Annotated in this window: 40 protein-coding genes (1 of these 40 running past the window's edge); 13 read left to right on the top strand and 27 right to left on the bottom strand. The window is 70.6% G+C overall.

Features of this window, described 5'->3' with window-relative positions:
• The 11 genes from ACFU9P_RS22500 to ACFU9P_RS22450 all read right to left on the bottom strand — a co-directional run.
• Positions 1 to 6,163, bottom strand: partial view of a DUF4157 domain-containing protein gene (locus ACFU9P_RS22500; protein WP_384083595.1) — the 5' portion only. 578 nt of this gene lie to the left of the window's left edge; the window shows 6,163 of its 6,741 coding nt (coding positions 1-6,163); the start codon lies at positions 6,161 to 6,163; the stop codon falls past the left edge of the window.
• A complete protein-coding gene (locus tag ACFU9P_RS22495; RefSeq protein ID WP_376372455.1) occupies positions 6,160 to 6,453 on the bottom strand; it encodes a hypothetical protein in 294 nt (97 codons plus the stop codon). The genes ACFU9P_RS22500 and ACFU9P_RS22495 overlap by 4 nt, the downstream gene beginning before the upstream one ends.
• Positions 6,444 to 8,396 carry an ATP-binding protein gene (locus ACFU9P_RS22490; protein WP_384083592.1) on the bottom strand — a complete coding sequence of 651 codons (1,953 nt, stop codon included), beginning with the start codon at positions 8,394 to 8,396 and terminating at the stop codon, positions 6,444 to 6,446. The genes ACFU9P_RS22495 and ACFU9P_RS22490 overlap by 10 nt, the downstream gene beginning before the upstream one ends.
• A gap of 33 nt (positions 8,397 to 8,429) precedes the next feature.
• Entirely contained in the window at positions 8,430 to 9,311 is an 882-nt protein-coding gene (locus tag ACFU9P_RS22485; protein ID WP_384083589.1) for a DUF4255 domain-containing protein, read from the bottom strand.
• Entirely contained in the window at positions 9,308 to 10,033 is a 726-nt protein-coding gene (locus ACFU9P_RS22480) for a hypothetical protein (RefSeq protein ID WP_384083586.1), read from the bottom strand. The genes ACFU9P_RS22485 and ACFU9P_RS22480 overlap by 4 nt, the downstream gene beginning before the upstream one ends.
• Positions 10,026 to 10,769, bottom strand: a complete 744-nt coding sequence (locus tag ACFU9P_RS22475; RefSeq protein WP_384083581.1) for a hypothetical protein — start codon at positions 10,767 to 10,769, stop codon at positions 10,026 to 10,028. The genes ACFU9P_RS22480 and ACFU9P_RS22475 overlap by 8 nt, the downstream gene beginning before the upstream one ends.
• Positions 10,766 to 11,290, bottom strand: coding sequence for a phage tail protein (locus ACFU9P_RS22470; protein ID WP_376372441.1), 525 nt, complete (start codon positions 11,288 to 11,290; stop codon positions 10,766 to 10,768). The genes ACFU9P_RS22475 and ACFU9P_RS22470 overlap by 4 nt, the downstream gene beginning before the upstream one ends.
• Before the next feature lie 28 nt (positions 11,291 to 11,318).
• On the bottom strand, positions 11,319 to 13,169 hold the full coding sequence (locus ACFU9P_RS22465; RefSeq protein ID WP_384083578.1) for a phage tail sheath family protein: 1,851 nt from the start codon (positions 13,167 to 13,169) through the stop codon (positions 11,319 to 11,321).
• A gap of 493 nt (positions 13,170 to 13,662) precedes the next feature.
• Positions 13,663 to 14,010: a hypothetical protein gene (locus ACFU9P_RS22460; RefSeq protein ID WP_384083575.1), complete on the bottom strand. Its 348-nt coding sequence runs from the start codon at positions 14,008 to 14,010 to the stop codon at positions 13,663 to 13,665.
• A gap of 21 nt (positions 14,011 to 14,031) precedes the next feature.
• Positions 14,032 to 15,774 (bottom strand): cytochrome c oxidase subunit I, encoded by a 1,743-nt coding sequence (gene ctaD, locus ACFU9P_RS22455; RefSeq protein ID WP_376372433.1) that lies wholly within the window; start codon positions 15,772 to 15,774, stop codon positions 14,032 to 14,034.
• 298 nt (positions 15,775 to 16,072) lie between these two features.
• Complete coding sequence (locus tag ACFU9P_RS22450; RefSeq protein ID WP_376372431.1) at positions 16,073 to 16,579, bottom strand: MarR family winged helix-turn-helix transcriptional regulator; 507 nt, start codon at positions 16,577 to 16,579, stop codon at positions 16,073 to 16,075.
• A gap of 315 nt (positions 16,580 to 16,894) precedes the next feature.
• On the opposite strand from ACFU9P_RS22450, the gene ACFU9P_RS22445 reads away from it, so the two are divergent.
• Both ACFU9P_RS22445 and ACFU9P_RS22440 read left to right on the top strand, forming a co-directional pair.
• Positions 16,895 to 17,401, top strand: coding sequence for an SPW repeat protein (locus tag ACFU9P_RS22445; RefSeq protein WP_376372429.1), 507 nt, complete (start codon positions 16,895 to 16,897; stop codon positions 17,399 to 17,401).
• Positions 17,402 to 17,788: 387 nt separating this feature from the next.
• Entirely contained in the window at positions 17,789 to 18,418 is a 630-nt protein-coding gene (locus ACFU9P_RS22440; RefSeq protein WP_376372427.1) for an N-acetylmuramoyl-L-alanine amidase, read from the top strand.
• Positions 18,419 to 18,530: 112 nt separating this feature from the next.
• On the opposite strand, the gene ACFU9P_RS22435 is transcribed toward ACFU9P_RS22440, so the two are convergent.
• Complete coding sequence (locus ACFU9P_RS22435; RefSeq protein ID WP_384083571.1) at positions 18,531 to 20,117, bottom strand: PHB depolymerase family esterase; 1,587 nt, start codon at positions 20,115 to 20,117, stop codon at positions 18,531 to 18,533.
• Between the two features lie 260 nt (positions 20,118 to 20,377).
• Between ACFU9P_RS22435 and ACFU9P_RS22430 the strand changes: the two genes are divergently transcribed.
• The 5 genes from ACFU9P_RS22430 to ACFU9P_RS22410 all read left to right on the top strand — a co-directional run bounded on the left by ACFU9P_RS22430 (position 20,378) and on the right by ACFU9P_RS22410 (position 28,234).
• Positions 20,378 to 22,882, top strand: a complete 2,505-nt coding sequence (locus ACFU9P_RS22430) for a SpoIIE family protein phosphatase (protein ID WP_384083568.1) — start codon at positions 20,378 to 20,380, stop codon at positions 22,880 to 22,882.
• Between the two features lie 153 nt (positions 22,883 to 23,035).
• Positions 23,036 to 24,235: a S8 family peptidase gene (locus tag ACFU9P_RS22425; protein WP_384083565.1), complete on the top strand. Its 1,200-nt coding sequence runs from the start codon at positions 23,036 to 23,038 to the stop codon at positions 24,233 to 24,235.
• Between the two features lie 341 nt (positions 24,236 to 24,576).
• The gene (locus tag ACFU9P_RS22420) at positions 24,577 to 25,758 is read left to right on the top strand and encodes a mandelate racemase/muconate lactonizing enzyme family protein (protein ID WP_384083562.1); all 1,182 of its coding nucleotides are present in this window, start codon (positions 24,577 to 24,579) and stop codon (positions 25,756 to 25,758) included.
• Positions 25,759 to 25,841: 83 nt separating this feature from the next.
• Positions 25,842 to 26,720: a trypsin-like peptidase domain-containing protein gene (locus tag ACFU9P_RS22415; RefSeq protein WP_384083559.1), complete on the top strand. Its 879-nt coding sequence runs from the start codon at positions 25,842 to 25,844 to the stop codon at positions 26,718 to 26,720.
• 248 nt (positions 26,721 to 26,968) lie between these two features.
• Complete coding sequence (locus ACFU9P_RS22410) at positions 26,969 to 28,234, top strand: NAD(P)/FAD-dependent oxidoreductase (protein ID WP_384083556.1); 1,266 nt, start codon at positions 26,969 to 26,971, stop codon at positions 28,232 to 28,234.
• A gap of 2 nt (positions 28,235 to 28,236) precedes the next feature.
• Here ACFU9P_RS22410 and ACFU9P_RS22405 read toward each other — a convergent pair whose 3' ends face one another.
• Positions 28,237 to 28,821 (bottom strand): hypothetical protein, encoded by a 585-nt coding sequence (locus ACFU9P_RS22405; RefSeq protein WP_376372408.1) that lies wholly within the window; start codon positions 28,819 to 28,821, stop codon positions 28,237 to 28,239.
• Positions 28,822 to 28,852: 31 nt separating this feature from the next.
• Positions 28,853 to 29,758: a zinc metalloprotease HtpX gene (gene htpX / locus ACFU9P_RS22400; protein WP_376372405.1), complete on the bottom strand. Its 906-nt coding sequence runs from the start codon at positions 29,756 to 29,758 to the stop codon at positions 28,853 to 28,855.
• A 426-nt stretch (positions 29,759 to 30,184) separates the two neighbouring features.
• Between htpX and ACFU9P_RS22395 the strand changes: the two genes are divergently transcribed.
• Positions 30,185 to 30,643 (top strand): LuxR C-terminal-related transcriptional regulator, encoded by a 459-nt coding sequence (locus tag ACFU9P_RS22395; RefSeq protein ID WP_384083553.1) that lies wholly within the window; start codon positions 30,185 to 30,187, stop codon positions 30,641 to 30,643.
• Positions 30,644 to 30,716: 73 nt separating this feature from the next.
• Here ACFU9P_RS22395 and ACFU9P_RS22390 read toward each other — a convergent pair whose 3' ends face one another.
• From ACFU9P_RS22390 to ACFU9P_RS22365, 6 genes are all read right to left on the bottom strand, one after another.
• Complete coding sequence (locus ACFU9P_RS22390) at positions 30,717 to 32,522, bottom strand: ATP-binding cassette domain-containing protein (RefSeq protein WP_384083550.1); 1,806 nt, start codon at positions 32,520 to 32,522, stop codon at positions 30,717 to 30,719.
• Positions 32,519 to 34,309: an ABC transporter ATP-binding protein gene (locus ACFU9P_RS22385; protein WP_384083547.1), complete on the bottom strand. Its 1,791-nt coding sequence runs from the start codon at positions 34,307 to 34,309 to the stop codon at positions 32,519 to 32,521. Before ACFU9P_RS22385 ends, ACFU9P_RS22390 begins: the two co-directional genes overlap by 4 nt.
• 172 nt (positions 34,310 to 34,481) lie before the next feature.
• Positions 34,482 to 34,610, bottom strand: coding sequence for a SapB/AmfS family lanthipeptide (locus ACFU9P_RS22380; protein ID WP_384083545.1), 129 nt, complete (start codon positions 34,608 to 34,610; stop codon positions 34,482 to 34,484).
• Between the two features lie 61 nt (positions 34,611 to 34,671).
• Positions 34,672 to 37,287, bottom strand: coding sequence for a class III lanthionine synthetase LanKC (gene lanKC, locus ACFU9P_RS22375; RefSeq protein WP_384084228.1), 2,616 nt, complete (start codon positions 37,285 to 37,287; stop codon positions 34,672 to 34,674).
• 227 nt (positions 37,288 to 37,514) lie between these two features.
• Positions 37,515 to 39,275, bottom strand: coding sequence for a glycoside hydrolase family 6 protein (locus tag ACFU9P_RS22370; protein WP_384083542.1), 1,761 nt, complete (start codon positions 39,273 to 39,275; stop codon positions 37,515 to 37,517).
• A complete protein-coding gene (locus ACFU9P_RS22365) occupies positions 39,272 to 40,744 on the bottom strand; it encodes a cellulose binding domain-containing protein (RefSeq protein WP_384083539.1) in 1,473 nt (490 codons plus the stop codon). The genes ACFU9P_RS22370 and ACFU9P_RS22365 overlap by 4 nt, the downstream gene beginning before the upstream one ends.
• Positions 40,745 to 41,002: 258 nt before the next feature.
• Between ACFU9P_RS22365 and ACFU9P_RS22360 the strand changes: the two genes are divergently transcribed.
• From ACFU9P_RS22360 to ACFU9P_RS22350, 3 genes are all read left to right on the top strand, one after another.
• Entirely contained in the window at positions 41,003 to 43,960 is a 2,958-nt protein-coding gene (locus ACFU9P_RS22360; RefSeq protein ID WP_384083537.1) for a glycoside hydrolase family 48 protein, read from the top strand.
• Between the two features lie 306 nt (positions 43,961 to 44,266).
• On the top strand, positions 44,267 to 45,892 hold the full coding sequence (locus ACFU9P_RS22355) for a M4 family metallopeptidase (protein WP_376372388.1): 1,626 nt from the start codon (positions 44,267 to 44,269) through the stop codon (positions 45,890 to 45,892).
• 532 nt (positions 45,893 to 46,424) lie between these two features.
• Positions 46,425 to 47,930: an MFS transporter gene (locus ACFU9P_RS22350; RefSeq protein ID WP_384083533.1), complete on the top strand. Its 1,506-nt coding sequence runs from the start codon at positions 46,425 to 46,427 to the stop codon at positions 47,928 to 47,930.
• A gap of 12 nt (positions 47,931 to 47,942) precedes the next feature.
• Here ACFU9P_RS22350 and ACFU9P_RS22345 read toward each other — a convergent pair whose 3' ends face one another.
• From ACFU9P_RS22345 to ACFU9P_RS22335, 3 genes are all read right to left on the bottom strand, one after another.
• The gene (locus ACFU9P_RS22345; protein ID WP_384083530.1) at positions 47,943 to 49,139 is read right to left on the bottom strand and encodes an MFS transporter; all 1,197 of its coding nucleotides are present in this window, start codon (positions 49,137 to 49,139) and stop codon (positions 47,943 to 47,945) included.
• 108 nt (positions 49,140 to 49,247) lie between these two features.
• Positions 49,248 to 50,030 (bottom strand): hypothetical protein, encoded by a 783-nt coding sequence (locus ACFU9P_RS22340; RefSeq protein ID WP_384083527.1) that lies wholly within the window; start codon positions 50,028 to 50,030, stop codon positions 49,248 to 49,250.
• Positions 50,031 to 50,036: 6 nt separating this feature from the next.
• The gene (locus ACFU9P_RS22335; RefSeq protein ID WP_376372375.1) at positions 50,037 to 50,600 is read right to left on the bottom strand and encodes an RNA polymerase sigma factor; all 564 of its coding nucleotides are present in this window, start codon (positions 50,598 to 50,600) and stop codon (positions 50,037 to 50,039) included.
• 329 nt (positions 50,601 to 50,929) lie between these two features.
• On the opposite strand from ACFU9P_RS22335, the gene ACFU9P_RS22330 reads away from it, so the two are divergent.
• Positions 50,930 to 51,757 carry an SAM-dependent methyltransferase gene (locus ACFU9P_RS22330; RefSeq protein WP_376372372.1) on the top strand — a complete coding sequence of 276 codons (828 nt, stop codon included), beginning with the start codon at positions 50,930 to 50,932 and terminating at the stop codon, positions 51,755 to 51,757.
• A 104-nt stretch (positions 51,758 to 51,861) separates the two neighbouring features.
• On the opposite strand, the gene ACFU9P_RS22325 is transcribed toward ACFU9P_RS22330, so the two are convergent.
• From ACFU9P_RS22325 to ACFU9P_RS22315, 3 genes are all read right to left on the bottom strand, one after another.
• Complete coding sequence (locus tag ACFU9P_RS22325) at positions 51,862 to 52,893, bottom strand: hemolysin family protein (RefSeq protein ID WP_376372370.1); 1,032 nt, start codon at positions 52,891 to 52,893, stop codon at positions 51,862 to 51,864.
• On the bottom strand, positions 52,890 to 54,224 hold the full coding sequence (locus ACFU9P_RS22320) for a hemolysin family protein (protein ID WP_376372367.1): 1,335 nt from the start codon (positions 54,222 to 54,224) through the stop codon (positions 52,890 to 52,892). The genes ACFU9P_RS22325 and ACFU9P_RS22320 overlap by 4 nt, the downstream gene beginning before the upstream one ends.
• 320 nt (positions 54,225 to 54,544) lie before the next feature.
• Positions 54,545 to 55,987, bottom strand: coding sequence for an LCP family protein (locus ACFU9P_RS22315; protein WP_384083522.1), 1,443 nt, complete (start codon positions 55,985 to 55,987; stop codon positions 54,545 to 54,547).
• A gap of 175 nt (positions 55,988 to 56,162) precedes the next feature.
• Here ACFU9P_RS22315 and ACFU9P_RS22310 point away from each other — a divergent pair, with 175 nt between their 5' ends.
• The gene (locus ACFU9P_RS22310) at positions 56,163 to 56,618 is read left to right on the top strand and encodes a tellurite resistance TerB family protein (protein ID WP_376372361.1); all 456 of its coding nucleotides are present in this window, start codon (positions 56,163 to 56,165) and stop codon (positions 56,616 to 56,618) included.
• 147 nt (positions 56,619 to 56,765) lie between these two features.
• Here the strand turns inward: ACFU9P_RS22310 and ACFU9P_RS22305 are convergent, their stop codons facing one another.
• Complete coding sequence (locus tag ACFU9P_RS22305) at positions 56,766 to 57,620, bottom strand: YhjD/YihY/BrkB family envelope integrity protein (RefSeq protein WP_376372358.1); 855 nt, start codon at positions 57,618 to 57,620, stop codon at positions 56,766 to 56,768.
• Between the last annotated feature and the right edge of the window lie 51 nt (positions 57,621 to 57,671).

The raw sequence follows: 57,671 nt of genomic DNA, 5'->3' as shown, positions 1-57,671 counted from the left end.
GTTGCTCCTGGACCAGATTGAGTTTGTCTACAACTGATCCCCCGCTTTCCTCGCCGAGTGGTGTGACATAGTGCCCGCCCCTTCCGAATCCGCTCTTCACCTTGATCAACCCGGGGCTTGCCTTTCCACGCATGGGATGTTCCTTCGCCCGGAAGGAACCTTGCTGCTCACTGACCTGTACGTTCCAGTCCTCGTTGCCCGCCATGGTGATCCGCTCGTGTGCGGGAATAAATCCCTGTCCAGCCGGACGAAGTCCTTCACGCACGGCGAACATCTCCACCGCCGCCTCGCGGGCTTCACGCGTTACTTTCGCCGGGTTCTTGTTCTCGTCCTTGGCCTTCTTTCGGAGTTGCTGATACTGTCTCTGTTCTTCAGAGAGGCTCTTAGCGAGCAAGGGAAGGCGACTGTCGGCTAGAAGATGCTCCCCTTGGCTTTCCAGTTCCGCGAGCAGCGGCGCTTCGTGTTTGCGCGCCAACTCCTCGCCCTCTTCGATGTTCTTGAGGGCATTCCCTTCAGGGTTGAGAACCGCCTTGATGGAGCGCTCATCAGCGCCCTTCTGAATGGAAAGATCGGTGAGCCGGTACCAGCTCTTCATGCTGACAAGCAGCACTCGCATCGCGAGCTCTGGTATTCCGCGCTGGACGGTACCGGAGAGCTTGGGACGTATCCGGGCGATGATCTTTCGGAGACGGTCTGCCTTTGACTCCGGTGAGTTCTCCGTCCTGCTGCGTTGGTCGCGCTGGCGGCGGCGTTGCTGCTCGCGGGTCCTCCGCTGCTCCTGGAGCTGGTCCCTTCGCCGTCGGTACGCGTCGCGCATCCGGCGGTCGTTGTTGTCCAGGTCGCGGCGCCGCCTGTTGTCCCCGTCGTTGTTGCGATTCTGGGCGCGTTGGGCCCTGCGGGTGCGGGTGGTGGCTGCTTGGACCGTCCGCCTCGCGCGGTTGGCGGCTCGGGTTTCCGGTGAAGGCTCGCGGCGGCGGGGGGTTGGCTTGGTGCCCTCCGTTTCGGGGCGCTGGCGAGGGCGGTCCTGGGGCGGTTCGGGCTCGCGCTCGCGCGCATCGGGACGGCGGGTGTCCGGACCTGCGGAGGTGTCGCGGCGTTGGGTCGGGGGAGCCGGGGGGCGTGGACGGGTTGGCCTCGGCGGCCTGGCCGGCCGCGCAGGTCGCGCCGGCCGCACAGGTCGAGGCGGGCGTGCTGGGTTCTTCAGCGTGTCGTTCGCGCGCTTCGCGCTTCGCCTCGCCTCCTCCGCCTCCCGGTCACGGCCCGTGTTCGGCCTCCGCCTTTCCGTCGCCTGTGGCCTGTCCGGGGGGTTGGGGCGGGTTGGGTCCCGGGGGGCGTTGGGGGTGTTCGGGGTGGTGCGTTGGGACGGGGCCTGTTCCCCGGGGGCCCTCTCGCCGGGCTTCCTCAGGCCCGCTGCCACCCCGCGCAGCCGGTCGCCGACGCGCTTCACGTACTTTCCGATGCCGCTGAGCAGCGCCTCGTACGCCAGCTCCAGCAGCGCCACCACACCCGAGGCCACCGCCTTGGCGAAGAGCACGCCCGCGTTGCCGCCCTTGACCGCCTTCAGGTAGTCCATGAACGCGCCGAAGGCCTTGAGGATTTCGCTCAGCGCACCCCACGCGGACTTGAGCGCGTCGATGACGGCCATGACCCATCCCGCGCCCGGGATCAGCTTGGCGATGATCTTTGTGACGACGATCTCGCCGATGATGACGGGGAGTTGTGGAAGCGCCGCGTCCCACGCCTCCTTCGCCATCTGCTCCTTGCTCACCCCTCCGTTGATCAGGGCGTCGAAGATCTGCCTGGGGAGGCCGAGGACTTCCTGGATCTTCTCGTTGAGCCAGTTCCTGATCGCCGAAGTGACCTCGCGGAACAGGTGGTTCTTCGCGCCGTCCTCCGCCGAGGCCGCGGCACCGCTGAGCCAGGCGCCCGGGTCCACGATGATGTCGGCCGCGATCATCGCCCACTCGCCCAGCGCGTTCAGCAGCCCCAGGGCGAAGTCCATGACGGCCTTGACGGCGGTCATCACGGCCGCGACCGCCAGGCGGAGCCCCTCCTTGAGGGCGTTGAGGATGTCGCTCAGGATCCTCGCGATCCTGTTGAGCAGATCGGTGATCATCCGCCGGAGTTCCTGGGCGATGCGCTGCACCAGGGCGATCGCCGCGTCACGGATACGGATGATGAGAGCGCGGATACGGTTCGCGATCTCGACGATCGCGTCGAGGAGATCCTTGGCGAGCTGGATCAGGGCCTCGGTGAACTCCCGGAATTTCCGGACGATGAAGTCCCGGGCCTCATTGATCCAGCGGACCACCGTGTTCTTGAAATCGGTGATCAGCGCGACGACCGCGTCGCGGGCCTCGCGGAAGAATCTGACGATCGCGTTCTTGAGCTCGATGAGCTTGTCGCGGATCCAGTCGAACGCCCTGGAGAGCCAGTTTCCCGAGTCGCTCCTGGCTGTCTCGCGCTCCCTGACCGCGTTGTCCTGCGCGGTCCTGGCCTCGGTCCCGATGCCTTCCTCGTCGGTCTTCCGGCGATCCTCGACGTTCCGGTCGGTCTGCCTCTCCCGCTCCTCGACGTCCCGCCGGATCTGCTGGATCTTCCCGGACTTCTTCGTACCGAGGCTGTCCAGCTCCCCGTCCTGCTCGGTCCGCCACTCCGCGCGCTGCCGGTCGACCTCGGACTTCGTCCTCTCGCGCTCCGTGGCCTGCGCCCTGGTATTGGCGTCGATCTCGCTCCGTACCTGCTGATCGTGCTGTTCCCGCGAAGCCCTGGTGTCCCGCTCCTTGACCTGCCGCTTGTCGGACATGGACTTCCGGCCGTCGCCGAACGCGGCCTGGATCTGCGGCCCGCGCTCGTGCTCCGCCACCTCGGACACGGCCTCCGGGGGGATGCGGCCCGCCGCCGGAGCGCCGCCCCCGGCCCCGCCGCCCTGCCCTTGCCGGCCGGGGACCTTCGAGGTCAGGGTCTCCCTGGGCACATCCGGGTAGATCTGATCCTCACCCAGGGGACGTGCGGCGTCGTCCTGCCCCGCCGCGTGCAGTTCACTGCCCTTGGCGTCGACTTCGCCGCCCTGCTCGTCGGCGCGGCCGCCGGTCTCCCCCTCCAGCCCCACCCCGGGCGCCGTGCCCACGGACGCCTGGGCGAGCATCTCGTCCTCGGTCGGCAGGTCCAGAATCCACTGGACCACGGCGTCCGAGTCGATGACATCCTCATCGGCACCGAACCACCCGGCGACCGAGTTCACCGCGCCCACCACAAGCTGGGCGCCGCCCGCCAGCAGCCCTTCGAGCGTGCTCGGCTCCTCGATGTCCATCCCCGGGATCTCGCCCTCCGGGGTCTGGTCGCCCTCGACCTGGGCGTTCTCCTTCTCGGGGGCGTCGATCCGGGCGGCCGGATCGCTGGAGTACTGTCCCGGGGCCGAGGTCGCCGGTGCGCCGTGCAGGGTCTGGGGCGCGCCCGACGGGCGCTCCATGGCGGGCGGCGCGCTCTGCAGCGCCTGGTGTTCATCGCCCACGGACCGGTCGACCGCGCCGTTCACCCCGCCCAGCGCCTCAAGGGCCCGATGCGGCTTCAGTCTCGCGGCGCTGCTCAGCCCCGCTTCCGGTGCCACCGACGACAGATCCGGAGCGGCGGGGTCCTGCTTCGGGCGTACGGCCGCCGCGGCACGTGAGCCGCCACCGCCGCCCCCGCCCGAGGCGCTACGGGTACCTCCGCCGCCGCTCCTGGTGCGGGGCGCCGGACCGGAGGACCGGGGACGGGCGGGCGCCGGGGACGGTGCGGGTGCAGGCGCTGGTACGGGGTCGGAAGCCGCAGTGGGGGCCGCGCTCGGCGCCTCCGTACCGGCGTCCGGTGAGGAAGTGGGCGCATCGCCGGGGGAGTTGGCGCCACGACTCGCGTCGCCGCCTCCGTCGCCGCCCGCGTTCGTGCCCGGAGCACGGCTGTCGGCGGCGGACGAATTGCCGGAGGAGGAGTCGCTCTCCCGCGCGGCGGCCCCGCCCTGTCCGGCCGAACCGGTGCCACCGCCGGGCCGGGACACCCCCGAGTCCGCTACGGAAGCGGGCGTCCCGGAAGAGGGCGTTCCGCCTCCGGCGGCCGGCCCCGCCGATCCGGACGCCGAAGTCTGCTCCGAACTCCCGCTGGACGCCGCCGCCCGCTCCGACTGCTGCCGTTCGGCGGCGGGCCCGCTCTCCTCCCGTGCCTGCTCCGGCTCGGCCCGCCCGGTGGCCTCGGCCCCAGCGGGCCCGCGGTCGTCCTCGCCGGCCTCCGGCTTGGGCTCCCTCGCCACGGGCGCGGCGGCGTCCGGCGCCGAGGAACGCCCCGTACCGGCCGCCGGACCGACCTCCTGCTCGACGGAGTTCCCCGCCTGGGTGAGCGAGGCTCCCCGGTTCCCGGCCGGGGCAGCGGGCGAGTCCGTACGACTGTCAGAGACAGCGGCGGCGGACGACGCGGACTCCTCACCGTCCGGCGCGCCCTCCTCCGCGTCCTCCTCCGCACGCCGCGCCTGGACCTGTTCGGCCTTGGTGGCCGGTGGCTCGGGGAAGGAGGGCAACTGCTGGGTAGCGTCCGAACCAGGAGCGATCCGGTCCGCTGTCGGTACGCCGGAGACGTCCAGGTCGGTTTCGGGTACGAAGTCCTCGGGCTTGAGCTCGATGTCCCAGGCACTGTCCTCGCGCTCGGCCTCGTCCCCGCCGAGACCGCCGAGACCGCCCTCGATACCCGTCTCCAGGCTGAACGGATCCTCGTCCGTTTCCTCCTCGTCCTGAAGGCGCTTCCCGGCCAAGGTGCTCCTGGCCCCGGGGTCGGCCGTCTTCAGCAACGCTCCGGGTTCGACTCCGGCGCCGTTCTCGCGCTTGTTCTCCGCGGCCGACTGCCGCTCGGAGTCCGCCGATTCACCGGCTTCCGGCCGGCTCCCGGCGGCCGACTCCGCCGTGGACGTGCCGGACGCCGGTGCTTCGGCCTGCTTCCCGCCGGCCTCCTTCCCACCGGTCTGCTCGTCGCCCTTCTTCTGACCGCTCCGGGATGCCGAGCTGCCACCGGCCGCGCCCGCCGTACCGGACGTGGTCCGGCTGCCGCCGCTCTGCGCGGACGTTTGCGGAGCGGCCCCCCGAGCCCCTGCCGAGGCCGTCGCTCCGCCACCGGACGGGGACCCCTGCTGTCCTTCCGGACCAGGAGCGCTCTTACCGTCCCGGCGCGCTTCCTCGTCGCGCCGTGTATCCGTACCTCTCCCGCTCTCCGCGCCGGGCGCAGCAGTTGCCCCCGCCTCGCTGTTCCCCTGCTCGCTGTCCCCCTGCGCCCGCGCCCGGTCCCGATCCGCTTCCAGCCCCTCGATGGCATCAGGCAGGGCCGCAGGAGCGTCCAGCGTGTTCTGACCCTGAAGGCCGGATTCCTGGACTTCGTCGACCAGGTCGACCAGGCGCTCGTGCTCCGGGCTGAGCAGCCTGCTCTCCAGCCGTTCCAGGACGGCGTCCTGCATCATGTCCGGCAGCCGCGCCAGTTGCGTACGGGCGCGCCTCGACCGGTCCTCCGGGTCGCCCCGCAACGAGCGCAGCACCCCGTTCGCCAGCCGGTCGACCAGTGTCGCGGGGTCCAGTTCCTCCATGCGGCGGCGGTCGGCGTCGACGGTCGCGTAGCGGAGCCAGCCGGGTGTCGCCTGCCCTTCTTCGACCGCCGTCGGCTCCTCGTCCCGGGTGCGTAAGCCGTCGCGTACGAGGTCGCGCGCCGTCGATTCCGCCTCCTGCTCGATCGCCTGTTGCGGCAGGCTCACCGCGCCCAGGTCGCGGCCCGCGCGGAGGGTGCCCAGGCCGTGCGGGTTCTGGACCGTGTGGAGCAGTTCGTGGGCGAGCAGGCGTTGGCCGTCCGCCGTGCCCGATACGTACGCGCCCTCGCGGAAGAAGATGTCCTGGCCGACCGCGACCGCGTCCGCGCCCAGCAGTTCCGTGAGGGCGCCCGCGTCGCGGTCGGTGTGGAGGCGTACGCGGCTGAAGTCGTGGCCGAGCCGTTCCTCCAGCTCCCGCCGTACGCTCAGGTCCAGCGGCTGGCCCGCGCCGCTGACGATGTTCTTCGGCTCGGGCGTGGCGGACCTGGCGCGCTCCTTGCGCTTGCGCCGCCGTTCGGTACGGGCGGCCTCGGCGTCCTGGGACGCGCTACGGGACGACGTACTCATCGCGGTTCACCCCGCCCCGACAGACCCGCGTGCACCGCGCGCGCCAGCGCCTCGCCCAGCCGGCCCGGCGAAGTGGTCGCGGGCAGCGGCGGCAGTCCGGACAGGGCGTCCAGGGCCCGGCCGCCGTCGGCCGCCAGGGGTACGCCCCGTTCCCGTACGAGCCGGGCCAGTTCGGCCTGGAACGCCGCCGACACCCGGTCCGGGTCGAGCCGTTCGAAGCCGTCCAGTACCAGTTCGCCGATGTCCACCCGTACCTCGGACGGTGTACGCCGTACCTCGTTCAGACCCATCCGTGGACCTCCGAGGGCGTCAAGGAGCGGTCCAGCTTGAGGTATTCGGTACGCGCGGCCTCCAGCATGTGCCGCATCTGGAGCCGGCCGCCCTCCTCCGCCGCGAGGAACGCGCCCGACAGCGCGATATTGCGGATCGAGCCGCCCGCCACGGTCAGCCGGGCGAGCCGCTCCGGATCGATGTCCTTCAGCGGGGCCCGCGCGGGCAGTACGCGCCGCCAGATCTCGGCGCGTTCGCTCTCACCCGGGAACGGGAAGTCCACGACAAAACGGATCCGGCGCATGAACGCCGTGTCCAGCGCCTGCTTCATGTTCGTGGTCAGGATCGCCAGCCCCCGGTACGCCTCCATCCGCATCAGCAGATAGCTGACTTCGAGATTGGCGTACCGGTCGTGGCTGTCCTTGACCTCGCTGCGCTTGCCGAAGAGCGCGTCCGCCTCGTCGAACAGCAGCAGCGCGCCGCCGCGTTCGGCCGCGTCGAACACCCGGCGCAGATTCTTCTCGGTCTCGCCGATGTACTTGCTGACCACCTGCGACAGATCGATGACGAACAGATCCAGGCCCAGTTCGCCCGCCATCACCTCGGCGGCCAGGGTCTTTCCGGTGCCGGAGCCGCCCGCGAACAGCGCGGTGACACCGAGGCCCCGGCGCAGTGTCGCCGCGAAGCCCCACTCCTGGTAGACGGTGGCGCGCTGCCGTACATGCGCGACGATCTCCCGCAGGATCCTCGACTGCCGCTCCGCGAGCACCAAGTCGTCCCAACCGGCCCGTGGTTCGATACGGCGGCCCAGCTCGTCCATGCCCATCCGGGCCTCGGCCAGCCCGGCCTGCCAGGCCAGCGCGGCGGCGTTCGGCTCGTCCTCGGCGTCGGCCGCGCCCGGCAGGTCCCGTACGACGGCCGCGCCGGCGGAGCGGATGAGATGCGGCGGGAGCGCGAACTGCTCGACCAGATCACGGAGTTCGTCCTCCGACACCTCCGGTACGCCGGCGAACGCGTCCGCCCACACACCGAGCTGCTCATCGGTACCGAGCGCCGGTACGGAGACCCGCTCGCCGCGCGGTCCGGTGCCGGGCCGGGGGTCGGTGCTGGAGACAACGAGCGGTACGGCCGCGCTCTCGATGAACGCGTCGGTGGCGGCGGCCTGTTCACGGTCCAGCTCACCGGTCTCCAGCAGCAGCGCGGCGGGCAGCAGGACCGCCTCGCGCTGCCAGAGCCGGGCAAGCCGGTCGCGCCGGGCCGGATCTGACGGTACATCAGCAGCGGCCATCGCGTACAGACCGAGCCCCGAACGACGGGCCGCCGCTGCCGCTATCTCGGCGCGGGAGCGCGGATCGCCGCCGACCAGTTCGACGCGGCGCGGGCTGTACGGTCCGGTGCCCACCCACCCCGAGGCGACCCGGGCCGCCGCCAGGTCGTACGAAGGGGGGAGGGCGTCCGGCGCGGATGTACGGCGCAGCAGGCCGTGCAGCCGGGCGTCCAAGTACGGCGACCCGACGAGGAAATGCAGGATGCGCTCGTCGAGGCGGAGCCGCGAGGCCGTCAGTCGGGACTCGTTGTCCAGCTCGACGATCCGCCACCGGCGCAGCGGCGCGACCGGCGTGAGCGCGCTCCAGTGCGGCTCGCCGAGCGCGGCGAGGGCGAGTGAGAAGGTGGGGTACGCCCGCTCCGGATCGTTACTCGCGGCGGCGCAACGGCTGCCCGTGGTGGGCTCCAACTCGGCGGCGGCGGTGAGCAGGACGACATCCCGCTCGAACGGACTGAGCCCGAAGCAGGCGACAAGCGCGTCGAGGGGGGCGGGCCCGGGGGGCAGGTCCACCGGCGGGGCGGGCGCCTCTCCGTCGCCGGCCGCGCGCCCGGCGTGTGCGTCGACGCGGGACAGGACCGAACGTATCGCCGCAGCCAGCGCCTCGCCCTCCGTGCCCGCCTCGTTGTTGGTGCTCATGCCCTCACCCGCCCCCGTGTCGCGCACCGTGCCTCAGCTCTCCTTGCCGTCTTCGCCCGAGCCTGAGCCCGACCCAGAGCCCGGCCCGGAACCCGACCCCGACCCCGAACTCGGCCCGGACCGGGTGCTCTTCCGGGTACGAGCAGCCGGCGCCGCCCGCTTGGCCGCCGCCGGCTTGCGTGCGGCGCGTTTCTTCGGCGGCGCGGCAGCCGCAGACCCCGGCTCCCCGACCGGCTCCTCCGCCGAAGGCACCTGTAGCGGCACCGGCACCGGTGCCGCCGCCGAAGGCCGTCCCGGTGCCCCCTCCGACCCCAGTGGCACCACCCGTACCGTCCGCTCCTCCACCGGCTTCGCCGGCACCGGCCGTTCGCGGCCCTCGATCAGTACCAGCGACGCCTGATACGCCACCGACAGCGAGTACGGCGTCTGGTGGAGCATCCCCCAGAGCTTGGACGTCTCGTCGATGTCCATCACCGTCGGTGTGAACCGCACCCGCTGCGCCGACGCCGCCAGATCGCTGCCCGCCAGATGCGGACGCTCCGCCGCCAGCTCGATCAACTCGCGTGGCAAAACCGGGAATTCGTGCAGCGTACGGACCACGCACCCGATCAGCCGCTGGCCGACCAGCTCGGCCTCCTCGCCGTACGCGCTGATCAGGTAGTGCAGATCCAGCGGCGCGGCCGGCCGGTTGAGCAGGGTGCCGTCCGAGGCGCGCGTCGGCAGGTCGGTGTGACGCATCGAGGCGTTCGGTGTGACCTGGTACAGGAAGACATTGATCGTCGGCTCGGCCGGCGGCTCGGCGGGTGGCTTACGGGTCTCCACCTTGACCGCGATGTCCATCTCGGGACCGAGGTTGCTCGCGATCAGCAGAGCCAGTGCCTGGGTGACCGTCGCGAGGGCAAGTGCGTTGCTCATGGCCTCAGTTCCCCGTCTCCCCGCGCCGCCAGATAGGCGTCCAGCGTGAGCGCGGGCGCCGCCCGCCCCGCTGCCCGCCCGGCCGCCGTGCGTGCGGAAGCTCCAGGCGCGGGTGCCGCGCTCACCTCCAGCCGGCCGATCTGTACATGGACCACCCGTTCCGGCGTCCGCGAAGCCCGCCGCCCCACCCCGTTCGCCGCCGCGCCCCGCGCCACCACGGTGTCGGCGTCGCGCGGCCGGGCCCGTACCGGAGCGTCGGCCGCCGGAGCGATCGGGGCACGCGGTACGGATCCGGCCCCGGGTGCCCGTACCGGACCGGACACCGGGGGCACCGGCCCCCGCCCGGCCGTACGCGGCCCCTCCGCCACCGGCGGTCGCGGTCCCGGGACCACGGCGGCCGACGGCCGCAGCACCGGCCCGGCGCTCGGCGGAGGCACCACCGCCGGCCGCTCGGACTCGCCGGGCCGCGCGGGCTCCGTCCGTACGACCGTCTGTCGGTCCGTCAGCACCTCGCGCTCCAGACGGACCGACTCCACCGGACCGAAGGCGGGTTGAGGCGCGGCCGGGAGCAGCGCGGCCGGTTCGTCCGGCTCCGGCCGGCCTGTCCGTACCGCCTCGGGCCGCTCGTACGGTCCCGGCAGCCGGGGCCGTACCCGCACCGCGCCGCCCGCGGCGGACACCGGCGCGTACCGGGCCAGCAGCCGGTCGAAGTAGTCAGCCATCCGCGCACAGCTCCAGGTAGTAGCGGCGCCGCAGCGGGCTGAGCGCCAGGATCTCCGGTTCGCTCCACCCGTAGGCGGAGGCCAGCAGATGGACGTCGAGCATCAAGTCCCGTGCCCAGCCGTCCAGTTCGGTCCACAGATACGAGGTGATGTCCAGCTCGGCCGGGGTGGCCGCGCCGCACTCGGGGCAGCGGACGTTCAGCGTCACATCGGCCGCCGGGTCGGCGTCCTCCGCCGCCTCGGCGAGGCGCCGCTCGATGTGCTCGGGCAGCAGCCCGGCCAGTCGGTCCGCCGGTACGGCCTCCCCGCCCCGTACGGCCGAGACCGTGCAGCGCGCCACCAGCAGCCGGCGCGCCTCGCCCGGATCCCGTACCGCGCCCGCCGCGGCGACATCCGCGACGGTGGGCAGCCGGAACTCGACCGCCCACTCGCCCTCCGCCACCCGCAGCGGACCGGCCACGGCCGGCGGCCGGGCGGCGGCCAGCCGATCCGCGTCGAGGTCGAACTCCATCGCCTCACCGCACGACGCGCACTCGGTACGGACCTGCATGCGCTCGCCGAACAGCGCCCGGCGCAGCGCGAACAGGTCCGCCTCGCGCGCGCCCACCGGCATCGACAGCAGTTCGTCGGTGCCGGCCCCCGGGCGGGCCGCCCGGTGCAGCAGCAGAGACCTCCCCGGACCGTGCTGGGCCAGGCCGGCCTCCCAGGTGGCGAGCAGCTCGGCCGGCCCGGTCATGCCGGATGGGTGAACGAGGGCTCGGCCGGTTCCTCCACCTCGTAGTCGCGCTCCCAGCCCTCGCATTCGAGCTTGACGCTCTGGATCGCGACCGCGTTGGCGTTGGCGTCCAGCTCGCCGAGGACCTGATACTCGCTCACCCACGCCCGGTACAGCTTGTGCGAGACGGCCACCTGCCCGGCCTCGTTGAGGACCTGGATGATGATGTCCTTGCGGAAGTCCCGCAGCGAGACCTCCGCGCCGAGTCCGGCGCCCACCTGCCAGACCTTGTTGGCCCAGCGGTCGAACTCCGGGTCGTGGGTGACCCCGCGTTCGAGGGTCACTCCTTCGAACTCGGAGCGGCCCGGCGATTTCCGCGGTGAACTCGGATCGCCGCCATGGCGGTGCTTGACCACTTCGGTGGTGCGCTTCAGAGGACTGATCTTGCTGATGCCCGCGACCGTCCGACCGTCCCACAGGACCAGGAACTTGAAATTCTTATAGGGGTCGAAGCGATGGGCATTGACCTGGAACTCAGCCATCGTTTTCCTTCGTGTTCCTTTGCCTTGGTTAAGAGAGGGAGAGTTCTCCGGCCACCTGCTGGATCGTGACGATCACGAACTCCGCGGGCCGCACCGGCGCGATACCGACCACCACATTGACCACGCCACGATCGATATCGGCCTGGGTGGTGGTGTCCTTGTCGCACTTGACGAAGTACGCCTCGCGCGGGGTACCGCCCTGGAAAGCGCCCTGCCGGAAGAGATCGTTGAGGTACGCCGACGCCTTGAGCCGGATCTGGAGCCAGAGCTGCTCGTTGTTGGGCTCGAAGACGACCCACTGGAGGCCGCGGTGGAGGCTCTCCTCGACATGCAGCGCGAGCCGCCGCACCGGTACGTACTTCCACTCGCTGTCGAGCGCGTCCGCGCCCTCCAGGGTGCGGGAGCCCCAGATCAGCGGGCCGACCACCGGGAAGGTGCGCAGGCAGTTCACGCCCAGCGGGTTGAGCAGGCCGTTCTCCCGGTCGGTGAGCTTGACCGTCAGCGACCGCACCCCGGCGAGCCGCGCCTCGGTGCCGGCCGGCGCCTTCCACACCCCGCGCTCCGCGTCCGTACGGGCGATCACGCCGGCGACGGCACCGGACGGCGGGAAGGAGCGCAGCCGCCCGGTGAGCGGGTCGGTGAGCTGGAGGTGCGGGAAGTACAGGCCCGCGTGATTGCTCCGTACGGCGTCGAACGCGCCGATCCCGGCGCGCGCGGCGTCCACCCCGCCCCAGGCCGACGGCGAGTCCACGAGCAGGAAGATCCGCCGCTCGCGGCAGAGCTGTTCGGCCGCGGACAGTACGGTGACCATGTCCTCGGTGGACTCGTACGCCGATAGCTCGGGCAGCGTCAGCAGATTGACGTCGTCCACGTCGCGCAGTGCCTGGAGGCCGGTCTTGGCGGCCTCGCTGCCGATCAGATCGCGCGGTCCCGGCGGGTCGCCGTCCTTGCCGCCCTTCAGCGGGAAGACGGGCGGGTTGACCGAGGCCTCCAGGCCCAGATCGTTGGCGCACTCGCCGATGAAACGCACCACGTCGTCGGGGTCGAGGGACCCGGCGACGACCTGGAGGCGCCGGCCGAAGGCGGTGACCTCGGCGCCCGCGTAGGTGTGTTTGCCCGGCGCGTCGGGCAGTGAGCGCAGCTTGCGCTCCAGCAGCAGCGCCAACTCGGTGACGCTCTCGGGTGCTTCGCCGTCGTGATCGGGCTCGTAGAGGGTGAACTCCCGCTCCACATCGCCGATCTTGACCTTCAGCTCCACATTCAGATCGGGCAGTTCGGCCGAGAAGGGCTTGGAGACGGTCCCGGACGGGTCGGGCCGCCCCTCGTCCAGCGCCTTCACCCGTACGAGAGTGGAGCCGGCGTTGACGACCGTCTCCACGAAACGGCCGTGGCCGGTGCTCATCGACAGTCCGGTGAAGGACTCGCGGGCGCCGCCGCGGGCGTCGAGGATCCGCAGGTTGAAGGTCTTGTCGGGGGTGGGCGTGTCATGGTCGACGGCCACCCGCAGCCGTGAGCCCCAGACACCGGGCTCCTTGGCGCGTACCTCCAGCACCGGGCACTCGCTGTGCCCCTCGGTGGAGTCGAGCGTGACACAGGCCTCCTCGCCGGTGCCGGCCCTGGCCACGCGGACGATCACGGCGACCGTGCCGCCGTTGCCGAAGAACTGGTGCACGGCGTACGAGACCGCGCTCTGCGAGGTGAGTCCGCCGAAGCGGCGCTCGAACTCCGCGAAACTGGTGATCCGGACCGGCTCATTGAGCGGACCCCGGCGGGTGTGCCCCACGAACGCCGTCACCGAGGTGGTGACCGAGGCGATGGTCCGGATGCCGCTGGGAAGCTCTTCGATGTAAACGCCGGGATAGCTCATATGCGTCGGCATTCCCCCTCCATTCCCTTCGCGCACCAAGAGATGAGGAGAGGGGGTGAAGAGAGAGCGTCGATACGGCGAGTTCGCATAAACGTTCTCGGTTTTCCCCCGGTCACACACCCCGTGCGATATCGGTCTCGCACAGCCATCCGTATGCGGTTGCACAGACGAACAGCGCACGCGTTTGTGGTTCCTGATGCATGAGTGCCACTGGCGAGTGTGGTTCCGTCTCAAGGGATGGTCAAGGGACCGATTCAGTCAATGGATGATCATTTGACTGGGACGCTCTTCCGGGCAATGGAGCGTGGTCAGAGCGGTGACCGGGGGCGAATATGGAGAAGGGTTCACGATCGCTTCACAGGAAAATTCGATCACACGCGGCGAACAAGCCGAATAGATTTTCCCCCGGCGCGCCGCCTTGCGAAGCGCCGGTACGTGCCCGGGGCCGTGTCCACTGCCCTTTCCGCCCTGGTCACCGCGTCGACGAGTCACACGGGATCACCGGTCACCGGGTGAGGTACGTGACGGTCGTACACGCGCCGCTCGCCGCGCCCACCGCCACAACTGCCGCCGCCATACAGCGCGTTCGCAGTGTGCGGTAGCGCTCCGCGTACTCGCCGCGCAGTTCGGCGGCGCGCTCCGAGATACGGACGAGCGTCGCCCTGGAGGCCGCCAGCCGGTCCGCGACATAGGCGCGCTCCACATCCTCGCGCTGGGCCGTGGTGAGCCAGGGAAGCTGCTCGCAGAAGCGCGCCGCCCGGCGGCGGGCGTCCTCGATCTCGGCGTTCCACAGGAGATACCCCTCCAGCCGGACAAGCCCGCGGGCGGTGGCGGTGTTCTCGTCACGCTCCACGCGTTCCTCCTCGGCACGCGCTCACTCCGACTCCGGCCTGTCCTCGGGCGGCGCCACGGTCGTGGTGGCGCCGGGGCGGCGGTTCATGGCCTCGTCGAGCGACCGGATGGCCGGGTGGTGCAGATCGAACGCCGGGGACTCCGAACGGATCCTCGGCAGGGTGAGGAAGTTGTGGCGCGGCGGCGGGCAGGGCGTCGCCCACTCCAGGGAGCGCGCGTACCCCCACGGATCGTCCTCCTCGACCTTCTTGCCGTACTTGGCCGTCTTCCAGACGTTGTAGAAGAACGGCAGCATCGACAGCCCCAGCAGGAACGAGGCGATCGTGGACACCGTGTTGAGGGTGGTGAAGCCGTCCGAGGCGAGATAGTCCGCGTACCGGCGCGGCATACCGATGACACCGAGCCAGTGCTGGACCAGGAAGGTGCCGTGGAAGCCGATGAACAGCGTCCAGAAGGTCATCTTCCCGAGCCGCTCGTCCAGCATCTTGCCGGTGAACTTGGGCCACCAGAAGTGGAATCCGGCGAACATCGCGAACACCACGGTGCCGAAGACGACGTAGTGGAAGTGCGCGACGACGAAGTACGAGTCGGAGACATGGAAGTCCATCGGCGGCGAGGCCAGCAGCACGCCCGTGAGTCCGCCGAACAGGAAGGTGACGAGGAAGCCGATCGACCAGAGCATCGGTGTCTCGACCGAGATCGAGCCGTGCCACATCGTGCCGATCCAGTTGAAGAACTTCACCCCGGTCGGCACCGCGATCAGGAACGACATGAACGAGAAGAACGGCAGCAGCACACCGCCGGTCACGAACATATGGTGCGCCCACACCGTGATGGAGAGTCCCGCGATCGCGATCGTCGCGCCCACCAGCCCGATATAGCCAAAGACCGGCTTGCGGCTGAAGACCGGCAGGATCTCGGTCACGATGCCGAAGAACGGCAGCGCGATGATGTACACCTCCGGGTGCCCGAAGAACCAGAAGAGGTGCTGCCACAGCAGCGCGCCCCCGTTGGCCGGGTCGAAGACATGCGCGCCGAATTTACGGTCTGCCTCCAGCGCGAGCAGCGCGGCGGCCAGCACCGGGAAGGCGAACAGCACCAGTACGGCGGTCAGCAGCACGTTCCAGGTGAAGATCGGCATCCGGAACACCGTCATGCCGGGCGCCCGCATACAGATGATCGTGGCGATGAAGTTGACGGAACCGAGGATCGTGCCGAAGCCGGACAGCACCAGCCCCATGATCCACAAGTCCCCGCCCACGCCCGGCGAGTGGACCCCGTCGGTGAGCGGGGAGTACGCGAACCAGCCGAAGTCGGCGGCGCCGCCGGGGGTCAGGAACCCGCTCACCACGATGAGCGAGCCGAAGAGATAGAACCAGTACGCGAGGATGTTCAGCCGGGGAAAGGCCACATCGGGCGCGCCGATCTGGAGCGGCATGATCCAGTTGGTGAATCCCGCGAAGAGCGGTGTCGCGAACATCAGCAGCATGATGGTGCCGTGCACCGTGAACGCCTGGTTGAACTGCTCGTGCGAGATGATCTGGATGCCGGGACGGGCCAGTTCGGCGCGCATGAAGAGCGCCAGCACGCCGCCCATGATGAAGAATCCGAACGAGGTGACCAGATAGAGCGTGCCGATCGTCTTGTGGTCGGTGGTGGTCAGCCATCCGACGATGACACGGCCGGGCTGCTTGCGCCGTACCGGCACCTCGTTCTCATAGGAGTCCTCGGCCTCGGCCGGCTCTTCGGTGCCTGTGGTCGTCACTGCGAACGTTCCTCCGGTCAACGCCTGGGGTGGGGTCGGCAAGCAGCATGGCGCCGCTTTCCCCGGCGTGGCGCGACCGGTTCGTCCCCGGCGCGTCGTGCGGACCGTGCCCGTACGCCTCGGAGGTGCGGTGTTTCCGGGGGCCCGCGGCGGAGCCGGTCACCGGCCCGGGACTCCCCGGCGTCAGCTGCGGCGCGTAACTTTCACCCGATCGAGCGGTGACGCGGGTGCGGCCCGGTCGCGACCGCCAGGGAGTGCCACGGTGTCGGCGACCGCGCCCGCCCGTGTGTCCCCGGTGTCAGTCGATCAGGCTGCCCAGCCGCCCTTCGAGCAGTACGAGCAACTCGCCCAGACCGCCCGCGAGCTGAGCCTGGCTCCGGGCGCCGAGACCTTCCAGCAGGGCCGCCTCGTACCGCAGTTGCTCGGGCAGCAGCCGGTCGAGCAGCGCGCGACCGTCGGCGGTCAGGGAGAGATGCGCGACCCGGCGGTCCCGTTCGTCGAGCCGTCTCGCTATCAGCCCCCGCCCCTCCAACTGCCGCAGGCGCTTGGTCACGGCGGCTCCGGAGGCGAAGGTCTCGCGTGCGATGCGTCCCGGTGTCAGCTCCCGGTCCGTACGCCGCAGGGCGCCCAGGATGTCGAACTCGGGCCTGGTCAGGCCCTCCCGGCGCAGGGGCGCGTCGGCGGCCTGCTGGAGCAGTGCGAAACAGCGGTTGAGCCGCCCGATCACCGCGATCGGTGCCAGGTCGAGTCCGGGCAGTACCTGCTCCCACTGCCGTATCACCCCTGCGACGACATCCTCGGCCACCTGTGCGCTCCTCTGGTCCTGTCAGGGGCATGGTTCCGGTCAGAGGCCGATTCTGCCCAGCCGGAGGCCGGTCCATGGCGCGCCCGGCCAGGCAATACCGGGCTTTGTATACGGTCATCGGGACGGCTGTCGGGACGGCTGTCGGGACGGTTATCAGGGGCCGGAAATGAAGGCCCAAAATTTTACCAGCGAAGTGCATTCCGCGCCCAAGATGCCTGCGCTACACAAAAACCGGCAAAGCGCGCAAAATGGATAGGGCGCGACGCGGTGTCGCGCATCGCGGTCGGACTTGCGCGAGCGAAGGAGGCGAGTCGTATGGCCGACGTCTCACATGCGAGGGGGGACCTTGCCGGTCATCCCGATGTCCCCGAGATGCGGGAGCGTTACGCGCGCCTGCTCGGCGGGCGCGATGTGGCACTTGTGGACGGACCACTGTTCCTCGTGGGTCTGTACTGCGCGCTGTCACCCTGGATCCTGCACTTCTCCCGCACCCAGCCGTCGCTGGCGGCACACAACCTGATCATGGGTATCGCCATCGCCGTGCTGGCGCTCGGATTCACCAACACACCGTCCAGGATGTACGGGCTGAGCGGGGCCCTGTGCCTGATGGGGATCTGGATGATCGTGACCCCGTGGATCGTGGGCAGCGGCGCCGACAAGGGCATCATCTGGAGCAACGTCGTCATCGGTGCGCTCGTCTTCCTGTTCGGTCTCGTGTGCGCGGCCGCGGCGATGAAGAGCGGGGCGATGAAGGGCGGCGGCCGGGGCCGCAGGCTCGGGCCAGCCGAAGGCACCAGGATCGGTGCCACGGAAGGAAAATGAGGTGACCCACCAGCGGACCCCGCAGGCCTGACCCGGGCCGGAGCGGACGCAGGCCTCGGCTTCGCCGGGGCCTGCCGCATGCCCGCGTCCGGGGCGATGCGGCCGTGCGTTCCCGGAACCGGGCCCGGAGTTGAGTGACGTACCCGTGGCCGGCTCCCGTACGAGTGACACGTGCGCCCGGCGGCGACCGGGCCCCGAGCCGTCTGAGGTCACGCCCAACTCCCGCTGTCAGCAGGGAAGTTGGCGCCAGAGGTCCAGACCGGCGGGCGCTTTCTTTCTTTGCCGAGCGGTTCTTGGCAGGGGCCCGGGGGCGGTCCAGCATGGGACGGGCGGCGCTACGCGCGTCATCCCGCCTCCACATTGGGCTACGGAACCAGGGAGACCCCCATGGAAGCCCACGGCCCCACCCCGTCCCGCCGCACGTTATTCCGCTCCGGTGCGTATCTCGGCGCCGCGGCGCTCGGCCTCGCCACCACCGCCTCGGCCGCCCTGACCGCACCGGCCACCGCCCGCGCCGACGAAGGACGGCGGGCCGCTGGCCCTCCTCCCACGCACTGGATCCCGGCCAGCACCTCCAACTACACGGTCTCCAGCCGCCCCACGGCCTACCGGATCGACTTCGTCGTCATCCATGTGACACAGGAGACCTTCCAGAACGCCAGAAAGATCTTCCAGGATCCGGCCAAGAAGGTCTCCGCGCACTACCTGGTCGCCTCGGCCGACGGATACATCGGCCAGTTCGTGCGGGACAAGGACATCGCCTGGCACGCGGGCAACTGGGACTACAACACCCGCAGCATCGGTATCGAACACGAGGGCTGGGTGGACAAGCCCGCGTACTTCACCGAGGCGATGTACCGCGCGTCGGCCGCGCTGACCGCCTCGATCTGCGACCGGTACGGCGTACCGAAGAACCGCGGCCGCATCATCGCGCACAGCGAGGTCCCCGGCGCCACGCACACCGACCCCGGGCGGTACTGGGACTGGGACCGCTATATCGCCCTGGTCAACGGCTGACCTCCCGGGCACCCGCCCCTGAGCGACGGACGACTGATCCGCGGTGGTGCGGCCGGCATTCCGCTCGCGGCCGCACCACCGCGTGCTCGTGGTGTCACGTCAGTCCGAGCGGCTACTCCCACTCGACCGTCAGCGTCGCGTCCGCTCCCGGCCTCAGGAAGACGTACGCCGTCGACGCGGGCGCGTTCACCAGCCGCAGCCGCGCCTGGGTGACGCCCGTACGGTTCACGGTGGTGAAGGCGCCCGACGCCTTCGTCCCCGAGGAGAAGGCGCCGAACTCCGCCGCCTCCGTCACCGAGGCCGCGGCGGCCCAGTCGTCCGCGCCCGTCGCGCACGACGCGCCGAAGCAGCCGGTCCTGATGTCCGCCACCAGCCGGTTGCCGCCCGCCCACGGGTCACCGCTGCCACTGGCGCGGTTCACCGTCAGATACGCGCGGGTCACGGTCGCCCCGTCCGGGATCGACGAGGTGTCGAAGGAGAGCAGGGTCCGGTTGTGCAGCCCGTCCGTGCCCCGGCCGACCGCCAGCCCGAGGCTGCCCTCCAGCGTGCCGACCGCGGGACCGCCGCCGGTCGCCGACGCCTTCACATAACCGTCGTCCGCGGCCAGGCTCGGGAACACCGCGGAGTGCGGATCCTCGCCGGGCGTCCCGCCGTCGCCGCCGCCGTTCCCGTCCAGCCCCCAGAACTGGCCTATGCGGTACGACGCGCACAGATTGACGTCAAGGATGTACGCGCCCGCCGTACCGCACTGCTGCGCCCCCGTTCCCGGGTCGACCGGCTGGCCGTGCCCCATCCCGGTGAGCGCGTACGTCTCCACCACCGCGCGCCCCGCGCCGTCGCGGTACACCGCGTGCGGATAGCCGGCCACGGTGTCGGTGGCGTCGGCCGTGGTGTCCGTGCCATGGACCGCGGTCCACTGCTCCACGGTCTCGGTCATATTGGCGGGGACGACGGTCGTGTCGCCGGTGCCCTGCCAGACGGAGACCGAGGGCCAGGGCCCGGCGTACCCGGGATAGGCGCCACGGACCTTGTCGGCCCAGGCCGCCGCCGACAGATTGGTGCCCGGGTTCATACAGGTGTACGCGGCCAGCACACTGGTCGCACAGGCGTACGGCAGCCCCGCCACCGGCGCTCCGGCGCTGAAGACGTCCGGGTAGGCGGCGAGCATCACATTGGTCATCGCGGCCCCGGCGGAGAGCCCGGTGGCGTACACCCGCGCCGGGTCACTGCCCAGGTCGGTCCTCATCCGGTCGGTCATCTGCTTGATCGACAGGGCCTCGCCCGCGCCCCGCCGGATGTCCCCGGACTCGAACCAGTTGAAGCAGGAATTGAGGTTGTTACCGGACTGCTGCTGCGGCAGCACCAGCGCGAACCCCCACTGGTCGGCCCACTTGGTCCAGCCGGTCTCCGTGTCGTACGCGGCGGCCGACTGCGTACAGCCGTGCATCGCCACGACCAGCGGCCGGCCCGCGGGCAGCCCGTCCGGCACATAGCGGAACATCCGCAGATTGCCGGGGTTCGAACCGAAGCCGGTCACCTCGGTGAGCGAGGCGGCCCGCGCCTCGGGTACGAACCCGGGCCCGCCCGCGCCGAGCAGGGCGACCAGCAGCGCGAGCAGCAGCCCGGCGGTGGACAGTTTTCCCGTACGCGTACGGATGTCTCTCGTACGCGTACGGATACCGGTACGGATCGCATGCATGGCGGCTCCTTGGAGGTGTCCCCCCTCTGTGGGATACGGACAGTAGGGCCGCCTGCACACCACGGAGCACGGGCCGGACCACCATCAATCCAGCGGATCGGTGGGGTCCGGCCATATGGACGTTCAGGGAGCGATACCACCGGTGTCGTGGGAGCGGTACCGCCGCAGGCATGACGGTTCCGCCCAAAGGGAATATCACTGAGAGGTCTAATAGTCCGATATAAGGGAAATGGTAGAATCATCAAAGGGTAGAGATCGGGATGGATGACACGCGTGGTGCGGCCACCTGGGAGGCGCCGGACGGGTCCGGTGCGGGGGTGAGGTGGGCGACAGCGACGATCGACGCCGACGGCATAGTGGCGTGCTGGAGCACGGGGGCCCAGCAGGCGCTGGGCTATCCGCCGGCCGAGATCGTGGGTCACGCGGCCAAGAGACTTCTCCGGGGCTCCCTGCCCGAGTCGGCCCGGCGCTCGCTGGCCGGCCGGGAGCCGTGGAGCGGCGAGATCGCGGCGCGTCACCGGAACGGCGGCCCCGTGGACATGGACCTGCTCGCCTGCCCGCTCACGGACATCGACGGAACGGACGCCGAGGGACCCGGAGCGTGGCTGCTGGCGGCCGTGGCCGGGGCCCGTACCGGCCGTGACAACCCTCCCCGCCATCGCACAGACCGGAGCCACGACACGGACCCGCACGACACAGAGCCGCTCGACACCGACATGATGGAGCACGCGTTCGCCCAGTCGGTGCTTCCGATGGCCATCCATGACACCGACCTCCGGGTGCTCCGCGCCAACCCGGCGATGTGCCGGATCACCGGGCTCACCGAGGACGGGATGCGCGGAAACCGGACCGGATTCCTGACCGGCAACCGTCAGGACGTCAAGGTCTCCGGGCCCATGCGCCGTGTGCTGCGCACCGGCGAGGCCGAGACCGCGATGACCTTCCGTACCGCCGCGGGCGAGGACCGTGAGCGCGCCTGGCTCGTCTCGCTGTCGCCCCTCAAGGGCCAGGACGGCAAGGTCAGGGCCGTCGCCCTGGCCGGCCTTGAGATCAGCGAGGAGTACCGGGCCCGCGAGGGGCTGTCCTTGCTCAGCGAGGCCGGCCTGCGGATCGGTACCACCCTGGATGTGACCCGTACCGCCGAGGAACTGGCGAGCACGCCACTGCCGCAGTTCGCCGACTTCATCAGCGTCGACCTGCTGGACTCCGTACTGCACGGGGACGAGCCCACCCCCGGCCCGCTCTCCGGCGACATACGGCTGCGCCGCGTCGCCCATCGGTCGGCCCACCGCACCGGTGTGCCCGAGGCCGCCGTCGCCATCGGCGAGGTGGACAGCTACCCCGAGTTCTCGCCGCCAGCCCGCTGTCTGGCCACCGGCCGCGCCGTCCTCACCGGGCCCTGGGACGCCGGCTACACCGAGTGGATGGCGCGGGACCCCCGGCGGGCCGCCAACTGCCCGAACTACGGAGTCCAGTCGATCGTGGCCGCGCCGCTGGTCGCGCGCGGGAACGTGCTGGGCGCGGCCCTGTTCTGCCGCAGCCTCAACCCGGAGGCCTTCACCGCGGACGATCTGCTGCTCGCCGAACAGCTCGCCGCCAGGGCCGCCGTCTGCATCGACAACGCACGGCGCTACACCCGCGAGCGCAGCACCGCCGTCGCCCTGCAGCGCAGCCTGCTGCCGAGGGGCCTGGCCCGGCAGTCGGCCGTCGAGGTCGCCACCCGCTACCGGCCCGCCGACTCCCAGTACGGCGTGGGCGGCGACTGGTTCGATGTCATTCCGCTCTCCGGCTCCCGGGTCGCCCTGGTCGTCGGCGATGTCGTCGGGCACGGCATCCATGCCTCGGCCACCATGGGCCGGCTCCGTACCGCCGTACGCACCCTCGCGGACATGGACCTGCCGCCGGACGAACTCTTCACCCATCTCGACGATGTCGTCCTGCGGCTCGCCTCGGAGAACGCCGACCAGTCCGCGGACGACGCCTATCTCGGCGCGAGCTGTCTGTACACCGTGTACGACCCGGTCTCCCGGTACTGCAGCGCGGCCAGGGCAGGCCACCCGCCGCCCATACTCGCCAGGCCGGACGGCACCGTGGAGGTGCTGCGGCTGCCGCCGAGCCCGACCCTGGGGCTGGGCGATCTGCCCTTCGAATCGACCGAGTTCGAGATCCCGGAGGGCAGTCTGCTCGTCCTCTACACCGACGGGCTGATCGAATCCCCCGAGCACGACGTCGGCTCCGGCATCGATGTCCTGTGCGACATCCTGCGTACCGCGTCCGCCTCGTCCACCTCGCCCGAGGCGGTCTGTGACATCGTTCTCCGGGCCCTCCAGTCGACCCGGCCCGTCGACGACGTGGCGCTGCTCGTCGCGCGCACCCGTGCCCTCGACGCCGGCCAGGTCGCCACCTGGGAGCTGCCGGCCGAGCCCGCGCTGGTCGCCGACGCCCGCGAGCGCGCCGCGGACCAGCTCGCCTCGTGGGGCCTTGAGGAACTGACCTTCACCACGGAGATGGTGGTCAGCGAGCTGTTCACCAATGCCATCCTGCACGCCGGCGGGCCCGTCCAGCTCCGGCTGATCCGCGACCGCACGCTGATCTGCGAGGTCTCCGACGGCAGCACCACCGCCCCGCACATGCGGCGGGCCCGGGTCTTCGACGAGGGCGGGCGGGGGCTGCTGCTGGTGGCCCAGCTCACCGAGCGGTGGGGGACCCGGCAGCTTCCGACCGGCAAGGCGATCTGGGCGGAACAGGCGCTTCCGGCGGCCTGATCTCCGTACGGTCCCGCGGCGCGTGAGGGCTGGGGCTGCGCCATTCGGTCGATGGTGCTCAAGCGGTGCGTGTGTCCTGGACGAAGGACGGGTGTTCCTTCCTTGCGTACACCCCCTGTGCGCGAGGGAACCCCGTCCTTCCAAGGAGAACGCATGCGCCTGCGCACGCGCCGGGCACCGGCCGCCCTTCTGCTGCTCGTCCCCCTGCTCGCCCCGCTGTTCGGCAGTAGCGGTGCCATGGCCGGGACCCGCGAGGACCATGTCCCGCTGGAACGTTCCGCCCGGGCGGTCCCGCACCAGTACATCGTCACACTGAAGCCCGCGCTCACACCGGCGCAGGCGACGCGGCAGCTCGGTATCAAGCCCCTCTTCACCTACGACAGCTCCCTGCGCGGATTCGCCGCGGTCCTCACCCCCTCCCAGCTCGGCGCGGTGCGCGCACTCCCGGGGGTCGCCGCGGTCGAGGAGGACGGCCGGGTCTCGGTCAGCCCGCCCGCGTCCGGACAGGATCCCGGACGCGCCCGGGGCGCCGTCGCCAGCTGGGGACTCGACCGGATCGACCAGCAACGTCTGCCGCTGGACAACCGGTTCAGTGTGAGCGGTACGGGCAAGGGCGTCACGGTGTACGTCGTCGACACCGGGATCGAGACCGCCCACCGGGAGTTCGGCGGCCGCGCCACCGCCGGATTCGACTCCGTACCCGACCGGCGCGCCGGCCAGGACTGCAACGGCCACGGCACCCATGTCGCGGGCACCGCGGGCGGCGGAACCCATGGTGTGGCCCGTGAGGCGTCTCTGGTCGGGGTACGTGTGCTCGACTGCCGCGGCAGTGGCACCTGGGCCGGAATCCTGGCGGGCTTCGACTGGATTGCCAAGAACGCCGAGCAGCCCGCGCTCCTCAACGCCTCCCTCGGCGGGCCCTCGTCCAAGGCGGTCGACGACGCCGTGAACGCCATTGCGGCCCGGGGTGTCCTGCCCGTCGTCGCGGCGGGCAACGAAGCGACGGACGCCTGCGCCGTGTCGCCCGCGGGCGCGGCGCAGGCGGTCGCCGTGGGTGCCACCGACGCCGAGGACAGCGAGACCGACTTCAGCAACCACGGGGCGTGCGTATGGACGTACGCGCCCGGCTCCGCCATCGTCTCCGCCGCGCTCGGCGGCGGCTCCGTCGCGCAGAGCGGCACCTCGATGGCGAGCCCGCATGTCGCCGGGGTCGCCGCGCTCTACAAGGAGAAGCACCCGGACGCGAGCCCGAAGGACGTCGCGCTCTGGATCGCCGAGCAGGCCGGCAAGAACCTGGTGTCGCCCATCAGCAAGGGCTCACCCAACCGCCTGCTGTACACCGGCGGGCTCTGACCGGGGCTCCGGCCGTACGGGCTCCGGCCGTACGGAGGCGCTCGCCGCATGTGCCGCTGCCGGCCCCTGATGAGGGGCCGGCAGTTTTTGGTTGGTGCCGCGGGAGACCGGAAGGGGCCCGGCTGTCAGGTCTCTGGTAACTCCCGCCGGGCGACGGGGACTTGTGACAGCCGGGAGTGAGGTGTTCGGAGGAGGGGCAGGGCTGGCTACGGCGGGCGGGGCCGCGGGCTCGGCGGGTCGGTGGGCCGCTCTCGTCCCGATGCGCCGTGCCCGGCACCGTCATACGGCGTACCCCGCACGTAATTCGACCTCCGACCCGCGAAGCCCCAAGGAGCCGTGTCATGACATCCGCCATCCAGCCCGCCCCAGCCAAGCCGTTCGCCCCGGCCCCCGGCGAAGCGACGCTCGACCGTATCTCCGCCGTCCGTCTCTCGCTCGTACGGCTGCCGCTGCGCACCCCGGTCAGCGACGCCAAAGTACTGACCGGACGTCAGAAACCGCTGACCGAGGTCGCGTTCCTCTTCGCGCGGATCAGCACCGAGGGCGGCCACGAAGGCCTCGGCTTCGGCTACTCCAAGCGCGCGGGCGGCCCCGGCCTCTACGCCCATGCCCGGGAGATCGCCTCCGAACTGGTCGGCGAGGATCCCAGCGACACCGGCCGGCTCTGGCAGAAGCTGGTGTGGGCCGGCGCGTCCATGGGGCGCAGCGGGCTGACCACCCAGGCCATCGCCGCCTTCGACATCGCCCTCTGGGACCTCAAGGCCCGCCGGGCCGGGCTGCCGCTGGCCAAACTGCTGGGCGCCCACCGCGACTCCGTGCCCTGTTACAACACCTCCGGCGGATTCCTCTCCGCGCCTATAGAACAGGTCCTGGAGAACACCGGCCTCGCGCTGGCGCGGGGGATCGGCGGTGTCAAGATCAAGGTGGGCCAGCCGGACACCCGCGCCGACCTGCGGCGCGTCGAGGCCGTACGCGAACGGATAGGCGACGACGTGCCGTTGATGGTCGACGCCAACCAGCAGTGGGACCGCGCCACCGCCGCCCGGATGGGCCGGGCCTTGGAGAGCTTCGGCCTCACCTGGATCGAGGAGCCGCTGGACGCGTACGACGCCGAGGGTCACGCGGCCCTGGCCGCGCGCCTGGACACCCCGGTGGCCACCGGAGAGATGCTCACCAGTGTGGCCGAGCACACCGGCCTGATCATGGCCGGAGCCGCCGACTTCATCCAGCCCGACGCCCCGCGCGTCGGTGGAATCACCCCTTTTCTGCAGATCATGGCGCTCGCCGACCACAAGTGCCTCGGTATGGCACCGCACTTCGCGATGGAGATCCATCTCCATCTCGCCGCCGCCTACCCCCGGGCCACCTGGGTCGAGCACTTCGAGTGGCTGGAGCCGCTGTTCAACGAGCGGCTCGATGTGCGCGGGGGGCGGATGACCGTACCGAGCCGCCCCGGACTCGGTCTCTCGCTCAGCGATCAGGCCGCCGCCTGGACCTCTGAGGAGACAACTGTCGGTTCCTGAGGCGTGGTTGCCCGCTGCCGCCCCGGCACTCACAATGCGCATGACAAATCCGAAGCACCTTCGGTCACAAGAGGGGACCCCACATGAAGAAGCCTCTCCTCGGCGCGCTCCTGGCCGTCCTGCTCCTCGGAGCGGGAACGGCGCCCGCCATGGCCACCGGCCATGACACGGGGGCGCAGCGCACGACGGCCGCCACGACCACCGACACCAAGTCCCAAGTCGGTATCCAGGCCGTCGACTTCGCCGGAACGGTGGCACTCAGCAACTGCTCGGGATCCGTAGTACGCACGCCCGCGTCGCTGCCCAGCGACCCCGCCCTGGTCCTGTCCAACGGCCACTGTCTGGAGACCGGCTTCCTCGGCCCCGGCCAGGTCGTCGTCAACCGGGCGTCCACCCGTACCTTCACCCTGCTGAACTCGGCGGGCACCGGCGTCGCGACCCTGCGCGCCAGCAAGATCGCGTACGCGACGATGACCGACACGGACGTCTCGCTGTACCAGCTCACCAGCACCTACGCCCAGATCCAGAGTTCGTACGGGATCAACGCGCTGGAACTGAACACCGTCCGGCCGGTCCAGGGCAGCGCCATCAAGGTGGTCTCCGGCTACTGGAAGCGCATCTACACCTGCAACATCGACGGCTTCGCCTACCAGTTGAAGGAGGGCGACTGGACCTGGAAGGACTCGGTCCGGTACACCTCCGCGTGCAACACCATCGGTGGTACCTCGGGCTCGCCCGTGATCGACAACACCACGGGCAAGGTCGTGGCCGTCAACAACACCGGCAACGAGTCCGGTGGCCGCTGCACCCTCAACAACCCGTGCGAGGTCGACCAGAACGGCACGGTGACGGTGCGTCAGGGCATCAACTACGCCCAGGAGACCTATGGCATCGTGCCCTGCCTCGGCACGGGCAACCAGATCGACCTGAGCCGCGCGGGCTGCGCCCTGCCCAAGCCGTAGCAACAGCCTGAGTACATAGGAACAGTCTGAGTACGACTGACAACGGCGCCGCCGGGACAACCGGTGGCGCCGCTGCCGTTCGTGCATTCGTACGTTCGTACGGCCGCTCCCCGAAGTCGAGGAAATCGCCGGTCGGTGTTCTGGGACAGTTCCCCTGACCTGGGCCGGTGACCGCCTGACGGCCCGGCAGCCCGACCGCCTGACGCCTGACCGAAGAGGGAGCCGTTGTGAGTGTGGAAGCCGATGCCGTGTCAGAGTCCCTCGCCGCGCGGCAGCCGGAGCGGCGGCCCCGGCGGATCGTGGTGGTCGGTGCCTCCGCCGCCGGGCTGGCCGCGGCCGAGACGCTGCGCCGGGAGGGTTTCGACGGCGGTCTGACGCTCATCGGCGACGAGCCCGGGGTTCCGTACGACCGGCCGCCGCTGTCCAAGCAGATCCTGCGGGGCGACTGGCAGCCGGACCGTATCGCACTGCGCACCCCCGAGGCCCTCGACGCCCTCGGTCTCGATCTGCGACTCGGGGTCCGCGCGACCGGGCTCGACCTCGCGGGGCGGACGGTGGCCCTCGCGGACGGCGGTTCGGTCGCGTACGACGGCCTGGTCATCGCCACCGGAGTACGGCCGCGGCGGCTGCCCGGCGACACCGGGGCCCTCGCGGGCGTCCATGTGCTGCGGACCCTGGACGACGCGAAGGCCCTCAGGGACCGGCTGGCGGCTGGGCGTCGCCTGGTCGTGGTGGGCGCCGGGTTCCTGGGGGCGGAGGCCGCCGCCGTGGCCCGGGGCCTGGGCGCGGAGGTCACGCTCGTGGAGCCCGCGCCGGTGCCGCTGGCGCACGCGGTGGGGGAGGAGATCGGGCGGGTGCTGGCGCGTGCCCACCAGGATCATGGCGTCGAGCTGCGCACCGGAACCGCCGTGGCCGGGCTGGTCGCGGACGCCGGCCGGGCCGTCGGCGTACGGCTCGGTGACGGAAGCGTCCTTCCCGCCGACGACATCCTGGTGGCGATCGGCTCACGGCCCAACACCGAGTGGCTCGAAGGCAGCGGACTCACTCTCGGCGACGGGCTGGTCTGCGACCGGTACAGCGCCGCCGCCCCGGGGGTCTACGGCGCCGGGGACGTGGCCCGCTGGTACAACCCGCTGTTCGGCGCCGCGATGCGGATCGAGCACCGTACCAACGCCGCCGAACAGGGCATGGCGGCCGCTCGCAATCTTCTGCGCCCCGACGCGCCCCACCCGTACGCCCCTGTCCCGTACTTCTGGTCCGACCAGTACGACATGAAGGTGCAGGCGTACGGATATCTCCGCGGCCACGAGGAACTGGCGGTCGTCGAGGGCAGCCTCGCGGAGCGCCGTTTCCTCGCCGCCTACCGTACGGGCGACCGGCTCGCCGGGGTGCTCGCCATCGGTATGCCGCCCAGGGCGATCCGCCCCTGGCGCGCGGCGGTCGCGGCCGGGGCGGGGTGGCGGGAGGCCGTGGAGACGGCGGTGGAGAGGGCGCCGGACGTGGTGGATGCCTGAGGTCAGAGGCCGGGGGCGCCCCAGACGGGGAACCAGTGCGCCAGGTCCGGTTCGACCCGCAGATCGCTGCCGAGCACGGCCCTCACCTGGAGTTCGCGCTGATTGTCCCGCTTCTCGCCGCTGCCGGGCAGCGGCGCGAACGGATAGAAGGTGCCGCGTTTGTAGAGATAGACCAGCGCGAGGGGCCGCTGCTCCGCGTCGCGGAAACTCAGCAGCGAGCAGAGGAGCTGAGGGCCGAACCCGCCCTCCTCCAGCAGCGTGTTGACCGCGTGCAGATCGTTGACCAGGGAGGCCGTGTCCTCGGGCGGCTGCCGGACGAGCAGCCAGGTGTAGCCGTACGAGTCCTGGCTGAACTCCACGGGATGCCCGGCCCGGCCGGAGTCCGCGTCGAGCAGCTCCCGTACGTCCTCCCTGACCCGCGCGAAGCCGCCGCCCTCGACCCCCGCGAAACAGACCGAGCCCAGTCCGGTGGGCACGAATCCGGCGCCTGCCTGGAGGGTGAGCGCCGCGGAGGGGAGGGCGAAGAGTGCGTCGAGGTCGGGGCGGACCGGCTTGCTCCGGCCGAGGATGGTGTCGAGAAGACCCACGGGACCAGCTCCTCGATTCGATCGACTCGGGTCACGGACGGGCCAGCTCGGTGGACAGCCGGGCGAGCTGGTCCAGCCGCTGCTCCAGCGTCGGGTGCGAGGAGAACAGCCGGCCCAGGCTCTCCTTCGAGGCGAACGCGGGGACGAAGTAGAAGGCGTTGTACGGCTCCGCCTTCCGCAGGTCCCGTGTCGGAATCCGCGCCATCTGCCCGCTCACCTTGGTCAGGGCCGAGGCGAGCGCCGAGGGGCGCCCGGTGAGCAGCGCGGCCGAGCGGTCCGCGGACAGCTCGCGATAGCGCGAGAGCAGCCGGGTCAGCAGAAAGCCGATCACATACACCACCGTGCTGACCAGCGGAATCACCATGATCATCAGGCCTGCGGGGCCCGCGTTCCTGGCGCTGTTCGACAGCCCGCTGTAGAGCGCGAAGCGGGTCACGAGGCCCGCCATCACCCCGAGGAAGGAGGCGATCGTCATGACCGCCACATCCCGGTGCGCGACATGCGACATCTCGTGCGCCAGGACACCTTCCAGCTCCTCGGGCTCCAGCCTGCGCAGCAGCCCGGTCGTGGCGCAGACCAGGGCGGTGCGCTCGCTCCGCCCGGTGGCGAAGGCGTTCGGTATGTCGCTCTGCGCGATCGCCACCCGTGGTTTGGGCATGTCGGCCAGAGCGCAGATCCGGTCGACGGCGCCATGCAGCTCGGGTGCCTGCTCGGGCGTGACCTCGCGCGCACCCATGCCGAAGGCGGCGATACGGTCGCTGAACCAGAACTGCGCGATGAAAAGCACACCTGCGAAGATCACGATGATGGGCCAGAACTTGCCCAGCACCGCCAGCAACACACCGACCAGGACCACATACAGCAGGCCGATCAGGAACATGGTGGTCACCATGCGGGTGGTCAGCCCGTGGTCCTGGGTGTAGCGGGACTGTGCCATCGCTCGCCTCCATTGACGTCGCTCTCCTGCTATTTTCCTCCTTTCCCGGCGAAACGGAATAAGCGTGAGATATGGAGGGGTGGTGACGGTGCCGGGACCGCACTGAGCCCGCCCATGGGGACTCCCACGCCGTCCCGACGGGCGCGCGCGGTGGCGCACTGCCGCACGCGGGTGCTCGGTGTGCCCCTGGAAGTGCCTCCTTCTCCGGCGCATTCCGCGTTCCTCACCGCTTCGGCCGGGCATTGTGGTGTGGGTGATGCACCCAAGAGGAGGCAGTAGATGATCCGGGTCCATGTCGTGCACCATGTGAGTCTTTTCCGCTCGGCTCTCGTGGCGCTGTTACGGGCCGAAACGACTCTCGATGTGTCATCGGCCCCCGGGTGCACGCCATTCCGCGGGGCATATGTCGTGCCGCCCCAGGTATATGTGGCCGATATCGACTGTCTGAACTCTCCTGGATATATCGACAGGATGGTGTCCGCCTACGGTGACCTGGGCCAGGGGCCCGGTCTGCTCGTTCTTGCCACGGTACGGAAACCGGGAGCTTTGCGTAAGGCTTTTGACGCGGGAGCGCTCGGATATGTGAACAAGGACGGTGAGCCGAGACGATTGGTGGAAGCCATCCACCGGGTCGCCAGAGGGGAGCGATTCATCGACGAATCACTCGCTTTCGATTTTCTCCAGGCCGCGAAGATGCCGATGACACCTCGTGAACTGAGTGTTCTCGCGCTCGCGGCCGAAGGCGCGCCGATCGAGGAAATCGCGCGGTCCCTGCACCTTTCCAAGGGGACGATACGCAACTATCTGGCCGCCGCGATAAGGAAAGTCGGCGGACGCAACCGGCTGGACGCGGTCCGGATATCCCAGGGCGCGGGCTGGCTCTGACCTGCGGCGGGACCGGCCCATTGGATCGGCCACTCAGCCACTCAGCCACATGGCCGGTCAGCCGCCCGGTGGCTCAGCCACTGCGCCAGTGGCCCATCAGATCACGGTAGAGAGCCGACCCGGCCAGCAGTTCCTCATGTGTTCCGAAGGCCGGCCTGGTGCCATCCAGGACAAGGACGCGGTCCGCCCGGCGCGCGGACGACAGCCGGTGTGCGATCACGATCAGGGTGCCGGGACGAGAGGCCAGAGCGCGTTCCGCCCGCTCCTCCGCGACCGGATCGAGATAACAGGTGGCCTCGTCCAGAATCATCAGCGGCGCGGCGGAGAGATAGGCACGGCACAGACAGAGGGACTGGCGCTCGCCCTGGGAGAGCCTCGCGGGTTCGATCAGCGCGTCCAGCCCGCCCAGCCGGCCGATCAGACCGCCCGTACCCAGCGCGTCGACGGCCCGGCTCAGCTCGGTGGACGATGCCCCGGGCCGCAGATGCAGCAGATTGTCGCGGACGGTGCCGGTGAATACGTACGCCTGTTGCGGTATCAGTACGCGGCGCTCCGCCAGCTCCTCCGCCCGCAGCCCCGGTACGGGCTCTCCCGCCAGCAGTACGGTGCCCCGACCGGGAACCAGCAGCCCCGAGACGACGCCCGCCAGGGTCGACTTGCCGATACCGCTGGGCCCGACCACCGCGATGTGCTCGCCCCGCTCCACGGTCAGATCGAGGCCGTCGAGAACGGGCGGTACTCCGGGACCGTACGCCAGGGTCACCGACCGGACCTCGACCGCGGGCGGCGACGGGGACCGCGCCCCGGACAGGACGGCCCGCTGGAACCGGACCGGCCCGGTACTGCCGCTCACCATCGGGGCAATGGGTGCCGCCGCCGGCTCCGCCGTCCGGTCCTCGAACCGTTCCAGCACCACCAGTAGCCGGGTGCCCGCCGCCCCCAGCGCGGTCATCAGGGTATGCAGGGCGGGCAGCAGCGCCTGTACGAGATAGGCGAGCGCCCCCACCAGCGCACCCGCCGTCACCCCTTGGCGCAGCAGCCAGGGAGCGCAGGCCAGCAGCAGGATCACCGGTAGCTGACCGGCCACCCCGAGTGCCAGAGTGCGTACGGCCGCCCAGCGCGCCAGCGCATGCGCCGCGCGCGCCCCCGCGTCGATGAGCCGCTCCGTACGGACCCCTACCTCCGCCCCCGTGCCGCAGGCCGCGATGTCGCGCAGTCCGGCGCCGATCGCGCCGACGCGGTCGGCGAACGCCTCGTCGGCATCCAGGAATGCGCGCTGGGCCGCGGCCATCGGCCGCAGCGTGGCGAGGAAGAGCAGCAGCCCCAGCGCCAGCGGCGGTACGACCACGAGCAGGAACAGCGGCGTAAGCGTCAGCAGCCCGGCCAGCGCGCCCAGCAGTGTGAACACAAAGGACCGGACGGTCAGGACGAGCCCCGCGAAACTGTCCCGCATGATCTCGGTCTGATGGGTGACCCGGGAGACCGCCCCGCCGTCCTCACGCCCCGGTTCCGCGATTGCCCGGCGCAGGGCCTGTGTCACCGCCCGGCGGACCAGACCGTCCCTCAACGGCTCGACGAGCAACGCCAGTTGGGCGAACACTCCCCGTACGAGCGGACCGCCCGCCAGGATCGCCACCGCTGCCACGCCCAGCCACGCCAGGCCGGATCCCGTTCGCCCCGTCAGGAATCCGCGGTCCAGGGCCCGTGCCAGACAGTAGCCGCCGAGAAAGGTCTGCGCGGACTCCAGCAGCGACCAGCCGGCCAGCCTGAGCAGAACTCCCTTTCTGCGCAGCAGAAAGCGGCGGGCCCGGGGGAGGAGGCCGCTCAGCGTCCCCCGGGCCTCGCCTGGAGCCCGGCCGGTCATTTCGGCCGCCGTCACCGGCCGGGCCCTTCCATGGGAGCGTCCGCCGGACGCTCGGTTCCGTACGGTACGAAGCTGGCGTGCGGCCCCGGGTCATCGCGGGTCACCGGCCCGGGCGGGGCGAACACCTCGCGGTAGGCCGGGAGTTGCCACAGCTCCTCATGCGGCCCCACCGCCCGTACCCGGCCCTCCTCCAGCCAGATCACCAGATCGGCGCGGACCGCCGAGGAGAGCCGGTGCGCGACGATCAGCCGGGTGCCTGCCCGCACATCACGGTCGAGGGCCCGTTCCACCTGGCGCTCGGTGACCGTGTCCAGGCTGGAGGTGGCGTCGTCGAGGATCAGCAGCCGTCCCGCGTGCGCGAACGCCCGTGCCAGGCCGAGCCGTTGGAGTTCGCCCCCGGACAGCGGCGCCTCGCCGGGCGGCGTGTCGTACCCGTGCGGGAGCAGCCGTACGAACGCGTCCGCGCTCGCCGCGTGTGCCGCCGCCCGTACCCGCTCCGGTGAGGCCCGCTCGGCGCCGCACGCCAGGGCCTCACCGAGGGTGTCGCCCCACAGGACCGGCCGCTCGAAGGCGTAGCCGGTCTCGCGGCGCAACTCCCCCTGCCCGAGGGCGTGCAGAGGCACACCGTCGAGCAGTACGGAACCCTCGTCCGGATCGGCGAGCCGCCCGGCGACGGCGGCGAGGGTCGACTTGCCCGCCCCCGAACGCCCCACCACCGCCGCCGAGATGCCCCCGGGAATCGTCAGATCCACACCGGAGAGCAGGACGTGGCCGTCGCGCACGACCCGTACTCCGCGAAGTTCGAGCCTGCCGGGCCCGCCCGGCGGCAATGACGCGGCGCCGTAGGCGAGGCGGGGCAGGGCCAGCAGCTCGGCCACTCTGCGGGCCGCGGCCCGGCTCCGCACCAGCGAGCCGAGGAACCCGGCGGCTGCGCCCACCCCGGCCGCCAGCGCCGCGTACCGGGAAGCGGCCAGCAGATCACCGACACTGATCGCGCCGGAGGCCAGCCGTACACCGCCGGCCGCCAGCACACCGGTGGTCAGCAGCGGCATGAGGACACCGGCACGGGCCACGGCCCGGCCGTGCACACTCCACATCCGCCGTCCCTGGACGGCGAGTTCGGGCAGCGGAGCGAGGACACGGGCCCGCTCGCGCTCCGTCGTACCGGCGGCGGCGATGGTCCGCGCCCCGGCCAGTGCCTCGACAAGCCGGGACGCGATGGAGGCCTGCACCCGCTGGTACCGCGCGACACTGTCGGAGGAGCCACGGGTGAAGGCGCGCAGCACCAGGACCAGGACCGGCAGACCGGCGAGGAAGACGACGGCCGTCCAGAGGTCGATCAGGAACAGCGCGGCGATTCCCCCGGCCGGGGCGAGCAGTGACGCCGCGAGGGCCGCGGCGGTCACGGGCGCCGCACCGGCCTCCGTCGCGTTCGCCGAGAGACGGGCCGCGACATCGCCGGGGGAGAGGCGGGCCGCGTGCCCGGGCGGCGCCGCGAGCAGCCGCTCCAGGCCCCTGACCCGCAGGAGCGCGGTCGAGCGGGCCCCGGCCGTACCGCTCAGCAGGGCCACCAGGGCGTCGAGGAGCACCTCTGCGGCGATGGCAGTGGTACAGAGGATGAGCCACTGGGCCACTCGGCCACCCTCCTGGTTCAGCAACAGGTCCAGGGTCCGGCCGATGGCCACGGGCACGGCGAGCGACGCGGCGGCAGAAGCGGCCGAGCAGAGGAACACGGCCACGGTACGGCCCGCGCTGTGCCGGGCCGCGTCGTACAGCGGACGGGGGCCGGACCGCGCCGCCATGAGCGGTGCGCCACAGTCACGGCCCCCTTTGAGCGGGTGGCCTTCCCGGAACGGAGGGGGTTCCCTGCGCGGGACATCCATCGGGGCGGGATCCTCCTCCGGTCCGTAGCCTTCAGGCGGCTGGGGTACCGCCTGGCAGGTCCCGGGCGGCGGACCGCCCGGGACCCGGACGTCAGTTACAGGTGACGACGCTCAGGCTGCTGTCACCGCAGAGCAGCAGGCTCGCGCGGCTGCCCGTGGCGACATCGCCGGTGGCCTCTTCCTTCGGGATCTCCAGCGACTGCAGGTCGAGAAGGGGCATGACAGTTCCTCTCATTCATGGGGACGGTGTGCTCTGTTTCGGCTCCCGACGGGAGCCGGCTCTAGGGCCGCCGGAGCGGCGGGAGGAAGGGCAGCCGTGCCGGGCGGTCGCCCGTCGCGGCGGCCAGTGCCAGCAGACAGCCCGCGGTGCCGGTCGCGAGATCCATCGACAGCCGCATCATCTGCTCGCCGGGAAAGGCCAGTTGGCCGCGGTAGGCCATGGCGTGCCAGGAGAGGGCGTCCATCTGGCGGCGTACGTCGGCCGGTCCGGTGCCGGGGCCCGGGGCGGTCGTACGGCTCAGATACAGCACCATCCCCGCCGCGCCCCGGAAGAGCCCCGGCTGCGCGTAGAAGGTGGCCTGTGCCGCCCGTACGATCTCACCGCGCGCCCGCTCGAAGGCATCGTCGGCGCGGTGCGCGAGATAGTCGTCGAGGACCATGCCGATGCCCACACTGCCCGCGCCCAGATAGGGCATGGTGCGCCAGCCCTCGTCGACCTGGAGCGAGCCGTCCGGGGTCTGCTTGCAGCGGGCCAGATCGCGCCGGAGCGCGTCGGCCGCGAGGTCCAGCAGCGCGGTGTCCTGAGTGCGTTCGTAGAGGCGGATGAAGAGCAGCGCGATACCCGCACCGCCGTACAGCAGCCCCGCGCGGGACAGCCCCGGACCGCCCGACACCGCGGCGGCGGCCGGCTCGGCACAGCGGAGAGCCGCGTCAAGCAGCCCCGTCTCTCCGGACACCGCCGCCAGGTCGTCCAGCGCGAGGCCCAGTCCGGCGGCCCCGCCATGGAGATCGGGCGGCAGGGACCGCCAGGACTGACTGAGTATCAGATCAGCTAATTCCAGGGCGCGTTGCTCATGACCGAGCCGGTTCAGCGTCCAGGCGATCCCGGCCAGACCGTCGTAGAAACCGAGCGGGGTGCCCGAGGCGGGCTCCTTCGTCCGCAGCAGCAGCCACTCCTCCGCCGGAACACACCGTCCCGCGCCGCTCTCCGCCAGCGCGTACAGCACCCCCGCCGTGCCGTAGCCGAACGAGAGACCGCCGCTCGCCGTCGCGAACTGGGCGATGTCACCGGGGAAGAAGCGGTCCTCGCGCTCCGGCGACGCCGAGGCGAGGATGGCGTTCACCATCGAGTCCCGGCTCCTGGGCCAGTCGGCGGGCTCGGCCGGCAGATATGCCCTCGTGGCACGGCCGTCACCGACAGCCCCCGGATGAGCGGGCGACTCCGCGCGGGCGCCCGACGGCTCCCGCAGTATCTCCGCCACGGCCTCGTCGAGAAACGCCCGCTCCACCGGGAACCGCGCCGCCACCACCTCGGCGAGATGCGCGGCCTTGGCCCGGTCGACCGCGAAGAGACTGGTCAGCGGAATGAACAGGGCCAGCCGCAGACAGGCCAGCGCATACCGGTCCACATCGAAGCCACGCCGGCCGGCCGGTGCCACGAACCCCGGATGAGCCACGATCTGGCGGGCGTTGTCATCGGCCGGCGCGGCGGCCTCGAAGTCGAGCAGCACCACGGACGACTCGTCCTCGGAGACCATGATGTTGAACAGATGCAGATCGTTGAAGACCACCCCGCGCCCGTGCACCGCCTCGACGGCCTCCTCCACCAGCCGGTGGATCCGCAGCGCCCAGGCGGTGTACGAGGCGAGCCGCCCGGCGTCGGGAGCGGCCTCGATCAGCGGGTGGCGGCGGGCGAAGAAGGTGTTGAGGGGGCTGCCCTCGATGTACTGGAGCACCAGGAAGTGATGGCCGCCGAGGGTGAAGCTGTCGAGCACCTCCGGAGTGCAGGCCAGCCCCGAAAGCCGTTCCAGCGCCGCCTGTTCGCGCTTCAGCCGGGTGACCGCGTCCGCACCGTCGGCGGCCAGACCGGCGTACGGCCGTGCCTCCTTCAGTACGACCCGCTCACCGGTCCGGTCGTCGCGCCCGGCATAGACCCCGCCGCCGTTGGAGAAGTGCAGGGCCCGCTCGATGGTGTACGGCAGACCGGTGACGGTCATGGCGTCGCGCGCCGCGAGATGCGGCCGCAGGAACGCGGGCGGGGTGACCCACTCGGGTATCCGGAAGACGGGATCCCGCAGGTCCGGTACCAGCCGTCCGTCCAAGTCCTCGACGGCCGGGCGGAGTTCGCCCGCGGCGTCGTAACAGTTCCGCCGGGTGAAGCTGCCGTAGCGGAGATGGACCGGGCCCCGGCCCCAGCGCAGATCGCTCAGGATGTACGGTCCCGGCTCGCCGGCCAGCAGGGCGTCCAGCTCCGCGGCGATCACACCGCACCGCTGGTCGTCGGCCGGATACACCGTGATGAACTTCCCGCTGGCGGCGCGGTCGGCGTACTTGGCGTTGCGGGTGTGCAGCAGATAGCGGCTCGGTACGAACTTGAAGGGGATGGAGCGCGGTACGCAGTAGCCCATGACCCGGTCCAGGACCGATTCGGCGTTGTCCAGAGAGGCCGAGACATGGATCTTCCAGCCCTGGGCGGGCAGTTGGCAGTCGGCCGGGCGCCAGGCCAGCCAGTCGCCGGCGCGGTGCCGCTGCCAGCCGGCCGGTGCCGGCTGCCGGGCGGCCTCGTACAGCGCCTGGTGTCCGGTGCCAGCGACGGCCCCCTCTGCGGCCGACAGCCGGTGCGGTGCGTCGTAGAAATGCCGGTCGGCATCGCAGAATTGGGCGTACCCCTTGTTCACGAGCGCCTCCCCCTCGGCCGATGACCCGCTCACCGTGTCATGGCCGTGGAAAGGGGAGACAGTCGCCGATGTCACGTCCCCGGCATGGACTCCGCACGCACGAAGGGCAGTTGGCTGCCGCACACGGGTCTGCGCACACACGAAGGACCGGCGGACCACTCGGGTCCGCCGGCCCCTGTCCCGTGCTCGTACTACGAGCAACTACCGCGGCAGCAACTACCGCAGCACTACAGCGCCGGGTACGCGTTCCTCATCAGCTCCTGGAACTGCGCGGAGAACCAGTCGCCGGAGAGCGGCGAGTTGGGCAGCGCGCCCGACATGTTGTTGTTGTTCCGCGGGTTGCCGGTGTACGTCGGGTCGCACATCCGGTCGAAGCCCTTGCCCTGGTCGTTCGGGATCTCCTTGCTCGCGCCGTCGGACTCGCCCGGGGGCTTCATCCAGACGTACGCGTCGATCCCGGCCGCGGGCGCCGCCTTCGGCCGCTCACCGAGGCCGGCACCGGACTGGTTGCACCAGTTGCCCAGGTGGATCCTGCGGTCGTACCGCCCGCCGTCCACATAGGTGTCCACACTGGTCTGCGCGCCGGGCCCGGAAGGCCTGGCCGTACCGCCCCAGCCGTTGCGCGAGGTGTCGATCAGCATGCCGACGCCCGAGGGGAAGCCGGCACGGACCGCCTCCTGGCGGAAGGCCTGCGCGAACGACTGCTCGTCGACATAGCGGTTCCAGTCCACCCACTTCGACTCACGGACCGACCTGCCGGCCACATTGTCGTTGATGGTGAAGTTGTTCTCCTTCGTCGCACCGTAGTTGGCGGTGTTGACGATGAAGCCGTGCACCTTGTCGACGGTGCTGCCCTCGGCGGTCGCGGCCTGCTTGAACATCTGTGCCGTGGGGCCGAAGTTGTCGTCCCAGCCGAGCCAGCCGTGGTGGCCCGCGTCCACATAGTTGTAGACGTTGGAGACGGCGCCCAGGTGGTTCAGAGCGTAGCCGACTCCCTTGACATAGTTGCCGTTCGCCTTCATCACATCGCACTGCGGAGTGGCGGTCGGCCGAGGTGTGACATTGGTGACCAGGTTGGGCAGCGAGTCGATCTCGACGGTCGTCACGATCCGCAGACTCGCGTACTTGCTGTCCCCGAGGATGGCGGCGATCGGGTCGATGTACTGCGTCTTGTAGCGGTCGATCTCCGTCGGGCCGAGCTCTCCGTTGGAGGCGAGCGCGGAACAGTCACGGCCCGGCAGGTTGTAGATCACGAGCTGGACCACGAGCGGATTGCCCGCGGCCTGGCGGAGCGCCTCGTCGAGGTGGTCGCGCAGGCCCATGCCGTTGCCGACGCCCTCGATGGCCGCGATCCGGTCCAGCCAGACACCGGTGGGCTGGTTGGAGACCCTGCTGCCGCCCGGCTCGGCGGCCGCCTTGGCGGACCACTCCGGGTTCACATACACACCGGCGCCCGCGTACGGGTTGTCGACCTTGGAGCCGGCCGGCGGCGGGTCGGTCGGCGGGTCCGTGGGCGGGTCGGTGGGCGGCGGGTCCGAGGGGTCGCCACCGCCCGGTGTGTTGCAGGTGACACCGTTGAGCTTGAAGGACGTCGGTACGGCGTTGGTGCCGGTCGCCGAGGCGTTGAAGCCGAAGGACGCCGAAGCGCCGGTGGCCAGAGCGCCGTTCCAGGCGGCGTTGGAGGCGGAGACCGCCGCGCCCGTCTGGGTGATGGTCGAGTTCCAGCCCTGGGTCACCTTCTGGTTGCCGGCGAAATTCCACTCCAGCTTCCAGGAACTGAGCGCGTCACCGGTGTTGGTCACACTGACATTGGCGGTGAAGCCGCTGTCCCAGGAGGTCTGGACGGTGTACGCGACGGTGCAGCCGGCCGCCGCCGCGGAGGCGGGCCCTTCCAGTACGGTCGCGGTGCCCGCCGCGGCGGCCAGCAAGGCGCTCGCGGCGACCAGCGCCGTACGGGCGCGGCGCGGTGGAGAGGTGGTGCGGCTCATGAGAGTCCCTTCAGATGGTCACGGAGTCCCACGCCGAAATTGGTCGGCGTGCCGTTGTAATCGCTGATCAGAGCGGGTCCTGAGGAGCAGTCCCAGGTGTTCCAGGTCCACCCCAGATAGGAGGCGCCACGGCCGTCGAGCCAGGCCATGACCCGGTCGAGATAGCCGTGTGAGCAGGTGTTCTCGCCGATCTCGCCCGCCACGAACGGCACTTGGGCCGCTACCGGGGCGAGCTGTTCGTTCCAGCAGCTCTCGTTGGCGCAGACATTGAAGTTGTACGAGTGCCAGGCGGCGGCGACATTGGACACCGGGTCCGCCGGCCGGTATTTCAGCCACTGGCGCAGGTCGTTGGCGTACGCGACGCCGGGGATCAGCACCAGATTCCGGGCGCCGGTGGCCCGTACCGCGTCGAGCAGCGACTGCATGCCCGCCACCGGGAAGTCGATCCCGGGACAGTTTCCGCCGTCGCGCCAGCAGGTCCACGCGGCGTCGGTGTTGCTGGTGGCGCGGTCCGGGAACGGCTCGTTGAACAGGTCAAAGACCACCGCCTCGTCGTCCTTGAAGGTCTGGGCGACCGAGGTCCAGAACGCCGGTGTGTACTGGGCGTCGGGCATCGGCTTCTGGCAGGTGGCGTACTCGGTGTCAGGGCAGTGGTTGTCATTGCCCGTGTATCTGCCGTGGGACCAGTGCAGTTCGAGGACGGGCGTGATGCCCTGCGCCTCCAGCCGGGTCACGTACTGCTCGACGGCCCGGATGTAATTCGCCCCGGCGTAGGCCGCGTTGATGTGCGGCAGCCCGAGCCAGCACTCCTCGTTCAGCGGTATCCGTACGGTGTTGACCTCCCAGTCCGCGATGGCTCGCACCGAGGCGTCGTCGACCGGGCCGTCGAAGATGCCCCGGCCCTGGACGCACATGAACTCGCCCCCGGAGCGGTTGACACCGAGCATGCGCCGGACCGTTCCGTTCTCGTCCACCAGCCTGTTGCCCGAGGCGCGCAGCTTCGGCGGCGTGTCTCCGGGGCCGGGCGGCGGATCGGTGGGATCGCCGGGACCCGGATCTCCTTCGCACGGAGTCCCGTTGACCCGGAACGCGGTGGGCGGGGGATTGGACCCCGACCAGGACGCGACGAACCCCGCGCTGACCGAGCCGCCGGCCGGGATCGTGCCGTTCCAGCTCTCGTTCACGGCGGTCACGGTCGTACCGGACTGCGACCACTTGCCGTTCCACCCCTGGGTCACCTTCTGGTTCCCCGGGAAGTCGAAGGCAAGAGTCCAGTTGCTGACCGGACCCCCGTGATTGGTCAGCGTGACGCCGCCCTGGAAGCCGGAGTCCCACTGACCGGTGACGCTGTACTCGACGGTGCAGGCGGCCGCGGTTCCCGACGCGGCCGCCGGCCGGACAAGGGTGGTGCCCGCCACGGCCAGGGCCACGGCGCAGAGCAGCGCGCCGAGGCGCGGTGGTGCTCGCATGGAGCGACTCCTCGGTCCGGTACGCCGCCTGACACGGCGTATGACTGATGGAAGCGCTCCCACTGGTTGCGTTTGACGGTAGCGCCGAAGTGGCGTGAGTCAACACCGCGGTTGACTTCTTTTATCGACGGATCCCCCCGGACGTGCGTCTTGTTCAAACTCTTGACACCTTCGCGGTCCCGCTCGACGCTTGGGAGCGCTCCCACTGGTTCGCACTCCCGCCCCACACCCGCACCGGACCGCGAGGAGGACCACCCCATGCTCGGCTTACGAGGTTCACCGCCAGGCGCGCCACCCCCGCTCGGAAGACGCCGCCGGGCCCGTGGCGCCCGCCGGCTGCTGACCGCGCTGGTGGCGGCCCTGTCCCTGCCGCTCGCGCTGACCGCGGCCAACAGCACCCCCGCGCACGCCGCAGCGGTCCAGTGCGGTGTCGACTACAAGACCAATGACTGGGGTTCCGGCTTCACGGCCGATCTCACCATCACCAACCGCGGTACGGACCCGATCGACGGCTGGACGCTGACCTACGCGTACACCGGCAACCAGACGCTCTCCAACGGCTGGAACGGCACCTGGGCCCAGTCCGGCAAGAACGTCACCGTCACCAACGCCGGTCACAACGGCCGCATCGCGCCCGGCGCGGCGGCCACCGCGGGCGCCAACTTCAGCTACAGCGGCACCAATACGGCGCCCACCGTCTTCGCCGTCAACGGTGTGACCTGCACCGGCGCGCACCAGCCGCCCATCGCCGTGCTGACCAGCCCGGCCCCCGGCGCGCTCTTCACCGCGGGCGGCACCATCCCGATGGCCGCCACCGCGGCCGCCGCCGACGGCGCGGGCATCACCAAGGTCGAGTTCTACAGCGACACGACCCTGCTCGGCACCGACACCACCTCGCCCTACACCTTCAACTACACCAATGTGCCCGCCGGTGATCTCTCGCTGTACGCCAAGGCCTATGACGGTCTCGGCGCCGCGGCCGAGTCCACCCCGGTCGGGGTACGGGTCGCCGCCGGCCCCTCCCTCGTCGCGAGCCCCACACAGCTCGGGGTACGGCAGGGCGCGACCGGCACCTTCGGGGTGAAGCTCTCCGCCCGGCCGACGGCCGATGTGCGGGTGACCGTGGCCCGTACCGCGGGCAACACCGGCCTCACCGTCACCGCGGGTTCGAGCCTCACCTTCACCCCCGCCAACTGGGACACCGCCCAGCAGGTGACCGTCGCCGCCGCGGCCACCGGCACCGGCGCCGCCACCTTCACCGCGAGCGCGACCGGCCAGGCCAAGGCCGAGGTCACCGTCACCCAGCTCGCGGCCACCTCCGGCTACGACGCCCGCTTCCTGGAGTTGTACGGCAAGATCACCGATCCGGCCGCCGGCTACTTCTCGCCCGAGGGCATCCCGTACCACTCGGTGGAGACCCTGATCGTCGAGGCGCCCGACCACGGGCACGAGACGACCTCGGAGGCGTACAGCTATCTCATCTGGCTCCAGGCCATGTACGGCAAGGTCACCGGCGACTGGAGCAAGTTCAACGGCGCCTGGGACACCATGGAGCGCTACATGATCCCCACCCACGCCGACCAGTCCACCAACAGCTTCTACACCGCCTCCAAGCCCGCCACCTACGCGCCCGAGTGGGACCTGCCCTCGCAGTACCCCTCGCAGCTCAACGGCGGTGTCCCGGTGGGGAGCGATCCCATCGCGGGCGAGCTGAAGAGCGCCTACGGCACCGACGACATCTACGGCATGCACTGGATCCAGGACGTGGACAACGTCTACGGATACGGCAACGCGCCCGGCAAGTGCGAGGCGGGACCGGCCGACCAGGGCCCCTCGTACATCAACACCTTCCAGCGCGGGCCGCAGGAGTCCGTCTGGGAGACGGTGCCCCAGCCGACCTGTGACGCCTTCAAGTACGGCGGCAAGAACGGCTATCTCGACCTGTTCACCGGTGACGCCTCCTATGCCAAGCAGTGGAAGTTCACCAACGCGCCCGACGCCGACGCCCGTGCTGTCCAGGCCGCCTACTGGGCCTCGGAGTGGGCGAAGGAGCAGGGCAAGGGCGGCGAGGTCGCGGCCAATGTCGCCAAGGCCGCGAAGATGGGCGACTATCTCCGCTACGCCATGTACGACAAGTACTTCAAGCGGGTCGGCAACTGCGCGGGCGAGACCGCCTGCCCGGCCGGCAGCGGCAAGAACAGCTCGCACTATCTGCTCTCCTGGTACTACGCCTGGGGCGGCGCCACCGACACCTCGGCGGGCTGGTCCTGGCGCATCGGCTCCAGCTTCGCCCACGGCGGTTACCAGAACCCGATGGCCGCATGGGCGCTCAGCTCGTACCCGGACCTGAAGCCCAAGTCGGCCACCGGCCAGCAGGACTGGAGCACCAGCCTCAAGCGGCAGGTCGAGTTCTACCGCTGGCTCCAGTCGTCCGAGGGCGCCATCGCGGGCGGTGCCACCAACAGCTGGCAGGGGCGGTACGCGCAGCCCCCGGCCGGGACCCCGACGTTCTACGGCATGTACTACGACGAGGCGCCCGTCTACCACGACCCGCCGTCCAACCAGTGGTTCGGCTTCCAGGCGTGGTCCATGGAGCGTGTCGCGGAGTACTACCACCAGACCGGGGACAGCGCCGCCAAGGCGGTGCTGGACAAGTGGGTCGCGTGGGCGCTGTCCGAGACCACCGTCAACCCGGACGGTACGTACCGGATCCCGTCCACCCTCCAGTGGTCCGGCAAGCCCGACACCTGGAACGCCACCACGCCCGGCGCCAACGCCGGTCTGCATGTCACCGTCGCCGACTACACCAACGATGTCGGTGTGGCCGGTGCGTACGCCAAGACCCTCTCGTACTACGCGGCGAGGTCCGGTGACACCGAGGCCAAGGACACGGCCAAGGCGCTGCTCGACGGGATGTGGGACCACCACCAGGACGCCCTGGGCATCGCGGTCCCGGAAACCCGTACCGACTACAGCCGGTTCGACGACCCGGTCTATGTCCCGAGCGGCTGGACCGGCACCATGCCCAACGGCGACACGATCAACTCGGCTTCCACCTTCGAGTCGATCCGGTCCTTCTACGAGAGCGACCCGGCCTGGTCGAAGGTCGAGGCGTATCTGCAGGGCGGGGCCGCGCCGACCTTCACCTACCACCGGTTCTGGGCACAGGCGGACATCGCGCTGGCTCTGGGCGCGTACTCCGATCTCTTCGAGTAGCGCCGACTGTTACGGCCAACTCACAGTGACGGCACGCGGATTGAGGACCCGCGTGCCGGACCGACCGCGGAGGGTCCCGGCTGTCGCCCGCCCGGGGCCCTCCGCTCCCATCTCCCCCGCCACTACGCCCGTTTGGTGTCCGTATGCCGTGCTGAATTGACAACTCAAGGTCAAATCCTGGTATGCGATCTGTTCTTGCGAGTCCGATCGGTGTCACTCTCTGGACGGCTCAGCGCATCGATCATGCGCATGACCACCCCCACACAAGGACCGCCCTTGTGGCGGCCCGGCACTCTTGGAGACTGAGTGAGACTCGTAGCTTCCACTCCTCGCAGGAACACCGCCCGTCTCGTGGCTCTCGCCGCCTCCGCCGCCATGGTGGTCGTCGGCATCCAGTCGGGCACGGCCAGTGCCCGGCCCGACACCTCGCGCGAGCGGGGCGCCACCGCACTGCTGCTCACCCCCGGCCAGCGCGTCGAGGCCATCCAGGCCGCCCAGGCCGACGCGGCGGGCGAAGCCAGGTCCCTCGGGCTCGGCGCTCAGGAGAAGCTGGTCGTCCGCGATGTGATCGAGGACGCCGACGGCACGGTCCACACCCGGTACGAGCGGACCTACGCGGGACTGCCGGTCCTGGGCGGCGATCTGATCGTCCATCAGGCCCCGGCGGGCGAGCGCAGTGTCACCAAGGCCACCACGGCCCGGATAGCCGTGGCCTCCACCGAGGCCGCGGTCACCCAGGCCACCGCCAAGTCCGGTGCCCTGAAGGCCGCTTCGGCGGAGAAGACTGCCAAGGCCGCCGCGGACACCGCGCCCCGCAAGGTGATCTGGGCGGCCACCGGCGCGCCCGTCCTCGCCTGGGAGACCGTCGTCAAGGGCGTCCAGCCGGACGGCACCCCGAGCGAGCTGCATGTCGTCACCGACGCGGCCACCGGCAAGGAGCTGTCCCGGAACGAGGCCGTTCAGACCGGCACCGGTACGGGCACCTACGGTGGCTCCGTCACGCTCGGCACCACCAAGAGCGGCACCACGTACAACCTCACCGACGGGGCCCGCGGCGGTCACAAGACCTACGACCTGAACCAGGGCACCTCGGGCACCGGCACGCTCTTCACCGACGCCGACGACATCTGGGGCGGGGGCAGGCAGAGCGCCGCCGTCGACGTCCACTACGGCGCCGCGACGACCTGGGACTTCTACAAGAACGTCCTCGGCCGCAACGGCATCAAGAACAACGGCGTCGGCTCGTACTCCCGCGCCCACTACGGCAACAGCTATGTCAACGCCTTCTGGCAGGACAGCTGCTTCTGCATGACCTACGGCGACGGCTCGGGCAACACCCACCCGCTCACCTCGATCGACGTGGCCGCCCACGAGATGAGCCACGGTGTCACCGCCGCCACCGCGGGTCTGGTCTACAGCGGTGAGTCCGGCGGCCTCAACGAGGCGACCTCCGACATCTTCGCCACCGCCGTGGAGTTCTACGCCGCCAACCCGAACGACCCGGGCGACTACCTCATCGGCGAGGAAATCAACATCAACGGCAATGGCACGCCGCTGCGTTACCAGGACCGGCCGAGCAAGGACGGAGCGTCCAAGGACTACTGGTCGTCCACCCTCGGCGGCCTCGACGTCCACTACTCCTCGGGCCCGGCCAACCACTTCTACTACCTGCTCTCCGAGGGCAGCGGCGCCAAGACGATCAACGGCGTGAGCTACAACAGCCCGACGTACGACGGCTCGACGGTGACCGGCATCGGCCGGGACAAGGCCACCAAGATCTGGTACAAGGCGCTCACCACGTACATGACGTCCTCCACCAACTACGCGAAGGCGCGCACCGCGACGCTCAGTGCGGCGGGCGCGCTGTACGGCACGACCAGCGCCGAGTACAAGGCGGTTGGCGCGGCCTGGACGGCCATCAACGTCAAGTGACGCAGCCAGGTTCGGATATGTGAATATCCGTGCATTCCCCGTACTTCCCGGGCGCCGCAGCCGGTCTCTTCCGAGAGGCCGGCTGCGGCGTTCCGCGTACACGGGCCGTTGACGGGCCTTTGGTCCGGACGTCGGTCTCGCCCACGTTCACGGTCCAGGAGCACGGCTGCGGCCAGGCCGACGGGCTGCCCTTCCGGATGACCTTCCACTACTGGCTGCGCGCCTTCCTTGTCCGGCGTCCGCACCCGTCGAGGTCTCGTTGCCGGCGGGCGAGCTGACACCGGAGGACCAGGAGGCCGGCCACGCGTGGCTGTCTCCCCGCAAGGCCCCGGGACGGGCCGCGGCCGGCCATTCCGTACGGGACGGCTCGCCGGCCGCAGCGCCCTCCGGGCTCAAGGCCTAGATCAAGCACGCGAACGGCATCCTCTTCACCCATGGCGCTCGCTCGAACGCGGTACGGCTGACCACCGGCGAGTCCACCGGTCGGCGCGCTCCGGATGAGGGATCGGAGCGGGCGAACTAGGGTCCGAGCATGGCCGGAGACGCAGGGCGGGAGAGCGGAGCCGCGGCGGGTGCGTCCGGCCCGTCCGGCCCGCTCGCCACGGAGGGGGCTCCCGACCCGCGCCGCTGGAAGGCGCTCGCGGTCTGTCTGGTCGCGGGGTTCATGACCCTTCTGGACGTCTCCATCGTCAATGTCGCGCTGCCGTCCATCCGTGAGGGGCTGCGGGCCCCGGTCTCCGACATCCAGTGGGTGCTGTCGGGGTACGCGCTCGCCTTCGGCCTGTTCCTGATCCCGGCGGGGCGGCTCGGCGACGCCCGGGGCCGGCGCCCGGTGTTCATGGTGGGGCTCGCGCTCTTCACCCTGTCGTCCGCGGCCTGCGGAGCGGCCCAGTCCAGCCTCTGGCTGGTGATCGCCCGGCTGGTGCAGGGCTTCGCCGGAGGCACCGTCACCCCGCAGATCTCCGCGCTGATCCAGCAGATGTTCGCGGGCCGGGAACGGGCCAGGGCCTTCGGACTGTTCGGCACGGTGGTCGGTATCTCGATGGCCGTGGGACCGCTGCTGGGCGGCCTGATCATCCAGTTGGCCGGTGCTGACGAGGGCTGGCGGTGGGTCTTCTACGTCAACCTTCCGCTGGGCGTCGTCTGCCTCCTTCTCGCCCGGCGGCTGCTGCCCGACACCCCGTGTGCGGGCCGCGTCAGCCCGCGCGATCTCGACCCGGTCGGGGTGCTGCTCCTGGGCTCCGGTGTGCTGGCCCTGCTGCTGCCGTTCGTCCAGTCGCAGGAGTGGCACGGCAACGAGAAATGGCTGCTGCTGCTCGTGGCGGCGGCGGTGCTGACCGGCTTTGTGAAATGGGAGTCCCGCTGCCGGTCCGGCACCACCCAGCCGGTGCTGAACATGTCGCTCTTCCACGTCCGCTCGTTCTGGCTGGGGTGCCTGCTGATCCTGCTCTACTTCGGCGGGTTCACCGCGATCTTCTTCATCACCACGCTCTATCTGCAGAGCGGACTCCACTACAGCGCCCTGGAGGCCGGGCTCGCCATCACCCCGTTCGCCGTCGGCTCCGGCGGTGCGGCCGGGATCGGCGGCCGGCTGGTGAACCGCTTCGGACGCCCGCTGGTCGTGATCGGGCTGGTCATGGTGACGATCGGTCTCGCGGCCACCGCGCTCGCCGTCCATCTGGTGCCGGGGCACGCCGCGGGCTGGGCGATGGCGGCGCCGCTGCTCCTGGCCGGTCTGGGCAGTGGCCTTGTCATCACGCCCAACCAGACACTGACCCTCGCCGAGGTGCCGGTGCCCATGGCGGGCAGCGCGGGCGGCACTCTCCAGACGGGCCAGCGCGTGGGCTCCGCGATCGGCATCGCGGCGGTGGGCTCGGTGTTCTTCGCACAGGTGGGGCCGGAGGGCTGGCCCACGGCGTACGACCACGGCCTGGTGGTGTCGGTGGCGTTCGTACTGGCGGCGCTGGTGGTGGCCGTGGCGGATGTGATCGCGGGCCACCGGGCGGGTCATCGGAAAACGAGTCCGCCCGGCACCTGAGGACATACCAGGTCACGGTCCGGGTGCCGGCGGGCGCCGCTGGAGATGGAGCCCGACGGCGGCCGTCAGCACCATCACGCAGGCCGTGAACGCCAGCCCCGCCGTGCGCAGCCCCAGCCAGAGCGTCAGCGCCCCGACGCCCACCACCGGCAGCGAGATCCCCGCGTACGCGACGACGAAGAAGGCCGAGATCGTACCGCCCCGGTGCTCCGGCGGCGCCGCCCCGCCGACCGCGGCCATCCCGGCGCGGAACGCCAGCCCCTGGCCGAAGCCCCCGCACACCGCGCCCGCCACGAGCAGCGGCAGCGACTCCACCGCCAGGGACGCGCCCACCAGCAGCAGCCCGATCACCAGAATGTGACAGCCGCCCGGCAGCGCCCTCCGTACCCCCACCCGCCCGAGCAGCGCCTGTCCGGCCGTGGACGCCAGGAACACCGAGAAGACCACCGCGCCCGACAGGGCCAGATCGTGGATCCCGAGCGTCCTGGAGAGAAAGCTCGGCGCCACCGCGGTGAACAGCCCCAGCAGCGCGAACCCCGCGAACGCGGCCAGCGCGGACGGCGCGAACACCCCGCGCACCCGCGGCGGCACCGACAGCCCCTGCGGTCTCGGCCGCGGCCACCGCTTCGGGTGCCGTACGGTCTCCGGCAGCAGCCAGGTCAGTACGCACGCCACCCCCACCAGCGTCAGATGCACCAGAAACGGCAGCCGCAGCGGCCAGGGCGCGTACTGGGCCAGCACACCGGACAGCAGCGGCCCGCAGCCCAGACCGCCCATGTTCGCCGCGGTGGCCGCGAGCCCCGCCCGGGCCTCCCGCCCCGGCGGCGCCAGCTCCAGCACCGTGGCCGTGGCGGTCCCGCTGAACAGCCCGGCGGCGAAGCCCGACAGCAGCCGCCCGGTGAACAGCAGCGGCAGACCGCCCTCGAAGAGAAAGCACAGGGCACTGGCGGCGGAGAACCCCAGAGCGATCAGCAGTACGGGCCGCCGCCCCGCCTCGTCGGAGTAGTTGCCCGCCAGCAGCAGGACGGCGATCACCCCGATGGCGTACACCGCGAACACCAGCGTGACCGTCAGCTCGGAGAAGCCGAGTTCCTCCTGGTAGAGCCCGTACAGCGGGGTGGGCAGGGTCGTACCGGTCATACCGATGGCGAACACCGCGGCGGCGGCCGGATATCCGGGGCGCCGGCTCCCGCCCGTGCGAATGATCATGCAAGCCACCGTACGAGCCGGGCGCCGCGCGTGCCGTGCCCGCGATCGCCGCGTACCGCCCCGTGCGGCCATTCGCCGGACGGCGCCGCCGCCGACCCGGCGTCCGCGTTACGGGCCCTGAGTGCAGTTACGGGGCCGCCATCCCACGCTGCCCGCCCCGCGTGTCAGATCGGCGGGCAGACTGACATCCGGCTGGGGGACCTCCCCGAAGTCCTCGTCCGCGCTGTCCACCCGGAGCCGGTTGATGACCGCCTCCAGCGGAGCCGGCAGCGTGGGATGGCGGCCCCGGTGGCACTGGCTCAGCAGATCGTGCCTGACCGTCTCCGGCAGCAGCGAGGAGAGCGTCGGCGCGGTCTTCGCCCGGCCCGGCCGGGGCAGCCGGCGCGACTGACCGCGCCAGTAGGCCGCGTCCCTGAACTCGGCGCGCTGCTGATGGGCGAGGAAGAGACAGAAGGCAGCGGTCCTGTTGCCGCCGCCGGCCGCGAACTGCCACCAGAACTGCGCCGCGTCCTGATGTCCCGTCAGATGCAGCAGGGCGGCGAAGACGACCGCGCCCTCCGGGTCGATGCTGTCGTGGTCGACGAGCCGCGTCAGACTGGCCGCCGCCTCAGGGGCGTTGAGGATCAGGGCCACGGCGAGATTGAGATCCTGGGCCGCCTGCTCATGGGCGGACGGGCGGCGCGGGGGCGCCATGCCCGTACCCGCGGTTGTACTCGCAGCCGCACCCGCGGCCGTACTCGCGGTGCAAGAAGGTTTCTCCGGCGGGCGGCGGGCGGCAACCCGTCCGCGGGCCGCTTCCGTGTCGTAGTCGTCGTAGGTGTCGGCGAGAACTTCCGCGTTCTCCAGCAGCACCTCGACGGATGCGGAGGGGGGTTCATTGGTACGGCGCACGGGCGTCTACTCTTCCGTCTCGGTCTCTCGTAAGTCGAGTATCTTGGCCAGCCGCCGTCTGGCGTGCCGTATGTGAGAACGGACCGTGGCGACTTCGATGCCCATGTACTCTGCGACCTCCTCGTCCGGGACCTGAAGGACATAGCGCAGCACAATGACGTCGTACTGCCGCTCGGGAAGCCGGGAGATCGCCCCGTACAGGCCCATCTCCCCTTGCAGCACCGCGAATTGATCGAGCGTCTCGTTCAGGAAGAGCTTGCGGACCGCCGCCTGGAACGCGGCCGTGCCGACCAGGGCGGGCTGAGCGCCATGATCGTCCAGCCACCATGCCACCTCCTCCTTCAGGACCGCCCAGGCGTACCGGGACACCGACGCCTGAGAAAGTACATGCTGCCAGTGCTCCAGCAGCCGCGCACAAGCGGCGTCCACCACCTCCTCGGCGGCGGCCCTGCTGCCGACCTGGCTGTGGGCGTAGCGCAGCCAGAGCGTGTGGTGGTGCGAATCGAAAGCGTCGAATGTCAACTCCAGCCGCCGTTGCGGCCGGTGAGGGGTTTGCAGATCGACGTGCACGGACGCCCCGTTCCCTGGGCGCCGCGCCGCTCCAGGGCAGAGGGCGTCGGCGCGAGAGGTGTGGTCCTCTCTCACTGGTCAGCCAACCGGAAGAGTGCCCTCACCGTGCAGAGCACCTCTGGGGCTTTTCGCTGATAGTCATCATATGATTACTCGGCCTCGTAGGTGGATCAGTTCGGCCATTTAGTTTCTCCTCTCCCACCCGGCCCACCCGTAACCGGAGTTGGCGCATCTCGTACGGTTGTCCGTATCGAGTGGTGGGGAGTCAGGGACTGTCGGTACGCGACGGAACCCGACGACGGAACCAACGACGGAAACCAACAGTAACGATGCCAGGGGGAGACACGGTGGGGGACAACGGCGCGGTGGATCTGGAGCTGGACCGGGCGCACTCGGCGCGCATGTACGACTATTACCTGGGCGGTACGACCAACTTCCCCGCCGACCGCGAGGCCGCGGCCCGTGCCATGACGGCCTTCCCCTCGATCCTGGCGACGGCCCGGATAAACCGCCGCTTCATGCACCGTTCCGTACGGTTCCTCGCCAGGAACGGCATGCGCCAGTTCCTCGACATCGGTACGGGCATCCCCACCTCGCCGAACCTCCATGAGGTCGCGCAGGGCGAGGACCCGACCTCCCATGTCGTCTACACGGACAACGATCCGATCGTGCTGGCCCATGCCCGTGCCCTGCTGCACAGCCATCCCGCCGGGCGCACGGCGTATGTGCACGGCGATGTCCGGGCGCCGGAAGCCCTGTTGGCCACCGAGGAGCTGCGCGCGACACTGGACTTCACCCAGCCGATCGCGCTGAGCCTGAACGCGCTGCTCCACTTCGTGACCGACGAGTACGACGCCCATGAGATCGTCGAGTTCCTCAAGGAGGAGCTGCCGTCCGGGAGCACGCTCGCGATCGCCCATGTGACAGCCGAGTGGGACCCCGAGGGCATAGCCCGGCTGACCACCGCGTACCGCGCGTCGGGCACACCGGGACAGGCCCGCACCCGCGAGGAGATCACCCGTTTCTTCAGCGGCTGGGAGCTGCTCGACCCCGGGATCGTCCCCTCGCACGAGTGGCGCCCCGACCCCGAGGACCACGCGGAGACCGTCACCCTCAAGGAAGCGGCCCTCTACGTCGGTGTGGCACGCAAGCCCTGAGGCAGGTGGGCAACGGTACGGGCCACGGCAGGCGTAGGCACGTACGGGCGGGATGAGCGGCCGGTGCTCGGGGCGGAGCACCGGCCGCTCTGTCCGCCGCCCGGCTATGCGGCGGTCGGTGAGCCGGCCGCGGGGCCGACCAGTTCGTCGAGGACGTCCTCCATGGTGACAAAGCCGATGACGGTCTTCTTGTCACCGGTGACGGCCGCGAGATGGGTCCCGGCGGCGCGCATGGCGGTCATGGTGTCGTCCAGCGGGGTGTCGATCTCGACCCTGATCACCGTGTGCAGCGCGGCACGCGGAAAGGGCCGGGTGCGGTCGGCGGCACCGAGCGCGTCCTTGATGTGCAGATAGCCGAGGATCGTGTCGTCGGGCCCGGTGACCGGCAGCCGGGAGAAGCCCGACGCCGCGGCGGCACGCTCCAGTTCACGCGGAGTGATCCGGTGGTCGACGGTGACCGTCCTGCTCAGCGGGACCATCACCTCGCCCGCCGGGCGCGTGCCCAGCTCCAGGGCGTCCCGCAGCCGCTCCCCGTCCGCCGGGTCCAGCAGCCCCGCGGCGCTGGAGTCCTTGACCAGCCGGACGAGTTCGTCGTCGGTGAAGACCGAGCCGATCTCGTCCTTGGGCTCGACCTTCAGCAGCCGCAGGATGGCGTTGGCGAACGCGTTGATCCCGAAGATCACCGGCCGCAGCGCCCGGGTCAGCGCCACCAGCACGGGACCCAGCGCCAGCGCGGTCGGCGCGGGCGCGGCCAGCGCGATGTTCTTCGGCACCATCTCGCCGATCAGCATGTGCAGATACGTCGCCAGGGTCAGCGCGATCACGAACGCGATCGGATGGATCAGTGCCTCCGGCACCCCGGCCGCCTCGAACGGCGGCTCCAGCAGATGCGCGATCGCCGGCTCCGCGACCGCGCCCAGCACCAGCGAGGAGATGGTGATACCGAGCTGCGCGGTGGCCATGGCCGCCGACAGATGCTCCAGACCCCACAGGGTGCTCCTGGCGCGGCGGCTGCCCTTGACCGCCAGGGGCTCGATCTGGCTGCGCCGTACGGAGATGAGCGCGAACTCGGCACCGACGAAGAACGCGTTGGTGAACAGGGTGAGCACGCCGATCGCGAGCTGGAGGGCGGTCATCGGGCGTCTCCTGTCAGCTCGGCGGCCGGGGCGGGCGCGGTGATCAGCACCCGGTCGGCGCGCCGGTGCTCGACGCGCAGCACGGCGAACCGCCAGCCGCCGACCTCCACCGTGTCCGAGACCACAGGCAGCCGCTCCAGTCGGGTCGCGAGCAGGCCCGCGAGCGTTTCATAGGGGCCTTCGGGCGCGCTGAGACCTATCTCTTCGAGCTGGTCGAGCCGTACACCGCCGTCCGCCTCCCAGACCCGGCGCCCGTCCGCGGACGGCTCACCGGGCACCAGGTCGGGGGTCTCGTCCGGGTCGTGCTCGTCCCGTACCTCGCCGACGACCTCCTCGACGATGTCCTCCACCGTCGCGACCCCGGCCGTGCCGCCGTACTCGTCGATGACCACGGCCATCGTCCGCGCCTTCCGCAGCCGCCGCAGCAGCCGGTCGACGGGGAGCGAGTCGGGTACAAGCAGCGGGTCGGTGGCCAGCTCGGTGACCGGCGTACGGTCGCGCCGGTCCTCGTCCAGCGCGAGGACGTCCCGGATATGGACGGTGCCGATGACCTCGTCCAGGCTGTCGCGGTAGACGGGGAAGCGGGACAGCCCGGTGGCCAGGGTCAGCCTGGCCGCGTCACTCGCGGTGGCATGGGCCTCCAGGGCCCGGACGTCCACACGGGGCGTCATCACGTTCTCCGCGGTCAGCTCCGCGAGATGCAGCGTCCTCACGAACAGCTCGGCGGAGTCCGGCTCTATGGCGCCCTCCCGCGCGGAGTGCCGTACCAGCGCCACCAGTTCCTCGGGGGTACGGGCGGAGGCCAGCTCTTCCGCGGGCTCCAGCCCGAACCGCCGCACGAGCCGGTTCGCGGTGTTGTTGAGATGCCGGATCAGCGGGGCGAAGGCCGCGGTGAAGCAGCGCTGCGGTCCCGCGACCACCTTGGCGACGGTCAGCGGACTGGAGATCGCCCAGTTCTTGGGCACCAGCTCGCCGACCACCATCAGCACCACCGTGGACAGGGCGACCCCGAGCAGGGTGGCGACGGTGGAGACCGCGCCCGACGGCAGGCCCAGGGCCTCCAGCGGACCGCTCAGCAGCACGGCCAGCGACGGTTCCGCGAGCATGCCGATGACCAGTGAGGTCACCGTGATGCCGAGCTGGGCGCCGGAGAGCTGGAAGGTCAGCCGCCTGGCCGCCGCCAGCGCGCCCGCGGCGCCCCGCTCGCCCGCCGCCGCGGCACGCTCCAGCTCGCTCCGCTCCACGGTGGTCAGGGAGAACTCGGCCGCGACGAACACCGCGCAGGCGAAGGTGAGCGCGAGGGCGAGAAGCAGCAGAAGCACTTCGGTCACCGTGCCACCTCCGCCCCGGATCTCGGTGGGACGTCGACGGCACGGCTCGTACTGGGAGGCTCACCCATTGCGGGACCGCGGCTCCTTCTGTGATCAGGTGGTCGGGATATCGAAATGTCGAGATACTGCGGGGTCCGAGATACTGCGAGGTCAAGTGGTCGGGGCGTGGCAGGCAGCCACGAGGCGGTGCGAACACCACTCCCGCTATCGTAAAGGAATCGCAAAGCTGCGCAACGTGATGTCCAGCACCCGCCATCCGTCGGCCCGGCCGGCCGGGCCCGTATCCGTACGGATCCATGGATCACCGGATCGACGGCGGATCATCGGGGGTCCTTGAATTCCGTGCCCACGGTCAGCGTGACCACCCCGGGGACGGCCCCCGCGTCCTCGCGCGTGACGCTGCCCGGCAGCCGCGAGGCCAGCACCTCGGCCTGCGCCGCCAGCCCCGGCGGATGGACGACCGTGGTCCCGCGGGTGTGCTCCGGCGCGTTGCCGGTCCTGGTGACCGTGAATCCCGCCGTGCCGAGGGTCTCCGCGACCTCCGCGGCCCGCCCCCGGGTGCCGGTGCCGTTGAGGACCTGGACCCGCACGGTGTGGGCGTAGACCGGATCCCGGGAGTCGGCCGTCAGCCGCTCCTTGTCCACCTCCTCGTCCTTCGTCAGGGCGGTGAACAGATCGGCGGCCTGCGGATACTGCCAGACGACATTGGCCCGGTCCGTCGGCACATCGGCCTCGCGCACATAGTTCGGCACGGTCAGAAAGGTCAGCCGCTCGCGTGGGATGTCCTTGATCTCCGAGGCGAGGGCGGAGAGCGGCGCGAGCCCCGCCAGCTCCTTGTCCGTGGTCAGCGACCGGGTGGCGGAGTCCAGGAACCCGTACAGCGCGCCCGGGCTGGTGAGCTTCGATCGCGCCTTGTCGGCCAGCGCCTCCATGAACTCCTGCTGCCGTCCGATACGCCCCAGGTCGGAGCTGTCCCCGACGCTGTAGCGCGTCCGTACGTACCCCAGGGCCTTCTCGTCCCTGACGGTCTGGCAGCCGGCGGCCAGATCCAGATGAGCCTTTGTGTCATGGATCGGCGCCTCGGGGCAGACCTCTATCCCGTCCAGCGCGTTGACCATGCCCTTGAAGCCCTGGAAGTCGACCGACATGAAGTGGTCGATCCGCAGCCCGGTGTTCCGCTCCACGGTCTTGACGGTGCAGGCGGCCGCGCCCGCGATCTCCCCGCTCGTACCGCCTATGGCGAAGGCCTCGTTGATCTTGAAGTGGTGCGGTGCGGACCGGCTGCCGTCGCCCCGGTCGCAGGCCGGGATGGTCACCCAGGAGTCCCGGGGGAGCGAGACCACGGTGGCCCATTTCCGGTTGGCGGCCACATGCAGGACCATCAGCGTGTCCGACTGCATGGTGGTGAGGTTCCTGCCGTATGCGGCGTTCGCGCCGGCCCGTGAGTCGGAGCCCACGACCAGGATGTTCTTGGAGCCCGGACTCGAATTGACCGGCCGCCCGCCGCCGACCTTGTTGTCGAAGTCGGCGGAGTGGATGTTGCCGTCGAGATTCCGGTAGATCCAGGTGGCGCCGCCCGCCGCGGCGATCAGCCCGACGGCCAGGGTCCCGCAGGACCAGACGGCTATCCGGCCCCTCCTGGTGAGCCTGGCACGGCCCGGGCGGTCCCCGGCGCCCCGGCCGCCGCCCGCCGGGCCGCGTCGTCCACTGGATTCCCTGCCCACACCGTTCCTCCGTCCCCCGTTCCGGCCCGCCGACGCCATTGCCCGTGCGCCGCCATGCCGGTCATCGCCCTGCGCGATGCGTAGACTCTACTTTCTCTACAAGCGTGTAGAGACGGCCGGGGATGGTTTCTACAGTGCTGTAGATTTACGGGCGTACGGACCGGCCCGTAGCGACCGGCCACCGCAAGCGACCAACACTCCCAGGAGACTTCCCGTGGCCCTGTGGGACCGCATCAAGGATTCCGCCTCGTCGATGCAGGCACAGCTCAACTCCAAGAAGAACGACCTCAAGAGCGGCGCCTTCCGCGACGCGAGCATGGCCATGTGCGCCCTGGTCGCCGCCGCCGACGGCTCGATCGACCCGTCCGAGCGGCAGCGCGTCGCCTCGCTGATCATGACGAACGAGGTCCTCCAGAACTTCCCCGCCGACGACCTCAGGGCGCGGTTCGAGGACTACTGCCAGAAGCTGACGCTCGACTTCGAATTCGGCAAGGTCGGTGTCCTCCAGACCATCGCCAAGGTCGCCAAGAAGCCCACCGAGGCGCGCGCGGTCATCCAGATCGGCATCGTCATCGGCGGCGCCGACGGCGACTTCGACCAGACCGAGCGGGCCGTCGTCCGGGAGGCGTGCTTCGCCGTCGGTATCGCGCCGGAGGAGTTCGACCTCTAGAGAGCGTCGTCAGGCGCTTCGGCGTACGGCCGTGATCCGGGGCGTACGTTCATGAGCCGGGGCGTGCCGGCCCCACACGGCACGCCCCCCGGCGCACCTCGCGGAAGCACGAGGACGACGCTGCCGGGGAACGGCCCGCCCGGTACGTCAGATCTCCTCGGCCTCGATCTCCCGCTGGAGGCGCACATGCGTGCGGTGTTCGTGGTACAGCCGACCCACCAGCGCGCTCCCGTACACCACAAAACCGACCCCGACGAGCCAGGACTGGAGCACCAGCACCGTCCCGAACGGGCCGTACGTGACGGCGTTCGCGGCGATCAGGGGCGAGAACACCAGCTTTGAGAACACCCGCAGACCGAGCAGCCCCAGAGCGGTCGCGATGGCACCGGGGATCAGCGCGCGCCACAGGACGCGGCCGGCCAGCAGAAAACGCTGGGACCACCAGAAGAAGAGGAACGTGCCGACCAGATCGCCCACGGTCGACATCACCGTCTCCAACTTGGACTCCGAGGTCACCCCCGTATTGACGAAGACCAGCAGGAAGAAGACCAGCACCGCGAGCCAGACGACATGGCGCCACATCGTGTGCCAGCGGGCCGTCGGCAGCTCCCAGACCTTCTCGTAACCGATCTGCACCGCGGAGCCGAAGGTGAGACCGAACGCGGCGAGCGCCGCGAGACCGAACGCCGTCGTGCGCTGCAACGCCGTCCCCGGTCTGCCGAACAGCTCCTGGATCTCCCGCTGCGCCGTGGGTGACACCCCGAGCCCCTGCCCCAGCCAGCGGGCGAAGCCCTCGCCGCTCGCCGGATCCGCCGCCGCGACCAGCACCAGCAGGGGCACCAGCGTCAGAAAGCCGAGCGCGGCGAAGCTCATGGCCCGGTGCATCAGCTCCATGCCCCGGCCCCGGTTCCAGGCGAGCGCGGCAGGCGAGGCCAGGAACCTGCCGTACACGCGCTGGAACCGGCGCCGGAACGTGGCCGCGCCGAGACGCTTTCTGGTCATGTGTCGTCTACTACCCCGGAGGGCCGGGCGGCCCGGGCACGGCCCCCGGAT

It is taken from the genome of Streptomyces sp. NPDC057617, from assembly GCF_042800555.1.
Taxonomy (GTDB): Bacteria; Actinomycetota; Actinomycetes; order Streptomycetales; family Streptomycetaceae; genus Streptomyces.
This window is presented reverse-complemented; position numbering and strand designations above follow the sequence as displayed.

Coding starts and splice junctions, on each gene's coding strand:
- ACFU9P_RS22495 (WP_376372455.1), bottom strand. CDS start 6,453: ATGGGTCTGAACGAGGTACGGCGTACACCGTCCGAGGTACGGGTGGAC.
- ACFU9P_RS22490 (WP_384083592.1), bottom strand. CDS start 8,396: ATGAGCACCAACAACGAGGCGGGCACGGAGGGCGAGGCGCTGGCTGCG.
- ACFU9P_RS22485 (WP_384083589.1), bottom strand. CDS start 9,311: ATGAGCAACGCACTTGCCCTCGCGACGGTCACCCAGGCACTGGCTCTG.
- ACFU9P_RS22480 (WP_384083586.1), bottom strand. CDS start 10,033: ATGGCTGACTACTTCGACCGGCTGCTGGCCCGGTACGCGCCGGTGTCC.
- ACFU9P_RS22475 (WP_384083581.1), bottom strand. CDS start 10,769: ATGACCGGGCCGGCCGAGCTGCTCGCCACCTGGGAGGCCGGCCTGGCC.
- ACFU9P_RS22470 (WP_376372441.1), bottom strand. CDS start 11,290: ATGGCTGAGTTCCAGGTCAATGCCCATCGCTTCGACCCCTATAAGAAT.
- ACFU9P_RS22465 (WP_384083578.1), bottom strand. CDS start 13,169: ATGCCGACGCATATGAGCTATCCCGGCGTTTACATCGAAGAGCTTCCC.
- ACFU9P_RS22445 (WP_376372429.1), top strand. CDS start 16,895: ATGGCCGACGTCTCACATGCGAGGGGGGACCTTGCCGGTCATCCCGAT.
- ACFU9P_RS22440 (WP_376372427.1), top strand. CDS start 17,789: ATGGAAGCCCACGGCCCCACCCCGTCCCGCCGCACGTTATTCCGCTCC.
- ACFU9P_RS22435 (WP_384083571.1), bottom strand. CDS start 20,117: ATGCATGCGATCCGTACCGGTATCCGTACGCGTACGAGAGACATCCGT.
- ACFU9P_RS22430 (WP_384083568.1), top strand. CDS start 20,378: ATGGATGACACGCGTGGTGCGGCCACCTGGGAGGCGCCGGACGGGTCC.
- ACFU9P_RS22425 (WP_384083565.1), top strand. CDS start 23,036: ATGCGCCTGCGCACGCGCCGGGCACCGGCCGCCCTTCTGCTGCTCGTC.
- ACFU9P_RS22420 (WP_384083562.1), top strand. CDS start 24,577: ATGACATCCGCCATCCAGCCCGCCCCAGCCAAGCCGTTCGCCCCGGCC.
- ACFU9P_RS22415 (WP_384083559.1), top strand. CDS start 25,842: ATGAAGAAGCCTCTCCTCGGCGCGCTCCTGGCCGTCCTGCTCCTCGGA.
- htpX (WP_376372405.1), bottom strand. CDS start 29,758: ATGGCACAGTCCCGCTACACCCAGGACCACGGGCTGACCACCCGCATG.
- ACFU9P_RS22385 (WP_384083547.1), bottom strand. CDS start 34,309: ATGGCGGCGCGGTCCGGCCCCCGTCCGCTGTACGACGCGGCCCGGCAC.
- ACFU9P_RS22380 (WP_384083545.1), bottom strand. CDS start 34,610: ATGCCCCTTCTCGACCTGCAGTCGCTGGAGATCCCGAAGGAAGAGGCC.
- ACFU9P_RS22370 (WP_384083542.1), bottom strand. CDS start 39,275: ATGAGCCGCACCACCTCTCCACCGCGCCGCGCCCGTACGGCGCTGGTC.
- ACFU9P_RS22365 (WP_384083539.1), bottom strand. CDS start 40,744: ATGCGAGCACCACCGCGCCTCGGCGCGCTGCTCTGCGCCGTGGCCCTG.
- ACFU9P_RS22360 (WP_384083537.1), top strand. CDS start 41,003: ATGCTCGGCTTACGAGGTTCACCGCCAGGCGCGCCACCCCCGCTCGGA.
- ACFU9P_RS22350 (WP_384083533.1), top strand. CDS start 46,425: ATGGCCGGAGACGCAGGGCGGGAGAGCGGAGCCGCGGCGGGTGCGTCC.
- ACFU9P_RS22345 (WP_384083530.1), bottom strand. CDS start 49,139: ATGATCATTCGCACGGGCGGGAGCCGGCGCCCCGGATATCCGGCCGCC.
- ACFU9P_RS22330 (WP_376372372.1), top strand. CDS start 50,930: ATGCCAGGGGGAGACACGGTGGGGGACAACGGCGCGGTGGATCTGGAG.
- ACFU9P_RS22325 (WP_376372370.1), bottom strand. CDS start 52,893: ATGACCGCCCTCCAGCTCGCGATCGGCGTGCTCACCCTGTTCACCAAC.
- ACFU9P_RS22315 (WP_384083522.1), bottom strand. CDS start 55,987: ATGGCGTCGGCGGGCCGGAACGGGGGACGGAGGAACGGTGTGGGCAGG.
- ACFU9P_RS22305 (WP_376372358.1), bottom strand. CDS start 57,620: ATGACCAGAAAGCGTCTCGGCGCGGCCACGTTCCGGCGCCGGTTCCAG.